The organism is Enterobacter sp. 302C9 (genome assembly GCF_034106085.1).
In the GTDB taxonomy this organism is placed as follows: domain Bacteria; phylum Pseudomonadota; class Gammaproteobacteria; order Enterobacterales; family Enterobacteriaceae; genus Enterobacter; species Enterobacter asburiae_B.
Window position 1 is genome coordinate 114,054 of sequence record NZ_JAWNBW010000007.1, and the last position, 54,322, is coordinate 168,375.

Sequence of the window (54,322 nt, forward strand, 5' to 3'; positions counted from 1 at the left end):
TGAGGACGCCGCAGCAGATGCCGACATCGCCGTCTGCGTGATTTACGGCAGCGAGCGCTGCTTTGCCGCCGGGGCCGATCTCAACGAAATGGCGGAGAAAGACCTGCCCGCCACGCTGAACGATATCCGCCCGCAGCTGTGGGCGCGCATCAACGCTTTTCCTAAACCGCTGATTGCCGCCGTGAACGGCTTCGCGCTGGGCGCAGGCTGCGAGCTGGCGCTGCTGTGCGACGTAGTCATTGCTGGCGATAACGCCCGCTTTGGCCTGCCGGAAATTACGCTGGGCATTATGCCCGGCGCAGGTGGCACCCAGCGTCTTATCCGCAGCGTCGGTAAATCCCTTGCCAGCAAAATGGTGCTGACCGGCGAGAGTATTTCCGCGCAGCAGGCGCTGAGCGCCGGGCTGGTGAGCGACGTTTTCCCGCCAGCGCTGACGCTGGAGTATGCCCTGAAGCAGGCGGCGCTGATGGCGCGCCACTCTCCGCTGGCGCTGCAGGCGGCGAAACAGGCGCTGCGCCAGTCTCAGGAGGTGCCGCTCCAGGCCGGTCTGGCCCAGGAGCGTCAGCTGTTTACGCTGCTTTCTGCCACCGAGGATCGCCGGGAGGGCATCGATGCCTTCTTACAAAAACGCACCCCCGACTTTAAAGGACGCTAATTGTGGAATTTATTCTCAGTCATGTTGAGCAGGGCGTAATGACCATTACGCTGAACCGTCCGGAGCGTCTGAACAGCTTTAACGACGTGATGCACCAGCAGCTTGCCGAGTGCCTGAAACAGGCCGAGCGTGATGACACCGTTCGCTGCCTGCTGATCACCGGGGCGGGACGCGGCTTTTGCGCGGGTCAGGATCTGAACGACCGCAACGTCGACCCCAACGGCCCGGCGCCGGATTTGGGGATGTCCGTTGAAACCTTCTATAACCCGCTGGTGCGCCGCCTGGCAAAGCTGCCGAAACCGGTGATTTGCGCGGTTAACGGCGTAGCAGCGGGGGCGGGTGCGACGCTGGCGCTGGGGTGCGATATGGTGATCGCCGCGCGTTCCGCCAACTTCGTGATGGCCTTCAGCAAGCTCGGCCTGGTGCCGGACTGCGGCGGCACCTGGCTGCTGCCGCGCGTGGCCGGACGCGCCCGCGCTATGGGGCTGGCGCTGCTCGGCGACAAGCTCAGCGCCGAACAGGCGCAGGCGTGGGGAATGATCTGGCAGGTGGTGGATGACGAACAGCTCTCCACTACCGCGCAGCAGATGGCGCTGCACTTTGCGTCTCAACCGACCTTCGGGCTGGGGCTGATCAAGCAGGCGATCAACGCCGCGGAAACCAACACCCTGGACGCCCAGCTCGATCTGGAGCGCGACTACCAGCGCCTGGCCGGGCGCAGCGACGACTACCGCGAGGGCGTCAGCGCCTTCCTGGCGAAGCGCGCGCCGAACTTTACGGGGAAATAACATGCTGAACATACGGACTGTCGCCGTGATTGGCAGCGGCACGATGGGCGCAGGGATTGCCGAAGTCGCCGCCAGCCATGGCCATCAGGTGTTGATCTACGACATCTCCAGCGATGCGATATCGCGGGCCATAGACGGGATCCGCCAGCGTCTGGCCTCCCGGGTGACGCGCGGAAAACTCTCCGCCGATGCCGGGAGCCAGATCCTCGCCCGGCTGCTTCCGGTCACCGATATCGAGGCGCTCGCCGCGGCCGATCTGGTCATAGAAGCGGCCTCCGAGCGTCTGGAGGTGAAAAAGGCGCTGTTTGCTCAGTTGGCTGAGATCTGCCCGCCGCAAACGGTGCTGACCAGCAATACCTCTTCCATCTCCGTTACGGCGATTGCTGCGGACGTCCACCACCCGGAGCGCGTCGCAGGGCTGCACTTCTTCAACCCGGCGCCGGTGATGAAGCTGGTGGAGGTGGTCAGCGGGCTGGCGACCTCTCCGGAAGTGGCCGACGCGCTGTGCGAGCTGGCGCTGAACTGGGGCAAACAGCCCGTTCGCTGCCAGTCAACGCCGGGGTTCATCGTCAACCGCGTCGCGCGTCCGTTTTATTCCGAAGCCTGGCGCGCGCTGGAAGAGCAGGTCGCGCCGCCGGAGGTGATTGATGCCGCCCTGCGCGACGGCGGCGGTTTCCCGATGGGGCCGCTGGAGCTGACCGACATGATTGGTCAGGACGTGAATTTCGCGGTGACCTGCTCGGTATTTAACGCCTTCTGGCAGGAGCGTCGTTTTCTGCCTTCGCTGGTGCAGCAGGAGCTGGTGCTGGCAGGAAGGCTGGGCAAAAAGAGCGGGAAGGGCGTCTACGACTGGCAGGGTGACAAACCCGCCGTGCAGTGGGTGCCAGCCGTGAACGACAACTACAGCCCGATGCGCGTGGAAAGAAGACGTGACGGTGTCACCGAAATTGATGATGTGTACCTGATCGAAACGCAGGGCGAAACCGCTCAGGCGCTGGCGCTGCGGCTCAACGGCCCGGTGGTGGTGGTGGACCGCATTGAGCGCGACGTGGCGGTGATTGCGTCGGCCGCCAGCAACCCGCACACCGCGACGCAAAAGGCCATCCGCTACCTGCAGCAGCAGGGTAACCGGGTGGTGCAAATTGCCGATTATCCCGGCCTGCTGGTCTGGCGCACGCTGGCGATGATTGCCAACGAAGCGCTGGATGCCCTGCAAAAAGGGGTCGCCAGCGAGAAGGACATCGATACCGCTATGCGCCTGGGCGTGAACTACCCGAGCGGGCCGATCGCCTGGGGCGAGCGTCTGGGCTGGCAGCGCCTGCTGACGCTGCTGGAGAACCTGCAGCGTCATTACGGCGAAGAGCGCTATCGCCCCTGTTCACTGCTGCGCCAGCGCGCGCTTCTGGAGAGTAGCTATGAGTCATAACGCCTGGCATAACGCCCGCGCGATGTACGAACGGGACGCCTGCGCGCAGGCGATGGGGATGGACATTGTCGACATGGACGAGGGCTACGCGGTGGTGACCATGACCATCACCCCGCAGATGCTTAACGGCCACCAAACCTGCCACGGCGGACAGCTTTTTTCGCTGGCAGACACCGCCTTTGCCTACGCCTGCAACAGCCAGGGGCTGGCGGCGGTAGCCTCAGGCTGCTCGATTGATTTTCTGCGTCCGGGCTTTGCCGGGGACACGCTCACCGCCATCGCGCGGGTGATGCATCAGGGCAAGCTGACCGGCGTGTACGACATTGAAATCCAGAACCAACAACAGAAAACCGTCGCCCTTTTTCGCGGGAAATCTCACCGCATCGGCGGCAGCGTGACAGGAGAGGCCTGATGCGTGACGCATTTATTTGTGATGGCGTTCGAACCCCGGTGGGTCGCTACGGCGGCGCGCTTGCCGCAGTCCGGACCGACGATCTCGGTGCCGTGCCGCTGCGCGCGCTGCTGGCCCGCTATCCCCAGCTCGATCTCGAGCGGATTGACGACGTGATTTTCGGCTGCGCCAACCAGGCGGGGGAAGATAACCGCAACGTGGCGCGCATGTCGTCCCTGCTGGCCGGGCTGCCGCAGACGGTGTCCGGAACCACCATTAACCGCCTGTGCGGGTCGGGTCTGGACGCGATTGGGTTTGCTGCCCGCGCCATTAAGGCGGGCGATGGCGAGCTGCTGATTGCGGGCGGCGTGGAGTCGATGTCGCGCGCGCCGTTTGTGATGGGCAAAGCCACCGCCGCGTTTCAGCGTCAGGCGGAAATCTTTGATACCACCATCGGCTGGCGATTTGTGAATCCGCTCATGCATCAGCAATTCGGAACTGACAGTATGCCGGAAACGGCAGAGAATGTAGCTGAATTGTTAAATATCAGCCGTGCCGATCAGGACGCGTTCGCGCTGCGCAGCCAGCAGCGTACCGCGCAGGCTCAGCAGAACGGCATTCTGGCGCAGGAGATTGTGTCGGTACCGGTGCCGGGAAAAAAAGGGACGGTCACTGAGTTCAGCGTGGATGAACATCCGCGCGCGGACACCACGCTCGAACAGCTCGCCGGGCTAAAAACGCCGTTTCGTAAGAACGGGGTGGTCACGGCGGGGAATGCCTCCGGCGTCAACGACGGCGCAGCGGCGCTGATCGTCGCCAGCGAGAAGATGGCGCTGGCGCAGGGATTGGTCCCGCGCACGCGGATCGTGGCGATGGCGACGGCGGGCGTGGAGCCACGTCTGATGGGGCTCGGCCCGGTCCCGGCGACCCGCAAGGTGCTCGAGCGCGCCGGACTCAGCATTAACGATATGGACGTTGTCGAGCTTAACGAAGCTTTCGCCTCGCAGGCGCTGGGCGTGCTGCGTCAGCTGGGCCTGCCGGATGATGCCGCGCACGTTAACCCGAACGGTGGCGCGATTGCGCTGGGCCACCCGCTGGGCATGAGCGGTGCCAGACTGGCGCTGGCCGCGAGCAACGAACTGCACCGACGCGGCGGGCGCTACGCGCTGTGTACGATGTGCATCGGTGTGGGTCAGGGCATTGCCATGATCCTTGAGCGTGTTTGAGCATAAAAACAATGTGAGTACCCTACAATGACAAATACAACAAAGCTTGATCCGATTGAAACGGCCTCCCTTGACGAGCTACAGGCGCTGCAGACCGAGCGTCTGAAATGGACGCTGCATCACGCCTACAACAACGTGCCGATGTACAAACGCAAGTTTGACGCGGCGGGCGTTCACCCTGACGATTTCAACGAGCTGGCGGATATCCGCAAATTCCCGTGCACCACCAAGCAGGACCTGCGGGATAACTATCCGTTCGATACCTTTGCCGTGCCGATGGAGCAGGTGGTGCGTATTCACGCCTCATCCGGCACCACCGGCAAACCGACCGTTGTCGGCTATACGCAGGGCGACATCGACAACTGGGCCAATCTGGTGGCCCGCTCCCTGCGCGCCGCGGGCGGCAGCGCGAAGGACAAAATTCACGTGGCGTATGGCTACGGCCTGTTTACCGGGGGGCTGGGGGCGCACTACGGCGCCGAGCGTTTAGGCGCGACGGTGATCCCGATGTCCGGCGGCCAGACGGAGAAACAGGCGCAGCTGATCCGTGATTTCCAGCCGGACATGATCATGGTGACGCCGTCCTACTGCCTCAACCTGATTGAGGAACTGGAGCGCCAGATGGGCGGCGATGCCAGCGGCTGTTCCCTGCGCGTGGGCGTCTTCGGCGCCGAGCCGTGGACGCAGGCCATGCGTCGCGAAATCGAAAAACGCCTGGGCATTACGGCGCTGGACATTTATGGCCTCTCCGAGGTGATGGGGCCGGGCGTGGCGATGGAGTGTATCGAAACCGTCGACGGCCCGACCATCTGGGAAGATCACTTCTACCCGGAGATCGTCAACCCGAACGACGGCACGCCGCTGGATGACGGGCAGCAGGGCGAACTGCTGTTCACCACGCTGACCAAAGAGGCGCTGCCAGTGATCCGCTACCGCACCCGCGACCTGACGCGCCTGCTCCCGGCCACCGCGCGCAGCATGCGTCGTATGGACCGCATCAGCGGGCGCAGTGACGATATGCTGATCATCCGCGGCGTCAACGTCTTCCCGTCGCAGCTGGAAGAGGAGATCGTCAAGTTCGAACACCTTTCTCCGCACTATCAGCTGGAGGTGAACCGTCGCGGGCATCTTGATTCACTTTCCGTGAAGGTGGAGCTGAAAGAGAGCAGCTTAACCCTGACCCACGAGCAGCGCTGCCAGGTGTGCCACCAGCTGCGCCACCGCATTAAGTCGATGGTGGGGATTTCCACCGACGTAATGATTGTTAACTGCGGCAGCATCCCGCGCTCGGAGGGCAAAGCCTGCCGGGTGTTTGACTTGCGTAAAGCTGCGGCCAACGGTTGAGTTTCCCTCACCCCGGCCCTCTCCCAAAGGGAGAGGGTGTAAACAGTTCCCTCTCCCAAAAGGAGAGGGTGTAAAAGTTCCCTCTCCCTTTGGGAGAGGGTTAGGGTGAGGGGCTATCCCAGAATCCTATGCTATGATTCATCCAGGACAAAAATAACAACAGAATGAATCACATGAATAAACTCGACGCCTTTATCCAGCACGCGGTCAGCTCCGTTCCCGTCAGCGGAACCTCGCTTATCTCCTCGTTATACGGTGACGCGCTTTCCCATCGCGGCGGTGAGATTTGGCTCGGTAGCCTGGCCGCCCTGCTGGAAGGCATGGGGTTTGGCGAGCGCTTCGTGCGTACCGCGCTGTTTCGCCTCAACAAAGAGGGCTGGCTGGACGTTTCCCGCATCGGGCGTCGCAGCTTTTACCGCCTGAGCGATAAGGGGCTTCGTCTGACGCGTCGCGCGGAGAATAAGATTTACCGCGCGGAACTGCCCGCCTGGGACGGCAAATGGCTGTTGCTGCTCTCCGAAGGTCTGGATAAAACCACCCTTGCCGACGTCAAAAAACAGCTGATCTGGCAGGGGTTTGGCACGCTGGCGCCGAGCCTGATGGCCTCGCCGTCGCAGCATCTGGCGGACGTGCAGTCTCTGCTTCACGATGCCGGAGTGGCGGAAAACGTGATTTTCTTTGAAGCCCACTCGCCGCTGGCGCTCTCCCGCGCCGCGCTGCGTTCGCGGGTGGAGGAGTGCTGGCAGCTAACCGAGCAAAACGCGATGTACGAGACGTTTATCAACTCGTTCCGTCCGCTGCTGCCGCTGCTGAAAGAGGCCGCGCCGGAGGAGCTGACGCCGGAACGCTGTTTCCAGATCCAGCTGCTGCTGATTCACTTTTATCGTCGCGTGGTGCTGAAAGATCCGCTGCTGCCGGAAGAGTTGCTGCCCGCGCACTGGGCGGGGCAAAGCGCCCGACAGCTCTGCATTAACATCTATCAGCGTGTCGCGCCGGGGGCGCTGGCGTTTGTCAGCGAGAAGGGCGAAACCTCCGTGGGCGAGCTGCCCGTGCCCGGCACGCTCTACTATCAACGCTTTGGTGGTCTTACAAGCGCATAAGGAGTGAAGATGCCAGTTTATCAAATTGACGGTCTGACGCCGGTCGTGCCGGACGAGAGCTATGTTCACCCGACGGCGGTGCTGATTGGCGACGTGATTCTGGGCAAAGGCGTTTACGTCGGTCCTAACGCCAGCCTGCGCGGTGATTTTGGCCGTATCGTGGTGAAAGACGGTGCCAACATTCAGGACAACTGCGTGATGCACGGCTTCCCGGAGCAGGACACGGTGGTGGAAGAGGACGGGCATATCGGCCACAGCGCCATTCTCCACGGCTGCGTGATCCGCCGTAATGCGCTGGTGGGCATGAACGCGGTGGTGATGGACGGCGCGGTCATCGGTGAAAACAGCATCGTCGGCGCGGCGGCGTTCGTGAAGGCGAAAGCGGAGATGCCCGCCAACCATTTGATCATCGGCAGCCCGGCCAAAGCGATTCGCGAGCTGAGCGAACAGGAGCTGGCGTGGAAGCAGCAGGGCACGCGGGAGTATCAGGTGCTGGTGGAGCGCTGCAAGCTAACTATGCACCAGGTGGAGCCGCTGCGAGAAGTTGAGCCTGACCGGAAACGACTGGCGTTTGATGAGAACTTAAGGCCGAAGTCGGCGGTGTAGGGCTCAGACCGTCTTTTTTCGCCATATCCATCAACAGCGCGATGCCGATGTAATTACTCCAGTTAAAGGTATTTTGCAGCACCACCACCGCATTGCCTTTTTCTTTGTCATAGCCGATAAAGCTGGAGTAACCGCCGATATAGCCGACCTGATAGGTGATTTTTTCCAGACCGATAAAGTCGGTGGTCCAGGCAATACCCTGTACCCCGTCGGGACGTTGAATATCGGTATTTCTCACTTCGGCAAAGACATTGTCCAGCAGGGGACTGTGGGTTGTCGAGACGTGATAGCGGGCATAGGCCGCCAGATCTTCGGCGTTGCTGTACAAGCTCGCTGCCGCCACCATGTTGTTGGAAAAATGCCAGTCCGGGGTGAGCTGCCCGCGCGGGATGAATTTAGGCTGATCGCCCGCGTGGCCGAGCGCACGCTGCGGGTAGCCTTTGAGCTGCTGGGGAATAAAGCTGCTGTTAGCCATTTGCAGCGGACGGAAAATATAGCGCGAGGCTAAACTCTGGATATCTTCGCCGGTTTTGTGCTTCAGGATATAGCCGATCAGGGCGTAGCCGGTATTGGAATATTGCGGCACTTTATTCTTTGGCGCCCGCCAGTCGGCGAGGTAACGCAGCACGTTATCGCTGTCCAGCTCGCTATAGAAATTTTCGCCCGTGCTTAAATAGCCGATAAATTTTCCAAGCATCGGAACATCCATATTCTGACGCGGCAGGCCGGAGGTGTGGGTTACCAGTTCGAGCAGGGTGATTTTTTGTGCATCCGCGCTAAGCGGCGTCCCCGGCGGAAGCAATGTCGCCAGGTTATCGTACCAGTTCAGTTGCCCTTCATTGACCAGACAAGCCACCACTTCCGCCGTGATCCCTTTGCTGAGCGAGCCGAGCGCAAACAGGGTGTCGGGCCTGACCGGATAGCGATTGACCGCATCGGTTACGCCCCAGGTGTAAAACTGCGGCGAGCCGTGATTATGGATCACCGCGACCGTCATCCCGGGAACGGATTTTTGCGCCATATAGTGACGCACCACGCTGTCAACGTCGCCATCCAGCGAATCATGGGTGAGAAGTTCCTGAGTACCTTCCGGGGAGGACATCTGTGAGAGCGTGCCACAACCGCTGAGGAGTGGGAGAGTAAGCAGAAGCCAGCGAATTTTTTTTGTTATGTTCTGCATACCTGATAGCGAGTGTGGTGGTCATTGGCGCGCCAGGAATGTATCACAAATAGCCTGCCTGAATGTAAACTTTCTAAACGGCGGCGGCCCTGTTGATGGTCACCGTGAATTTTTCGGCCAGCCTTGAGGGATTTCAGTATGACTCGCTTTTATCAACTTACCGCCACCCGCCTGGATGGCCGCCTTATCTCAATGGACGACTATGCGGGAAAGGTGGTTTTGGTCGTCAATACCGCCAGCCAGTGCGGCTTTACGCCGCAATATGCTGGCCTTGAAGCACTATACAAGAAATACGCCGATCGAGGATTAGTGGTGCTGGGCTTCCCCTGCAACCAGTTCGGTAAACAGGAACCCGGCGGCGCCGACGAAATCTCGAAAACCTGTTACATCAACTACGGCGTGAGCTTCCCGATGTTTGAGAAGGTTGAAGTTAACGGTAGCGCAGCGCACCCGCTGTTTTGTTATCTGAAAAACGAATTGCCCGGCGTGCTGGGTGAGCGGATCAAGTGGAACTTTACTAAGTTTCTGATCGGCCGCGACGGTAAACCACTCAAGCGTTTTGCACCGATGACCACGCCAGAGAAAATGGAGAGGGCGATTGTGGAGGCTTTGGGGAGGTGAGAGTTTTGGTGAATGGAATTAACCATGAGTCGGGCACTTCCGGAATACCCGATGTCCGCTTTGTGCCAGGAGCGGACTTTTAGTTCGCTGTAGTACCGTTTATAACCGTATGAGATGGAAAATAATGAAGCCGCCAACTGGCGGCTTTTGTGCAGGAAGGTAAATTTAGCAGTATTCGATAATATCAAACCCTTCATCAGCCGTTGGCTCTTCGAAATAGCGCGTTATGATGTCAAATTGTTGATCTGAGGCAGAAAATTCATGCACGCCTTCTGCATTACGGGCGCGCAAGCGGGATTTACATACTTCATCAGAAACTTTCAGATAGTGCAGCTGATTACTGGCACCTGACTCTTTAATAATGCTCATCATCCATTCACGATTTGTTTGTGTGTTTGCCGGGAAATCAAGAACTACTGATAAACCAGCTTTGAGTAGTGACACCAGATGAGGCTTCATGGCATTTCTTAGTCTTAATGAATACTGCACATAATCAGATATGGATTGCATTTCATTGGTAAAGAGGGCAGCCAGCCAGCGATCCTCGCTGACAATTACAGTCCCAGGTGATGATCCTAATTTTGCTGACAATGTGGATTTTCCTGATGCAATTTTTCCACATAACAAGTGCAAGACAGGTTTTTCAGGCGTCGCTACTGCATTTGTGTCCATTCTTTACCTCACTGGATTGTTACCGGTAAGGCCCGCCTTACCGGCGGGAAAATGGCGAACGTTATCCCACCTGAGTCAGACAGGTGATAATAATCATTGAATAGGTTAGGACTGAGTGTGTTTTCATCGTCATTCAACTTAACAGGGCCTGAATGCAAAATCAGCAATTTTTTCACTTATATACTGAGTGTCCGCTCCGAGCTCAAAACTGCTTCAGGAACTATGAAACAACTGCGTTATTTAACAATTTGCGGTAGTAACCTTTATTGATATAGCTTTATTGCTTTTGTGTTAATTTAAATTGGTACTATTTGCTTAAGGAGATATGCGTGAACATCACCATCTGCAAACCAGACGAATATCCTGATTTGGTTGATATTTTTATCGAGATGGAAAACTATTATAACCAGGATGTTTGCTTGTCCAGGAGTGACATGACCGCATATCTGAGGGATAAGGTCCTTGCAGTCGACTCTCATACTGAAGTTCACAAAGTGGTTTGTGAAGGAGTAATAGCTGCGTTTTCATGTGTCTCAGTGATGTACCCTTCACCACGTTTCAGCGGGCAAATGTTTATCAAAGAGCTTTTTGTTTCAGCACCTTTCAGGAGGGCTGGAGTGGGTAGAAAGCTGATGAGTTTTATAGCCAGCCGGGCTCAAGAGCGGGGGTGTTTACAACTCGATTGGTTATCTGTGGCAGCAGACCCACTGGCGCAAAAGTTTTATGAGTCTTTCGGTGCTCAGGTTATCAAGAGTGTTAACTATCATCGGGTTTTTGGCACAAAAATAGATGAGCTTGCCCGCAGTGCCGGCTGAAGTACCCAGAAATAGACTCACAACGTTGGTGTAAATAGCATAAGGGTACGCCCACTGTTCGCTCAAAGCAGGCGTTTCCCACTACAATGCTGCTTTCCAATAACCCATTTACCCCCGCAGCTACGGCGTAATCGTCAGCCCGGTAAGCAAGCCTTCCGGGCTGAGCAGGCGAGTGACGGTTTGCCCCCACGGTTCCAAACGGTTAGCAACCAGCAGCCGATAGCCTTTTTCGCTCAGAACGCGGGTAGCCGAGTCCAGATCCTGTACCTCATACTCAACCCATCCCTGCGGTATCGGGTGCTCAACTGGCCACTGTTCTTGTCCAAAGCAGGACGCAGCCGCCTGTGCGAGCGGCCAGACGGCGAAATGCTTCACGCCTTCCAGCTGATCCTCCTCAGTGAGCAGATAATCGGTGTTTCCCTCCATCGGCTTCAGCGGAAGGCCGAGTGTCTGAACATAAAACGCGCTGCTGGACTCCGTATCCCGCGAAATGGGCCCGAACCCGGCGACGAACAAGACATCAATTTCTGGTAACGTCTGCGGCATATCCACTCCTGAATGAGGTGAAATTCACCCTGAATTTATCTTACGAACGGCGGAAATACGACTCTCAAAACTGGTATCGCGTTCACCGTGCCTGCACGTCCACGACGGGATTAAAATTTAGCGCGATAACGATCAGCAGCACGACTCCCGCACTCATGATCAGCCATGCGCTGGTCAGCGAGACCGAACTGTCGCGAACGATCCCCGCAATTAACGGCATAAGCGCGGCGATCGTGTATCCGCCTCCCTGAACTTTAGACAGCAACTTCCCGGCCTGTGCGGGCGTTCGCGCATGATCGAACGTGACGATGAGCGACAGCGGGAAGAGGGCGCCGATCCCGGTACCAAGCAGCAACGTGGATAATACCGGCGTCGTACCCGGCGCAAAGACCAGACACAGTAATCCTGCCAGCAGCAACAGCAATACGGCGATCAGCGGCACGCGACGATCGGGGAATTTACCGATCAGCGCGGAGACGGCAAACCCGGCGACAACCTCGGTTAACGTCAGCCAGGCCAGCATGTAGCCGCTGCTGCGTGCGGACCATCCCGCCTGAATATAGAGCGGGGGCAGCCAGGCCAATACCAGCGTGTAGGCGCCCGTTCCCACGCCGAAAAAGAGCAGCAGTAACGCTGTCCGGGAGGACGAGAGCGTAACGGTTTCGCGTGCTGTTTTTTCCTCCTGAGGATGCTTAACCAGCGGTAACCACAGTATCAGCGCCAGCAGCGCTAACAGCCCGGCCATTGCCAGCGCGGGCTTCAGCGTGAGCCATGAGAACAACGGCTCTGCGCTGGCGGCGGCGACTGCCGCTCCGGCCATAATGCCCGTGCTGAAGAGCGACATCACCGTGCTGGCCGTTTGCGTATATTCCTTTTTTATCAGGGCAGGCATTAACGCCTGGATCGTGCCTATGCTGGCCCCGCCCAGTAACGCGGTGCCCATAAGACTCTCCGGTGAGGCGCTAAAACCGCGCAGCAAACAGGCCGCAAGCAGGATAAAGAGCCCGAGCATAATGCCTCGTACGGCGCCGACTCGGGCTAAAAGCCAGGGGCCACACAGGGCGGCAAGCCCCATCATCGCGACCGGCAGGGTGGTCAGCAGGCTGAATTGCGTAGCGGTCAGCCCCGCTTCGCGCTGCAGCACGGAAAACAGCGGTCCGACAGAAGCCAGTATGGGGCGCAGGTTCAGCCCGACGATAAAAGCGATAACGGCGAAGAGTAAAGGCGACGTGCGTTTCAACATGGAGTCCTTTTCGGTTGTGAATGGCCCGGGCAAATCGCACGAGCATTTATCTTAACGTTAAGATAAAATATGTTTTTGCGTAAGATGTACCGCACAACAGGATAAATTCGCACGCCATCAGGGGTGAAAATGCAAGATCACGTAGACTTCGTTGTCGGCCAGTGGAGCCGCGCCATGCCGGAGCTGGACGCCTCGTCGATGAAAATTTTTGGCCGAATGCTCAGGCTGATGAAGCATCTGGGAAAAGAATGGGCGCAGGCGATGGCGCAGTTTGGCTTTCGCGAGGGCGAGTTTGACGTGCTCGCCACGCTGCGTCGCGCCGGTGAGCCGTACTGCCTTTCCCCCACGCAGCTCTATAAATCGCTGTTGGTAACCTCAGGGGCGATGACGAACCGGCTCAGCCATCTCGAACAGCTTGGGCTTATCAGGCGAATTGCCGATCCGGATGACAAGCGCAGCACCCTCGTAAGCCTGACACCGCACGGGCAGGAGCGCATCGAACAGGCGCTGATCGTCCATACACAAACGCAAAATGCGCTGCTGAGCCACTTGTCTGACGCGCAGCGCGCGCAGCTTGAGTCCCTGCTCAGGGAGCTGCTGATGACGTTCCCGTCTGAGGACCTGAGCGACAAGTCACCGAGTGCCGATAATACAAAAACTGCATAGCTAAACCTCACAGAAAGGGAATGTATGTCTTTACCACGACTGTATGCGCTGCGCGCTTTTGAAGTTGCCGCGCGGCTGAACTCCTTCAGCAAAGCTGCTGAAGCACTGAATATCACGCCGGGCGCGGTCAGCAGGCATGTCCGGACGCTCGAGCAGTGGTTCGACTGTGAGCTCTTTAAACGCCAGGGGCCGAGAGTGGAGGTCAGTGATGCCGGACGTATTCTGGCCGGACAGCTCAGCGAAAGTTTCTCGAATATTGAGTGGGCCTGTCGCGCATTCAGAAGCGAAAACCACCTTCTGCGCCTCAAAGCCCCCAGCACCCTGACGATGCGGTGGCTGCTGAATGTGCTTAAATCCTTTCGCGAGAACCACGCGAAGCCAAAAATTGAAATTGCCAGCGTCTGGATGGACTTCGACACCGTTGACTTCAGCCGTGAGCCCTACGATTGTGCGATCCTGCTCGGTAATGGCTATTTCGGCGAGTCTACGGAAAGCCGGCTGCTCTTCAGTGAATGGCTCATTCCGGTTTGTACCCCGTCGCTGCTTGAGTCTGCCCGGCATCAGCTCCCAGAGTGCGATCTTATCCATCCCTCTCCGGACAGACGGGACTGGAAGCGATGGCTGAAAAGAACCGGGTCATTCCCCGGGCTCGACGTGAGTCGTGGAATAGTGTTCGACACCCTGGAGCAGGGAAGCCTGGCCGCCATGCACGGTCACGGCGTGGCGATGGCCGACCTCCGCCTCACGCTCGACGCGCTGAAAAGCGGCCTGCTCGCGCTGCCCTTCAGGGAAGCTATCGCAACCGGCGATGGCTACTACCTCGTCTGGCCGAAAAATTCGCTCAGAAGACAGAGTATTGAACAGTTGCTGGCGTGGCTTAACCTTAATGCGCCGGTGCTGCCTTCGTTGGATATCGTCTGTCTTGATTACAACGAAAAGCGGGTTTAGTAAATAGCGGAATATTTAGTGAAGGATATTCCGCATATAGAACATATTTATGCGTAGGGAATATTTGCCATATCTTTATATCGCTCCGGCAGGGCGCTGTTCAGGTTGAGTAATTTATCCAGAATATAAAGCGCAGGCGTTCCCTTTGCTCGCTCGGCGTCGATCAGCGCAGTGCGTAACAGATTGGCAGCCGAGGTCATGTCACGGAAATACTCCTGCGATTCACGCGTCTGAGCTTCGCCTGACGCGGCGTAACGCACCTTTGGCCAGTCCGCAAAGTCCAGCAGCGGAAGGATCCCATCCTCTTTTGGTAAATGCGCTGAGAGCAACTCTTCGGCGTTACCCGGATTGCCTTGGGCGAAAGCCAAAAGATGCAGTCGATGGATGAAGGGCGATAGCGCTTCTGAGCTTTCCTTTTCTGCTGAAAGTAACATTATCAACTCATGCACATTTGTTTGGGCGCTAAATTTATGAGGCGAGATAATATTCAATACAGGGAATAAAACATCGAGTGTCATAGGTGCTCCATACAGGCTTAGTATTATTTATTTTTCTATCCCAGGGGTGAATGGATGGTATTTCAGGTGCGTCACTTTTTAAAAACGATAAATAGTGGGAATCAATGTGAGTTTTACTCAACGTTGCGCTTTGGGGGCGATCGCGCGCATCCTCACGCTGCAGCGATTTGTTTCACAAATGCCATCGCTCATCGACCGTTCCGGATGGTATAACGTCGTGCGGCTAAAGGGTTGCCGTCCGCTGACTCCATTCACAAAGGTGTATATGAAACAAATTACGTTCAGTGACCTGCAGCAACAAAGCGAGCAGGCTGCCAATTCTCCTCGCTTACGCGCGCACCGCAATTTACATCCCGAGCTGAGCGACCCGGTGCAGCGCCTGGCTATCGCGATGGAGCCTGGGACCTATGTTCGCCCTCATCGCCACCCGCACACGTTTGAACTGCTGACGGCTCTGAGCGGTCGCTTTCTGGTGTTGAATTTTGATGACGGCGGTAACGTGACCCAGCGCGTGGTGTTAGGTGAAGACTGCAAAGTGCTGGAGATGGATGCCGGTACCTGGCATGCCGTGCTGTCGCTGGATAAAGGCGGCGTCATTTTCGAGGTAAAACACGGCGGCTATCAGCCTGTTCCGGAGCACGATACCGCCCAATGGTCACCGGCTGAGAACGCGCCCGGTTGCGCGGAGCTGATGAAATGGTACGCCCAGGCGCAGGTGGGTGACGGGGGTTTTACCCTGTAAACCGGTGAATTTTGATAAAAATAATCACAAAAAGGATGTGCGTATGTTGAAAAGATTAGTCGCGGGGCAGATGAGCTTACCGATGACTTTCTGGGGATGGGGATTCTGCGGAGGTTTTCTGCTGGGTCTCATTGGGCTTGCTGGAGTGCATACCGGTCACCCGGCAATGGTTCCGCTTTCCTATATCCTTAAAGCCATTCTGTTCAGTGCTGTACTTTCCGGCATTACTTTCATTCTGCGTCGAAAAATCACAGTCTTGGGTGGAGTCGCTTTTTTTATTATTCTGATTCAGGTGATTATGAGCGTAGTGATGGCGATTGGCCTTTTCTCGTTATTTTTTGAATAATCGCTGGAAAGAGAGTTCCGGTTAGCCAGCAGGATTAAAAGATCGCCCCTGACGGTGGTAGGTGATAACGAGACACGCGCTTCCTTCTGGCGAAGGAGGCGCGCCTTTGCTGTGACTGGATAGCCGGGATTATTTAAGACTCTCTAGCCCCTGCAGGAAATCCTCTACCTGCTCAGGCGTCGCCGTGTCTGCCTGGTAAAGGATATCGAGCTTAACGTTCTTCAACCCGCTGAAGCCAAACACGCCTTCGATTATCTGCGTCTGAATCGCCGTCGAATAGCCGTGTTTGTCGAATCCGGTGAGATCGCTGCCGCCGGTAGCGATCAGGCGGACGGGAACGTCGCGTAAGCTGCCCACAATCCGGCCATCGTCGGCCACCTTATACGCCCAGTTCAGGGTTAATACGCGATCGAACCAGCCTTTCAACAGCGCGGGGACCGACCACCAGTACACGGGGAAGACAAACACCAGCATATCCGCTCGCTCGACGCGCTGCTGCTCGCGCAGAATATCGTCGGGAAGGGCGCTCGGATCGCCGTGATACAAATCGAGATCGGCGCGGGTCATCGCCGGATTAAACCCTTCAGCATGCAGATCGGCAATCTCAACCTGCGTACCTTGCTCGCGTAATTTTCCGGCAATACGGGCTGCCAGCGAATGGGATAACGAATTGTCGACAGGATGAGCCGTCACGATCAGTGCGTTATTAATGGCATTTGTAGCAGACATAGCGACCTCGAATGGGTGAGAACTGACGCCTATATTACTATTGGTAACTTAGGTGTCAATCCGCCCCCAGCGATCATTTTGTGCTATTCACGTAGGTCTCCAGCACGCCGGTCATGGCGCCGCTGAGCGTATTTTCCGCCACGTTCCGGGCGAGCACGCCGTTGCCCGCGGCGGTGCTGAGCGCGTCCGCCGCGCCAATGATGGCCGTCAGTACCGCTTCTCCCTGAACGCCTTTCAGCGCGACGAACGGGGAAAGCGCGGTACGCAGGCAGTCGGCGCATTCGGCCACGCATGCCTCACGAAACGTCTGCAGCGCGTGGGATCCGGACAGCGCCGCGGCGATTGGGCCGGTCTCCGGCCCGGCACTAATGGCGCAGTCGATATAGGCGGCGCTGAAAAAGCGGATCGTCTTCTCCAGCGTTTTGCTGTCGACCGCCAGCGTCTCGCGGAATTTCGCCAGCTGCCGATCGCTATAGTCCCGGTACAGCGCCATCAGCAGCCCTTCACGATCGCCAAAGTGGTCGTAGGGGATAGGCTTGGTCACGTTGGCCCGCTCGGCCAGGTAGCCAAGAGTTAGGGCCTCCGTGCCTTGTTGACGAACGATTCCGCGCGCAACCTCCAGCAGCTGCACGCGGCGGTCCTCTTTTCTTAAGCGCTTAACAACCATGCTTTCCTCTGAAGTGTTATCTACTCATGGTAGTTTACACGTTTTCTGTTCGGTGCTGCACGCGTTGTTCCGATGGTCGGATCCGGAACCAGATCGCATACATCGCGGGCAGGAAGACGAGCGTGACGATCGTCCCGCCCAGCGTTCCGCCTATCAGCGTGTAGGCCAGCGTACCCCAGAACACCGAATGCGTCAGGGGAATAAACGCCAGCACGGCGGCCATGGAGGTCAGCAAGACCGGGCGCGCGCGCTGGACCGTCGCTTCAACCACCGCCTGGAACGGCTCGAGGCCCTCCTTCTGGTTATGATCGATTTGACCGATCAGGATCAGCGTATTGCGCATCAGAATGCCGGAAAGGGCGATCAAGCCGACCAGCGCGTTGATGCCAAACGGCTGATTGAAAATCAACAGCACGGGCACTACGCCAATCAGCCCCAGCGGCGCGGTTAAGAACACCATCACCATCGCCGAGATTGAGCGCACCTGCAAAATGATGATCAGCAGCGTCAGGGCAATCATGATCGGAAACAGCGGGATCATGGCCTGCGTGGCTTTGCCCGATTCCTCAATCGAACCCGCCATGTCGATACGGTATCCGGCCGGCAGCGCGTCAACAATCGGCTGGAGCTGCTTCATGACGGCGACCGACACATCTGGTGGCTGAAGATGGTTAGCGATATCGCCCCGCACGGTAATCGTCGGGGTGCGATCGCGACGACGCAGGATCGGATCTTCCATACCGATCTCAATCTTGCCGATTTGAGACAGCGGAACGCGCTGTCCCGCATTGCCGACAAGGGTGAAACCCTCGATTTTTGCCGGGTCAAGACGGATATCTCCCGCCGCGCGGCCAATCACCTCCACCGAGCGAATATCCTCCCGCACGGAGGTGACGGGCACGCCTGAGAGCAGAAACTGAAGCTGATCGGCAACGGCACTGGAGGTTAAGCCGGTCGCCTGCAGGCGGTTTTGATCGAGAATGAAATGCAGGACGGGAACGCGCGACCCCCAGTCGGTGTTGACGGTTCTCATCATCGGGCTCGCCTGGAGCACGGCTTTCACCCTGTCAGCGATGTCATGCACCTGTTCGACATCCGGCCCCGACACGCGCCAGGCAACCGGGAAGGGCGAGTACGGGCCAAACACCAGCTGTGTCACCCTCACGCGCGCTTCGGGGGCAAGGCCGTTGGCGACCGCTTCTCTCAGCCGGAGCTTGAGCGCCTCGCGTGACGTCTCGCTGTCCGTCAGGATCACGATTTTCGCAAAAGACGGGTCGGGCAGTTCTGGCGCCATCGCCAGATAAAAACGGGGTGAACCCTGACCAATATAGGCCGTGACAATTTTGGCTTCGGGCTGCTGGCCCAGCCACGCTTCGATTTTTGCGGTTGCGGCGCTGGTTTGCTCAATCGAGGTACCGTAGGGCATCTGCACCTCAACCAGCACTTCCGGGCGATCGGAGGTCGGGAAGAATTGTTTTTTAACCAGCCCCATGCCGAGCACGGCCAGGATGAAAATGGCGACCACCAACCCGGCCACCCGCCATTTTCTGGCGATAACGCGGGCCAGCAGCCGGCGAAAACGGTTATAGCGAGGCGTGTTATAGATGGCGGCATGACCCCCTTCGACTTTCGGGATCGCCGGCAGGATCTTCACCCCAAGATAGGGCGTGAACACCACCGCGACAAACCACGAGGCAATCAGAGCGAGGCCGACGATCCAGAACATATTGCTGGTGTATTCCCCTGCGGTCGACTGGGCAAAACCATTCGGCATAAAGCCAATGGCCGTCACCAGGGTACCGGCCAGCATGGGCGCGGCGGTATGGCTCCAGGCGAAGGCCGAGGCTTTGATTCTGTCGTAACCTTCCTCCATTTTCACCACCATCATTTCGATGGCGATGATGGCATCATCAACCAGCAGGCCGAGGGCGAGGATCAGGGAGCCCAGCGTAACGCGGTCAAAGTTTATCCCCGCGGCTTCCATCACCACGAAAACGACAGCCAGCGTCAGCGGTACCGCCGCCGCAACGACAACACCCACGCGCCAGCCCATGCTGACAAAACACACCACCATGACCACAAGCAGGGCGACGAAGAATTTGATCATGAACTCATCGACCGACGAGCGAATATTCACGGACTGGTCTGTAACTTTGGTCAGGGACATGCCAAGCGGCAGGCTATCATTTATTTTTGCCGTTTCCGCATCCAGCGCTTTCCCCAGCGCCAGACCGTTCCAGCCTTCACGCATCACGATGCCCAGCAGAAGGGCGGGCTCATGCTGATTGCGTATCAGCATCGTCGGGGGATCTTCGTAGCCTCGCTCAACCGTTGCCACATCGGACAGCTTGAGCGTTTTGCCCTGAGCATTAAAAGGCGTATCGCGGATTTTCTGCAGTTCATCGAACGCGCCGTCCAGGCGGATAAAAATCTGCGCGCCTCGGGTCTCAATGGAGCCCGCCGCGGCTAACGCGTTCTGGCTGTTGAGGGCGTTGAAAATGTCCTGGGGTGAGAGCCCTATCGTCGCCAGACGGTCGTGGGAGAAGGAGATGTAAATCCGCTCGGCCTGTTCGCCGATAATGTTCACTTTCTTCACGCCGGGAACGTGCAGAAGCTGCTGGCGCAGGCCTTCGGCATCGCGTACCAGCTGCCGCTGCGGTTCGCCTTTCGCTTTCAGCGCAAAGAGGGCAAAGTTGACATCCGAGAATTCGTCATTGATCATCGGGCCGATGACGCCCGCCGGAAGACGCTGCGATTCATCTCCGAGCTTCTTCCGCGCCTGATAGAACTCCTCCTGCACTTCGGCTGGCGGGGTCTTGTCCTGCAATGACAACGTGATAAACGCCATGCCGGGACGGGTATAGGTTTCGGTACGGTCATACCATTTGAGTTCCTGCAGGCGCTTTTCCAGTGGCTCGGCGACCTGATCCTGAATTTCCTGCGCGGTCGCGCCCGGCCAGACGGTTATCACCGTCATTTGCTTTACCGTGAAGGGCGGATCTTCCGCGCGCCCGAGCCCAAAGAAGGCGTAAATTCCGGCAATCGTGACCAGAACGATCAGAAACAGCGTGACGGAACGTTCGCGGACGGCCAGCGCCGACAGGTTAAAGCGGCTTCCGCTCATGGTGTGTTCTCCGCCAGGGCGGCATTGCGCTGCTTAGCAAGCCTGACGACCTCACCCTCGTGCAGAAGATGGGCGCCTAACGCAACAATCTTCTCACCGGGCTTCACGCCGCCCGTGATCTGCGCCGCATCTTCACCCACGCTCAGCACCCTGACGGGCGTCCATGCGACCTTTGCCGGCTGGGCGGAAATGCGCCAGACGCCGGGACCTTTTCCTGCATCATAGAGTGAAGCCAGCGGGACCTGCATGACCTGACCTTCCGCTTTATTGTCCTGAACGTTCAGCGTGACGGTCGCCCCCAGCGGCGCGTTCGCCAGCAGGCCATCCAGCACGTAGCGGGCTTCATACGTGCGGGTCGCGGCATCGGCCGAATCAGACAGCAGGCGCAGCGTTGCGGTGACAGGATGTTTTTCATTGCCATACAGCGTGGCCTGCGCTTCGCTGCCGACGGCAGGGCGCAGCGTTTCCGGAAGCTGGACGAGCGCTTCACGCTGCCCGGCTCTGGCGAGCCTGATCGCCACCTGTCCGGCGCTGACGACCTGACCCGGCTCGGCGAGCGTCTCCATGACCACGCCGTCTGAATCCGCCAGCAGTACGGCATAGCCCGTGGCGTTTTGCGCCACGCTGGCCTGCGCCCGGGCGGCGCTGAGATCGGCCCTGGCCGTATCGGCCGCCGCTTTGATCTGGTCATACTCCGAGGCAGACACCGCGCCGGACGCCACAAGACCGCGATAGCGCGCCTCATCGCTGGAGGCTTTGCGCGCGCGCGCCTGAGCCGCATCCACCGCGCGCTGCTGCGCCTGAGCCTGTAACTTCAGGTCAACCGGATCCAGGCGCAGCAGGGGCTGGCCCTGTTTGACGGTCTGGCCCGTATCGACCAGCCGCTCAAGGATTTTTCCCTGAACCCTGAAACCTAAATCGCTTTGCGTTCTTGCGACCACCACGCCCGTGAAGGCGCGGGCGCTATTGTTCGCAAGCTCGACGGAGGAGGCTCTGACGAGCGGTGGCTTGGTGCGCGGATCGTCACTCGCGGAAATATCGCCGCACGCCACCAGGGCAAACGGCAGGAGACAAACGGCAACGCGGGCTGAAGTGAGCCTGAGCATGGGAAACCTTTTTGACGTAACAGGACGGTATCCGCATTCTCTGACTAGTGACCGAAATTGTCAATGGTCACAAATTAGGGGGCCAGGCTTCTTAAAATCAGTGAAGAGAGTAGCACTGCCGCCGTGGGGGCCATTTCGAGGTTGTACTGAAGCTGAACGGGGTTAATGTAAGGGCACATCACCATGTAGACGGCACAGGTGACTTCATCCAGCGGCGTTTTTCTTTCAAACTCGCCGGCCTGCCTGCCTTCGATAATGATGCTTTCAATCAGCTTCATCAGGCTTTCACTGTACTTTTGCGTGGAAGGCCACTGCTCCTGCGCGGCGACGGCGGCGATGTCGTATAGCTTACGGTCGTGGAAAAACAGCTCGCTTCCCGCCTCGGTGAGCGCTTTGAAAAGGCGGCGTAATTTTTCGCTTGCCGACGGCGCATCCTCGATGGCGGAAAGCACTGCCGCCATGATCAGCTCCAGGCGGTTAGCGCAGATCACCTCGCCGATAGCCTGTTTGGAATCGAAAAATTTATAAATGTAGGACTTTGAAAAACCAATGGATTTAGCCAGTTCGGCGACGGTGGTTTTTTCATAGCCGTAGTGGCCGAAGTGCTCAAAAGCCGCTTCGACGATTTGCTCTCTGACAGCGTGATCAAGGGGACCACGTGATGATGGGGGATTCATATTTTTAGTCATTATTTAAGCTTAGCGTGACGGGCTACGATTAACAACGAGTGACCATTTTGAGATTTGGTTACCGTCATTCATCATGCGCCGTTCAGACGGGACGATCAACCAGGTGCGGTAAGTGTATCACTGTTTTTCGTGCACTATGGCATCTATCTGCCTGCGATAAGCGTGGATTTCAGCGCAACTCCCTTGCGCTGAACAGGACTGTTTTTGCTTAGGCCGAGCGTGGACGCAATATTTTTTCAACGATGAGCACCAGACGCCTGCGCGTCACGAACCGGTGTAGCTGCCCCAGAAGCCAGTTACCGCATCCGGTAATCAGGTAGTTACGGTTGCTCTCAACGGCCTTCAACGCCAGGGTGACCACCTTGTCAGCGGGCATTCGTTTACCGACCGAGGCTTCCTCAGCATTCACCACATCAAAAAAGGCCGTATCCGTTGCGCCGGGGCAAAGCGCCAGGACGCGAATGCCCCTGGAGCGATACTCTCCCCACAACGCGTTCGAAAACGAGAGCAGGAAGGCTTTGGTTGCGCCATAAATCGCCATATAGGGATCCGGCTGCATCGCGGCCGTTGAGGCAACGTTAATAATTACCCCGGAGCCCTGCTGCAGCATTCCCGGCAGCAAGGCGTGAGTCAGCTCCACGGGGGCCATGCAGTTTACGTTTATCTCATCACGCTGCCTGTCGATGGACAGCTTTTCGAATGGCCCGTAGGTGGCGAAGCCGGCGCAATTGATCAGAATGTCGGGGACGCGTCTTAAGGTTTCAAGCCGTTCCACAATGTGGGGAATGGCTTCCGGCTTCACTAAATCCTGCACGATAATCGTGATGGAGACGCCGTGCTTTCTGACTAACTCTACGGCAAGCGCCTGCAGCTTTGGCTCGCTGCGGGCGACCAGGATCAAGGCCACGCCGCGGGCGGCGAGCTGCCGGGCAAAATCACGGCCTATGCCCGACGACGCTCCGGTAATCAGCGCTGTTTTACCTGTATAATCAAAAGAATTCATATGTTTAATCCCGTTTCCCTAATGTATGCTGCACAGCATAAACCGTGCACTTAGGTACACGGTCAAGCGTGATTTTTACAAGGTGAGGGCGACGCGATGCGAATTGGTGAACTGTGTGCGAAAACGGGATTGTCGAAAGAGACGGTGCGTTACTATGAGCGACAGGGGCTATTAGAGAATATCCCGCAGCCCAATCGCAGCAATAACTATAAAGTCTATTCCGCCGTCGATTTACAGCGTTTAAACATGATCAAGCATGCCAAAATGCTGGGTTTTACCTTAGCTGAAATTTCAGAGGTTTTGGCTGTCTGGGTTGACGACAAATTTACCGCTGAGCAAAAACAGGCGTCTCTGCGCCACAAGCTGCAGCAGCTTGAAGAGAAAGAAGCGGCGTTAATTGAACTCAGAGCCAGGTTGAAAAACGCCCTTAATAAGGTCGGCCAGCCTTGTGTCGACACGTTTTGAACGCCGGGTGAGAGGAGGCCGCAAAACCGATGCGGCCTTATCTGTCATGCAGCCAGTTCAGGCATCTGCTCCTTCACGAAATTCAATACTTTCCTCGCGTCGAGAGAGGCATAGGGCAGGCTCTCAATAATGGCGATTGAACGCGTATTGCCCACCGTTTCTTTTATCTCATCGAGTTTGTACTGAATGTGCGGGGCGATGAGGAAACCATCGAAAGCGGGAGCGACGCTGGCGAAGTTATCCAGCCCAACAGCGCTAATCATCAGCGGATAGCCTTCGCGTTCTGCCAGAGACTGCATTTTTTTGGCGAGAGAGTTTGCGGTATTACCAAACAAACAACAGATCAGAAGCTTTTTCATATTTTGTACCTCCTGAAAACCGCACACAGAGTAGTCCTGAGGTTGTCACCGAAATGCGCGCCATCTCTTATTTTGGCGAGAAATTAACCGCAGATGCCTGACGCGATTTAATTTTACTGTTTTTTTAGCCAGTCGAGAAAAAACTGGCTAAACGCCGTGACCTGAAGCGGCTGCAGTTTGCGCTGGGGGTAAACAAGCTGCAGGCCGACATCTTTGCGATCGTATCGGCTAAAGCCGGTGAAGCTGTCGGCAAACAGTACCGTGAGCCTTCCGGTTTCAACATCGTCTTTGACGTCCCACCACGATTTCCCCGCGATGCCAGCTCCGCTGAGTGCCCACTGACGAAGCAAAGCCCCGTCGTCGCACACCATGGCTGGCTCTACGCGAACGACGCTTTCCTCGCCATCTTTTTCAAAGCGCCATTCGTTCATCACCACGCCCTGAGACTCAAGCGCCAGGCACCGGTGCTGAGCTAAATCGGCAAACGTGGAGGGAATTCCGCGTTCGTTAAGATACTCCCCGGAGGCGACCAGCACCCGATGGTTCGGGCGGATGTTTCTGACGACAAGGCTGCTGTCCGGCAGGTTGCCGAAACGCACGCTCATATCCAGCCGGTTAGCGACCAGATCCTCAACGTGTTCTCTTAACGAGATGAAAAATTTAACGTCGGGATGGCGTCGGGAGAATTCCACGACGGCGGGGCTAAGATACTGCCTGCCAAAGTCCGAGGGCGCAGAAAGGCGAATGTTGCCGCTGAGCACGCCTTCCTTTTGCGTCAGTAACGACTCGGCGTGATGCACTTCTTCCAGCACGCGCAGCGCGGCATGGTAAAACTCTTCCCCGGCGCGGGTCAGCGTGATGGATCGCGTTGAGCGGTGAAACAGGCGCGTCTGGTAACGCTCCTCAATCGCCTTCAGCCTGGCCGTCATGGTGGCGGGGGAAAGCGACAGGCGTCGCCCGGCGGCAGAAAGACCGCCAGCCTCGGCAACTTCCACCAGTAACGCCATGTCTTCGAGTTTACCCATTATTCATATATTCCGAAAAGTGCATCTTATTTTAGCGTAATTATCAAAATCAGATGCCGACTGTAAAGTGATTTCATCCAAACCATAAGGGATGAAAACATGCAACGTACCTCACTTTTTGAACGCTACAGGCTGGGTCAGCAGGACCTGAAAAACCGTATCGTCATGGCGCCGATGACCCGCGCGCGCTCCCTTCAGCCGGGAAATATTCCCTCGGCGCTGATGGCGGAGTATTACCGACAGCGGGCCAGCGCCGGATTAATCATCACGGAAGCCACGCAGATTTCGCCTCAGGGCCAGGGATACTCATGGACGCCCGGCATCCATTCGCCTGAGCAGGTTTCAGGATGGCAGCTCACCACGGGCGCCGTGCATCAGGCGGGCGGGGTGATTTTTTCGCAGCTCTGGCACGTCGGGCGGATGTCGCACGCCAGCTTTCATCAGGATGGTCAGCCGGTCGCCCCGTCAGCGCTGGCGCCGGACGCGCAGGTGTGGGTGGTGAATGAAAAAGGCGAAGGCCAAATGGTTGACTGCCCACAGCCGAGAACCCTCTCGCGCAAGGACATTCACAGCATCATCGCGGACTATCGTCAGGCGGCACTGAATGCCGTTGTGGCCGGGTTTGACGGCGTGGAGGTTCACGGCGGAAACGGCTATCTGATCGACCAGTTTCTGCGGCAAACCTCCAACAAACGCACGGATGAGTACGGCGGCACGCTGGCGAACCGGATCCGCTTTGCTCAGGAGGTGTTAAGCGCCATTGCCGAGGCCATTGGCCGCGAGCGTACGGGCATTCGCCTTTCCCCGTTTATTACCCAGCGCGGGATGAACGATCCGCAGGTGACGGAAGCCATACTCGCTCTCGCGGCCTGGTGTGAACAAGAAGGGATTGCGTTCATCCACCTGGCGGAGGCCGACTGGGACGATGCGCCGCAGGTGCCTGAGCCGTTCCGACAATCGCTTCGCGAGACGTTTAGCGGAACCCTTATCGTCGCGGGGAACTATGACCTTCAAAAAGCGGAAAAGATCCTCGCTGCCGGCTATGCCGATTTGATTGCCTTCGGACGGCCATTTATTGCTAACCCGGATTTACCCCACCGTCTGGCGCACCAGCTGCCTCTGGCCCAGGTGCGCGATCCCGCCACGCTGTTTGGCGGCACCGCGACGGGATATACCGATTACCCCATTTACACCCTGCAGGAGAAGACGTTATGACCCGTAAAACCTTAATTATCGGCGGCGCTTCCGGCATCGGTTTCGCCGTGGGCAGCCTGCTTGCCGGGCGCGGCGAGGAGATTATTCTTGCGGGCCGCGACGGCGCGAAGCTGGACGCTGCGCGGCAACGGCTGAGCGCCCACGCCGCGTCTGTTCATACCCTCGTGCTGGATATCAGCCGTGAGGCAGAGCTTGTCGCACTCGGTGAAACGCTTGGTGAGGTCAATAATATCGTCGTTACGGCGGGTTCACAGGCACCGGGAGGGCTTCTTTCCGGGCTGGATCTCCGCGCGGCAAGGCTGGCTTTTGATACAAAATTCTGGGGAAGCATCAATGTCGCCCGCTATCTCAGCGGGAACATCGCCCCCGGCGGTACGCTGACGTTTACCAGCGGGTTCGTGGCGCGTCGCACCGTGGCGGGCGCCATTGTTAAAACGACGATGAATGCCGCCATCGAGGCCGCGACAAAAGTGCTGGCGAAAGAGCTTTCACCGCTGCGCGTCAACGTCGTGAGTCCGGGGCTGACCGACACGGAAGCGTATGCGGGCATGGACGCCGCCGCGCGGGAAAAAATGCTCGCTGGCGCGGCGGAAACCCTGCCAGCCAAAGCCTGGGGAAGGGCGGAGGACGTGGCGCAAGGATATCTTTTCGCCATTGATAATCCCTTTGTCACGGGGTCGGTCATTGATATTGAAGGCGGGGCGTTAATTAACTGACCCTCTCTGATTTGAACCGCAGGAAATCGTCTGCGGGAATGTAATACTCTATTGAGAGATATCATGAAATATACGACGTATTTTCATTCGGCTGTAGCGATGGTTATTTTTGCAGGTCTGTCGGGCAATGCGATTTCCGCGCAGGGGGAATGGCTTCAGCCGAAACAGCTTATAGTGGACAACAGCCTGCCGCAGGCGCAATTAAAGGTGAATGAAGCCGTTGCCAGAGAATATGCTTCATTCTGGAACACGGGTAATGAAACCCTGGCGCGTGATGCCCTGGCGGCAGGTTTTATTGATAAAACGCCTCCGAAAGGGCGTACGCAGGGGCCGGAAGGCGCTATTTTAGCGTCCCGCGCGTTTCGCGCAGCCGTGCCTGATTTGCGCTGTGACGTTGAGCAAATGATTATTTCAGGCGATCGCGTGGTTTCGCATTTACATTTTCACGGCACGTTCACCGGAACATTTGGCAAGCTGAAAGGACAGGGGCAGAAAATTGATTTTATCGCCACGGATATTTATGAGATTGGTGACGGTAAAATTGTGGCTAACTGGCATATTGAGGACAACCTGACGCTGATGAAACAGCTGGGCGCGCTGTAAATTCATCACTCCGGGGCGGCCCGGAGTGATGCAAAAATCCTATAAGCCAAGATCGCTCAGCGAAGGGTGATCGTCCGGACGTCTGCCCAGCGGCCAGTGGAACAGACGCTCAGAGGCTTTGATTGGCATATCGTTTACGCAGGCAAAGCGGCGCTTCATCAGTCCGTCCGGCTCAAACTCCCAGTTTTCATTGCCGTAAGAGCGGAACCAGTTGCCGGAATCATCATGCCATTCATAGGCATAGCGCACCGCGATCCGGTTCTCCGTAAATGCCCAGAGCTCTTTAATCAGACGATAGTCCAGCTCTTTTTTCCATTTCCGCTCCAGAAACGCCTGGGCTTCTTCACGGTTGGTGGCGAACTCTGCGCGGTTACGCCATTGGGTATCCAGCGTATAGGCAAGCGCGACTTTCGCCGGGTCGCGGCTGTTCCAGCCATCTTCTGCCAGTCTGACTTTTTCGATGGCGCTTTCACGAGTGAAGGGCGGTAAAGGAGGACGTGTGTTCATGGCGATTACCTCAGTGTTATATTATGTAGACAGGTCTGTCTACTTGCGGTAATCTATGCCTGTAAAATAACGCTGTCAACATTATTTTAGAGGCTACCCAAAAGTGAAAACAGAACCCGCAGGCAACGATACAAAAATCAGCGTCAGAGATAAGATATTACTCACGGCGCACGATCTGTTTTATTCCACGGGCTTCAGGGCGACGGGGGTGGATACGCTGATTAAAGCGTCTAAAGTGACCAAGGTGACGTTCTATCGCCATTTTCCCAGCAAGAGCTTGCTTATTCTTGCCTATTTGAACTACCGGCATGAAATATGGATTAACTGGTTTGAGACCACGCTGCGTCGACATCTCGATCAAGGCGAAATACCTGCCGATGCGATATCCGCAACGCTTTACGAATGGTTTATTTCGCCCGAGTTCCACGGCTGCGCGTTTATTAACGCCAGCGCAGAGGCGAAATCGGAAGATATTGAAAACGAAATAAAAGAGATATGCCGCAGTCATAAATCAGAAACAAAGAAAATTATTGCCTTGCTGACGAAGAGTGCTGATGAGCGCGTCGTCAATGAAATCATGCTGCTCATTGACGGCGCAATTATTCATGCACAGATGGGCATGGATTCAGAAATGGTAAGACATGCGTTAAAAAAGGGCCTGGAGAAACTGTCCGAACAGTGATATTCCCCGGTGCTTAATCAACTCTCGCACCGAGCCGATTAAGCACCCGCGTTACACTGTGGGAATGGTGCCGCCATCAATCACAAATTCAGTACCGGTGATACTCGCAGCATGCGATGAAGCGAGGAAGACGATGAGGTTGGCCACCTCTATCGGTCTGGCAGGGCGTCCGAGCGGTATTCCACCTAGCGCCTTCATAATGATCTGCTTGCCGCCTTCGTAGTCTGTACCTGCCTGCTTTGCCAGCCTCTCCGCCAGTGCAACCGCCGCTTCAGTTTCGATCCAGCCGGGCGCAACGCGCACCACCCGAACGCCCTTCGGTGAGACTTCCTTTGAAAGGCTTTTACTGTAGGTTGAGAGGGCTGCTTTAGCCGCCGCATAACCCGTTGTTGATTCCGGTAACGGCAGCTCGCGCTGAATAGACGTCACGTGAATAATCACCCCATTTCCCTGCGCGAGCATTCCGGGAAGCAGGGCGCGATCTAAGCGTACTGCAGGCAACAAATTAAGATTGAGCTCCTGCTGCCACTCTTCTTCGCCAAGCGCAGCAAAACCGCCACCGGGTGAGGTTGAACCGCCCGCAACATGGATAATCACGTCGACGCCTCCCATCTGCTCCTGAACCGCAGATGCGACAGCGGCACATCCAGCGACCGTCGTAAGGTCAGCGGCGACGAAAGTATCTGCGACATCTACGTCCGGCTCGTGGCGCGCAGTGGTGAATACCGTTGCACCGAGCTGTTTTAAAAGCCCGACGACCGCTTTTCCGAGCCCTTTCGTGCCAGCGGTAACAAGCACGCGTTTGCCTTTAAAATCAATATCTAATGACATGACCTTGCACTCCCGTTATTTACAGTACAGGTATATTCAACATAGACTGAGAAATTGACAAGTACGCACGAAAAAGTGAGCTACTGAATTATGAGTAAGTTATATAGTCCGGAATCTGCCGCGAGCGGCGTGGAGCAAGTGTTACGGCTGCTGGAAGGCCGCTGGAAATTAATTATTCTTTTTCATCTTTTCGACGGAAAAGTGCAGCGCTACTCAGATTTCGAAAAACTGATCCCCGGTATTTCCCAGAAGATGCTGGCGCAGCAGCTCAGGCAACTTGAATCCGATGGTATCGTTTCTCGGATGGTCTACCCGCAAGTGCCACCGAAAGTGGAGTATCGCCTCACCGATTGGGGGCAGGCATTATGTCCGGCGCTTGATGCCATGCTGAAATGGGCAGAAAAGCGCGAGGCTTACGCAAGCCAGTAAATCCGGCGGCCAGCACGCTGCAATGGAATAGCGTTGCCCGTAACCCATTTATGCAAAGGAAACGAAAAATGAGAACACAGAAGCGATGCCTCGGCTGCGTGGCTATTGTGGTTGATGACTACGATCGCGCCATTGAATACTACACAGATAAGCTGGGTTTTACCCTCGTAGAGGATACGCCTCAACCGGGTAAACGCTGGGTGGTCGTCTCACCCAACCCGGAAAGTAACTGCAACATTTTGCTGGCTCGCGCTTCTAACGAGAGGCAGGAAAGCTTTATCGGCAATCAATGCGGCGGCAGAGTTTTCCTCTTCCTCCAGACGGACGATTTTTGGCGCGATTACCGTGCCATGAAAGACAAAGGCGTTCATTTCTGTGAAGAGCCTCGTGAGGAAGAGTACGGTACGGTGGTGGTGTTTGAAGATATTTACGGCAACCGCTGGGATCTCTTTCAAAATGCCCAACGCGGGTGATTACCAGGGAGACTTTCCATGACGCTTCAAATTCGACAGGCCACCCGTGCCGATGCCGCGCTCTTAAGCGAGCTGGGATACCGAATCTATCCCGCCCATTTTCAGCATCTGTGGGTGTCAGACGCAGAGATGAAGGATTTTCTGGACGGCGAGTACGCGCTTTCCGTACTTGAACAGAGCCTGAAAGATAACGCTGTTTCCTGGTATGTTGCTGAGACCGATCGGCCAGTGGGATTTATGAAAGTGACCTGGGAAGCCCTGCTCCCGGAAACGGACAAGAAGGGCGTTCTCCTCAACAAGCTCTACCTCGATCCCACCGAGACCGGCAAGAACTATGGCCAGGTGATGTTCAACAGCATCACCGACATGGCCCGGAGCAGGGGAAAAGACTATCTCTGGCTGGAAGTGCTTGAGCAGAACGCGGGAGCGTACCGGTTCTACCAGAAGCAGGGCATGCTCTGCGTTAAGAACGTCCTTTTCGAAACCGCATCACAGCAGAGCATAATCAGGATTATGGGGATGTCTCTTTAGAGCGAGAGCTCTCGTCACGCTGTGCCAGCGACAGTGCGCTGGCGCTGGCGGGATCGAACAGCGAGAGGCTCTCAATCTGATTGAGTAAAATCACCTTCCGGAATGACATGGCGCTGCGGGGCTCGGAGTCGAGCGTGATGTCATGCTCCGCATACCACTTGCTGTAGTTATTCTCGATGCGAAAGTTCATCGTCTTCGCATCTCTGTACCCGCTTAACATCGGAATCAGCACGATATTGGCCGTTTTTTCATATTCCAGCGTCGCGGTGTGGATCATGCCGACGTAAATCCGCCTCGACCGCAGCGTGACCTGCGCCAGTTCCCCTTGCTCCATACACTGATACAGCAGCTGTTCAATACCGCTCGACTGCGCCAGACGTTTGTAGAGCTTTTTCCGGCTTTCGCCGTCCAGCCTGGCGCTGCCTGCCCAGTTAGAGCGGTAGAGGCAAAACAGGATGGCAAACGCCAGCATCACGACCACCGGCGCCTGAATGCCTAAAAAGCTCCAGTTCATAAAGTCGATTTGCCAGTCGGTATATTTCGGCGAGGCAAAGTGAAAAGCGTTGTTGGCTGCAGAAAGGGCGAGCAGGAGCAGCCAGAGCAGACCGGTGGCAATCACGCCCTGCAGAACGAAAATACAGCCGTACAGCGCCACAAGAAAATAGACGTCCCAGCCAAATGAACGCTTGATTTTAAAGCGGGTCGACAGGTCGCGGCTGGTGTACCAGTACCCGCATACCATCAGCACCATAAATATCGCCGTTCCCATATCAGGCCCTCTTCAGCATATTGACGTGACGCAGAAAATCCTGCCGCACCTCGTTGCTTTTGTAGTTCACCGAGGCGTTCCCGTCCTGGTCGATAATGATGCGATCGCCATCTTCGACGGCTTCAATAATTTCCTGCTGGCTCATCACCTGCAGTAAGGATTCCGGGCTTGAGAATAGGGAGAGAAAGAAACGTTTCATGCAGGCATCCTTATGAATAAAAAGGATAAGCCTGGAAGAAGACCGGCGAGTTTGCCTTAAGGAAATCCTGAAAGTTAAAGTCGGGTGGCGGCCACTCCTTACCCGGTCTACAAAACTCACTTTTTTACTGTTATTAAGTTATTGATATATAGTTAAAATAAAAAATAAATCTCCACAAACTTGGACAAATAACGTTAATTGTGTAAGTTTTAAGTATGCGATTACGCCACGTTGTTTACAGCCAGGATGTGACCCATGAGCACTTTGCCCTCTGTCGTGAGTCGGTTTGTTGAGTACTACGCCGCACTGGATAGCCAGCCGCCGTCCGCGCTGGTGGGGCTTTACCATTCGAATGCCACGCTTATCGATCCGTTTGGCGAGCATGACGGGATTTTCGCGCTTCAGCGCTATTTCACCCATCTGCTGGCCAACGTCGAGCATTGCCGTTTTACCATCGATACGCCGCTGTGCAGCGGGAACCGGTTTGCTGTGACCTGGGTAATGCACTGGTCGCATCCGCGCATTGCCGGGGGAGAGCCGCTCGAACTGCCGGGATGTTCGGTGGTGGACACGGAAAACGATCTCATCACGCACCAGCGCGACTACTACGATGCGGGAGAGATGATCTACGAACACCTTCCTCTGCTGGGCTGGGCGGTACGCGGCGTGAAGCGGAGGGTCAAATCATGAAAACGGTGCTGATCACCGGAGCAAGCTCGGGCATTGGCGCCGGGCTGGCGAAATCCTTTGCCGCAGACGGCTACCACGTGATTGCCTGCGGACGCGATCCGGCGCGCCTCGAAGCGCTGCATCAGACCTGCCCCAATCTCACCGTTCGCCTGTTCGATATGACAGACAGGGATGCCTGTCGCCAGGCGCTGACCGGCAGCTACGCCGATCTGATTATTCTCTGCGCCGGTACCTGCGAATATCTCGATGGAGGCGTGGTGGATGCGGCGCTGGTGGAGCGGGTTATGGCGACAAATTTCCTCGGCCCGGTGAACTGTCTTGACGCGCTGCAGCCCCAGCTGACGGCTGGCAACCGCGTAGTGCTGGTGAGTTCCATGGCCCACTGGCTACCTTTCCCACGGGCAGAGGCCTACGGCGCGTCCAAAGCGGCCCTGAGCTGGTTTGCCGAGAGTTTGCGCCTGGACTGGGAGCCAAAAGGAATTGCCGTCACGGTGGTCTCCCCGGGCTTTGTTGATACGCCGCTGACGCGCAAAAACGACTTTGCCATGCCGGGCAGGGTGAGCGTCGACGAGGCGGTCAAGGCGATCCGTACCGGGCTGGCGGCAGGGAAAATGCATATCGCGTTTCCTGACGGGTTCGGCTTTATTTTGCGGTTGCTCTCCGGGCTGCCTGCGTTTCTTCAGCGCGCGCTGCTGCGCAGGATGGTGCGTTCATGAACATTGCGATTATCGGCAGCGGCATCGCCGGGCTGACCTGCGCCTGGCGCCTGGCCGGGCACCATCAGGTGACCCTGTTTGAAGCGGGCGCCACGCCCGGCGGCCATACCGCAACGGTTGACGTCTCGACGCCACAGGGTACCTACGCGATCGATACCGGGTTTATCGTTTACAACGATCGCACCTATCCGCGCTTTATGGGCCTCCTCAGCGAGCTGGGCATCAGCGGACAAAAAACGCAGATGAGCTTTTCGGTGCACAACCCGGCGACGGGGCTGGAGTACAACGGACACACCCTGACGTCGCTGTTTGCCCAGCGCCGAAACCTGGTGAATCCGGCATTCTGGCGGCTGCTCGGGGAGATCGTCCGCTTCAATCGTCTGGCGAAACAGGCGCTGGACGGGGAGGTGGACCCGAACGCCACGCTGCAAACGTTTCTGGAACAGCACGGCTTCACGCCGTTTTTTGCGCGCCACTACATTCTGCCGATGGGGGCCGCCATCTGGTCCTCGTCGCTGCAGGAGATGAAGCGTTTCCCGCTGCCGCTTTTCTTACGTTTCTTCCAGAACCACGGGCTGCTGGATATCACCCAGCGCCCGCAGTGGTACGTGGTGCCGGGCGGCTCGCGGGAGTATATCCGCGCCATGCTCGACAAGCTGGGCGACCGTCTGAATCTGCATCTCAATTCTCCGGTGCAGCGGGTGAGCCGCCACGAGCACGGGGTTACGCTTCAGCTTGAAAACGGTAGCCATACCTTCGAACGGGTGATTTTTGCCTGCCACTCCGCCAGCGCTCTGGCGATGCTTGATGACCCGACGCCCGCAGAGCGCGAGGTGCTGGGCGATATCGGCTGGCAGCGCAACGAGGTCGTTTTACACAGCGATCCGCGCTGGCTGCCGGAGCGGCGGCGCGCGTGGGCCAGCTGGAACTACCGCCTGAGCGCTCACGAGCAGGCCAGCGCCTGCGTCACCTACAACATGAACATCCTGCAGGGGCTCCCTGCGGGCAGTCCGCTGTTCTGCGTCACCCTCAACCCGGACGCGCCGGTGGATGAACGCTTCGTTCTGCAACGCTTTGTCTATGAACATCCGCTGTTTAACCCGCAAAGCTGGCGGGCGCAGGCGCGGCGCGGCGAGATCAACGGTCATAACCGGAGCTGGTACTGCGGTGCCTGGTGGTACAACGGCTTTCATGAAGATGGCGTGCGCAGCGCGCTGGACGTGGTCAACGCGATAGCGGCCGGAGAGGGGAACTGAGATGAACAGCTGCCTCTACCACGGCGTATTACGCCACCGCCGCCTTCAGCCGAAAACCCACGAATTCAGCTACAGCGTCTTTATGGCCTGGCTGGATCTCGATGAACTGCCGCTGCTGCCGTCAGTCGGCGTGCGGCGCAATCGCTTTGCCGGCGCCTCGTTCCACGACGCGGACTATCCGCTCGGCACGCCGCTTAAAGAGAACGTGCTCAGCAGGCTGGAGAGCCTGACCGGGGAACGTCCGGACGGGCGGGTGATGCTCCTGACGCAGCTGCGCTATTTCGGCTTTCATTTCAATCCGGTCAACTTTTACTACTGCTACGACGGGAAGGGAACGCTGCGCTGGGTTCTGGCGGAGGTCCGCAACACGCCGTGGAATGAACGTCATTACTATGCCGTCAACGGACAGGATGCGCAGCCGACGGAAAAAGCGTTTCACGTTTCCCCCTTCAACCCGATGGACATGATCTACCACTGGCGCTTTAACGACCCGGATAACACGCTGCATATGCACATTGAAAATCATCAGGAAGTGAAGGTCTTTGACGCCACGCTGGCGCTGCGCCGGGAGCCTTTGACGCGCCCCGCGCTGCGCTCGCTGTTGCTGCGCATTCCGCTCATGACCCTGAAAACCGTTTTTGCCATTTACTGGCAGGCGCTGCGCCTGTGGCTCAAGCGCGTGCCGCTGTATAACCATCCCGTCAGCAGGAGTGAACGCTCATGACCGATCCCGTCTTTGCGTTAGAACCCGATATTCCGCGCAACGTCCGCATCGCACGATGGCTGCTGTTTCGTCTGTTAAGCGGTATCCGCGGCGGCTCGCTCACGCTGCGTGAAGGGGCGCAGACCTTCCATTTTGGCGAGTCATCCTCCGCGCTGCATGCCGACGTGCAGATCCTCACGCCCGGCGTCTACTGGCGCGTCTTAACGGGCGGGAGCCTTGCTGCGGCAGAAGCCTGGATGGACGGCGAATGGGAAACTGCACACCTCACGCCGCTTCTGGAGCTGCTCGCGATAAACGGCGAGGTGCTTGGGCGTCTGGAAAACGGGTTCCGTCTGCTCGGCAGGCCGCTGGAGCGGATACGCCACTGGACGCGGCGTAACTCCCGCATGCAGGCGCGCGAAAATATTGCCGCCCATTACGATCTGGGCAATACCTTTTATGCCCATTTTCTGGATAAAGAGCTGCTCTATTCCAGCGCGCTGTTTACTGGTGACGAGCAGGATCTCACGGCGGCCCAGCGGGCCAAAATGGCGCGCCTGTGTGACCAGCTGGCGCTAAGTCCGGGTGACCACCTGCTGGAAATTGGCACCGGCTGGGGCGCGATGGCGGAATACGCGGCGCGTCATTACGGCTGTCGGGTAACGACCACCACGCTGTCGCAGGAGCAATATAGCTGGGCGACCGAGCGGATCGCCCGCGCCGGGTTGCAGGATCGCGTTGAGGTACTGCTCTGCGACTATCGCGACCTCACCGGACAGTACGACAAGCTGGTCTCGATAGAGATGATTGAGGCCGTCGGGCAACGCTATCTGCCCACGTTCTTCCGCACCTGCCAGGCGCGGCTGCGCCCGGGAGGACGGATGGCGATTCAGGCCATTACCATTCAGGACCAGCGCTATCGTGACTACAGCAAAAGCGTCGATTTTATCCAGCGCTACATTTTCCCGGGCGGATTCTTGCCGAGCATCACCGCGATGAACGAGCTGATGACGCGCCACACCGATTTCGTGGTGCGCAATCTTTTCGACATGGGTCCCGACTACGCCCGCACGCTGGCCCACTGGCGGCAGCGCTTTGTCCACGCCTGGCAGGAGATTGAAAAGCTCGGCTTCGATGAACGGTTCCGCCGCATGTGGCTGTACTACTTTGGCTACTGTGAGGCCGGGTTTAACGCTCGCACCATCAGCGTGGTGCAGCTGACCGCCGAGCGCGTATGAGACGTTACCTTCAGGTCTTCCTGCTCGCCGTCGCGTTCGATCTCTACTGGGCGCTGGTGGTGCTCTTTCGCGAACAGGGCCTGATTATCTGGCTTGCGCTGGCGATCCTGGCGTGCCTGCTCTTGCCGCCTGCTTACCGTTTTTACGCCATTGGGCTGGCCGCGGCGGGCAGTCTGCTGGACGCACTCTGGGCCCTGACCGGGCTGATTGCCTTTACGGGCGAGTCCCTGATGCCGTTATGGATGGTGGCACTGTGGCTGATGTTCGCCACTGTCTGGACGCAGCTGACGCGCACCACCACGCTACCCGGCTGGCTGCTGACCCTGCTGGCCGCCGTGGGCGGGCCGGTGGCCTACCTGTTCGGCGAGCGGCTGGGAGGCATCACTTTTCTGGAGCCGACCTTTATCGTCGTGAGCTGGATGGCGCCGGGCTGGCTGGTACTGATGCTGTTTTTCCACCTGCTGATGGGGAGACAAAAATGAGATCTGTGGTTTTGCTGCTTTGGCTGACGCTGATTGTTCCTGTCGCCCAGGCCGCCGACTGGCTTGCCTGGCGGAAGGTGGGTGACGCCACGCTCACCTGGGGACCTTTCACCGTCTACACCTCCCAGCTGCGCACCCCGGATGGCCGTTATAGCCGGGATAATCAGGATCAGGCGCTGATTATTACCTATGCGCGCGACATCGATCGCGATGAACTGGTTGAGGCGACCCGCGACCAGTGGCAGGCGCAGGGGATCCTGGCCCAGGAACCGCAAAGCGAAGCCTGGCTGCGGATGCTCCAGTCGCTGTGGCCGGATGTCCGCCCGGGCTCACAGCTGGCGTTTGTTCTCAACGATAAGCAGGGGCAGTTCTGGTATCGCGCGTCAGCGGCGCAAACATCCTTTATTCCACTCGGACCGCGCCAGTCGGAAGCGTTCAGCACCCGTTTTCTGGCCATCTGGCTCGATCCCCGCACGCAATATCCTGAGCTGCGTCAGCAGTTAATCGGAGGCCAAAAATGAAACGTATCCTTATGATGGCGCTGGCATTCACGATGCTGCTGGCGGGCTGTAGCACTGAGGTGGCCGAGTATCGCCAGCAGCAGCCGCGGCTTGATATCTTCCACTACTTCCAGGGCAAAACCGAAGCGTGGGGGATGGTGCAGGATCGCAGCGGCAAGCAGATCCGCCGTTTCCACGTTGAGATTGCCGGAGACGTTATCGGCGATACGCTGACGCTCAACGAGCACTTCGTCTACGACGATGGCGAGAAGCAGCAGCGGGTCTGGCACATCCGGCGCGTGGGGAACGACCGCTACGAGGGAACGGCAGGGGACATTGAAGGGGTTGCCATGGGGCAGGCCGCAGGCAACGCCTTTAACTGGCATTACAGCATGAACGTGAAGGCTAACGGCAGCACCTGGCTACTGAACTTCGACGACTGGATGTATTTGCAGGATGAGACGCATCTGTTTAATAAAACCGAGATGAAGAAATTTGGCGTCACCGTCGCCACGGTGACGCTGTTCTTTACCCGTAAAGAGTGATGATGCGAGCAGTGAACTATCCCCTCGCCCCTATGGGGAGAGGGTTAGGGTGAGGGGAACATAGGGCGGCTGTGGTCATTCGGTACACTCTATGTTCCTCAATATTTTTTAGCTTTCGGCGCGGGATTTGCTTCCCGAGTATATAAAGGCCAGGGCAATCCCCAGGCACACCACCGCGCTCAGACGGCTCGGTGAAAACGGAATGGCCGCATTCCCCAGCCAGCCAAAGTTATCAATCAACATACTCATGGCGAGCTGGCCGAATATCACCGCCACCGTTGCGACGGCGGTGCCGATGCGCTGCACCGCCACGACCATGATCACAATGTAGGGCACGCCGAACATCGCCCCGATGAGCTGCCATTTCGGCACGTCCAGCAGCGTGACCGCCTGCTTCGGTTCAAAGAAGAAAATGAGCATGGCGGTTACCAGCGCGCCGACGGAAAACGTCAGAAACGCGCTTTTAAATACCCCGACATTGCTGCCGAGCTGCCCGTTAATCGCGGCCTGAATGCTCAGCGTTGCACCGCCGCAGACGGCCAGAAGAATCATTATCAGCGTCATATCATCACCCCTGCGCGACCAGAACCAGTGCCGCAATAATAAAAACCAGCGCCACGATACGTTTTGCGTTTATCTTCCTGTGCGGCGTACCCAGCAGGCCAAAGTGATCAATGATCAGGCTTTTAAAAACCTGACCAGCCAGAATGCCAATCATCGTCAGAGCGATGCCGATGGTCGGCGTGGCGATCGTCAGAATGACCACGTAAACAGGGCCAAGCACGCCGCCGAGCAGCTGCCAGCCGGGCTGGGCGAAAAACGACGGGCTGCTGCGCGGGCTGAAAAACAGCATCAGCAGAAACGTCAGCGCGGCGCCGACGCCAAAAATGCTGAACGTCGCCCATAAATCGCCCACTTCTCCCCCTAATGGCCCCAGTAGCCCCGCTTCGACGGAGAGGCCCATCCCGCCGGCAATCACCAGTAAAATCAAAACAAACTGCATTACGCTTCCTCCGTTTTCAGGCGAAGAAGATTACGTCGGTAGACCCGTGAGAAAAATGCCATAATGCAGGAAACACCTTTGCAGGAAATGCATTAATGTCAGATGCCGGAAGCATGAACCTTCGCTCACTGCTGCTGTTTATTGCCGTCTATGAAACGCAGAACTTTTCCGTCGTCGCGCGACGAGAGGGAATCTCTGCCTCGCAGGTGTCGCGCATTGTTCATCAGCTTGAGGACGCGCTCGGCCAGCAGCTGTTCTATCGCAATACCCGGGCAGTGATCCCCACGGAAAGCGGGCATCTGTTTATCCGCTATGCCCGGGCGATGGTCGATAACTTCGAAGAGGCGCGTCGTGAGCTGGATGAACGTTCGACCGAACCCTCCGGCACGGTCCGCATAAACGGGCCGGTATTTTTTGGACAGAGACACGTTGCGCCCGGACTGGCAGGTCTGGCCGAGCGTTATCCACAGTTAACCATTGAGCTGACGCTGACCGATGACTTTATCGACCCGCACCGGGATGCCGCCGATCTCATCTTCCGCATCGGCACTCTGACGGATTCGACGTTCCACGCCCGTGTTTTTGGGCAGCAGCGCTACCACCTCGCCGCGTCGCCCGCGTATCTGCGTCAACACGGCGTCCCGGCCGACCCGACCGAACTGAGCCAGCACTAATGTCTGGTTTACCGCGGTTCGTCCGGGCCTAACCGCTGGCTCGTGCGTCGCAAAGGGGAGAATTGGGTGCATTATCCCGTCGCGCCGCTGATGACGTCCAATAATGCGGAGTCGCTGCTTATTGCCGCGCTGGGCGGGATGGGGATCGTCCTGTTTCCGGACTGGCTGATTGGCGACAGGCTGAAGCGGGGGGAGCTGGTCGCCCTTTTGCCGGAAATGGCGTGCGCCATCAACACGGAGCAACTCAGTATTGCGGCGATCTATCCTAACGCACGTCATCCGCCCCTGAACGTCAGGGCGGTGATTGATTATTACGTGGCGTTTTTCGGTACGCCGCTCTACTGGCAAACGTAAGGGATTACGCGCCGAGCTCCTTGCGGATAATCTCTGCGCCGGCGCTGAGCGCTTTCAGCTTGCCGTTAGCCACCTGCCGTGAAAGCGGGGCCATGCCGCAGTTGGTTGACGGGTAAAGCTTGTCGGCATCGACGAACTGCAGCGCTTTACGCAGCGTATCGGCGACTTCCTCCGGCGTTTCAACGGCGTTGGTTGCCACATCAATCGCGCCGACCATCACCTTTTTACCGCGGATCAGCTCCAGCAGATCCATCGGCACGCGGGAGTTGTGGCACTCCAGGGAGATAATGTCGATATTAGAGGTCTGCAGCTTAGGGAAGGCCTCTTCGTACTGGCGCCACTCTGAGCCGAGCGTCTTTTTCCAGTCGGTATTGGCTTTGATGCCGTAGCCGTAGCAGATGTGTACCGCGGTTTCGCACTTCAGCCCTTCAATGGCGCGCTCCAGCGCGGCGATACCCCAGTCGTTCACCTCGTCAAAAAAGACGTTAAATGCCGGTTCATCAAACTGGATAATATCCACGCCCGCGGCCTCTAACTCACGCGCTTCCTGATTGAGGATTTTGGCGAATTCCCAGGCCAGCTTTTCGCGGCTTTTATAGTGCGCGTCGTAAAGGGTGTCGATCATGGTCATCGGCCCGGGCAGGGCCCATTTGATCGGCTTGTCCGTGAGCTGACGCAGGTACTTCGCATCGTCCACGAATACCGGCTTCTGACGCGCAACGGCTGAAACCACGGTCGGCACGCTGGCGTCGTAGCGGTTACGAATGCGCACCGTCTGGCGATTTTCAAAATCCACGCCGCTCAGGTGTTCAATAAAGGTGGTGACGAAGTGCTGGCGGGTCTGTTCTCCGTCGCTGACGATATCGATTCCCGCGCGGATCTGCTCATCCAGGGACAGGCGCAGCGCGTCCTGTTTACCCGCCAGGAGTTCCTGATCCTGTAATTTCCAGGGTGACCACAGCGTTTCAGGTTGTGCAAGCCAGGTCGGCTTAGGCAGGCTGCCAGCCGTAGAAGTCGGGAGCAATGTTTTCATAATAAAAGACCTTTTTTGATGAATTAAAGCGTGTAGTTATCAGACCACTGCTCAAGAATGTGTTGGTAAGGCTTAATAAAGTACGCTTCGGTAAAGCGACCCTGTTCAATCGCCAGTCGGCTACGCTCTTCCCGGTCATAAACAATTTTGGTTAAGGAGTGATCCTGCTGGTTCAGATCCGGTCGGTAGCACAGTCCCGCCGCCGAGTTTGCGTTATAAATTTCCGGGCGATAGATTTTCTGGAACGTCTCCATCGTGCTGATGGTGGCAATCAGCTCCAGATCGGTGTAGTCACTCAGCAAATCCCCTGTAAAAAAGAACGCGAAAGGCGCCACGCTGTTTTCCGGCATGAAATAGCGAACCTTCAGGCCCATCTTCGCGAAGTACTGTTCCGTTAGCGACTCGCCATCCGGCTGATACTCAACGCCCAGCACAGGATGCTGGTTACCGTTGCGGCGATAGGTGTCTTTGCTGGAGACGCTCAGGCAGATCACCGGACCCTTGCTGAAGTTCTCTTTGTATTCCGGCGAGCTCACAAAGTGGCGGAAAATATTGCCGTGCAGTTCGCCAAACTTTTCCGGAATGCTGAAGTGCTGCTGGTTCTTGTTGTGTTCCAGCAGGCGCACGCTGAAATCATAATCCCGCACGTAAGAAGAGAAGTTATTTCCGACGATGCTAGGGATACGCAGGTTATTTTTTTTGTCGACAATCGTGGTTTGCAATATCTCAATGGCCGGGAACGGTTTTTCCGCGCCAATGTTCAAGTCGACAGAGATGATTTCCAGCTCAACCGCGTAGCGATCGGCGTTTGGGTTATCCCAGCGCGCCAGGGCGTTAAAGCGGTTGTTGATCATCACCAGCGTATTGCGCAGGTTTTCCTGACGCTTTTCCCCGCGCGCCAGGTTGGCAAAGTTGGTGGTCGTACGCGTATTTTCTGACGGGTTGTAATTCTCATCGAAGCAACTGCGCTTAAGGGTATATGTGAAAGCTTTGCTCATTGTGGTTATGCATCCTAAGTTCATGTTGCTAAGAAGTTACCGATGCATAATTTATGCCTGAGCCCGCGGCGCAGGGGAAGTGACTTAATTTCAATGCAACATGAGCGAAGTTCATGAACAGTGTTGCGCACAGGCTGGAGAGGGCAGTGAGAGAAGAGGTATCGGAATGCTTTCGTTATACCTCCTTATTAATGCGATCCAATAGGCTGGTTGAAAATACAACCAGCAATTGATGTTGCGGATTTCAGCTCAACGTATCAATCAGCGTGGACAATAATTCGCTGAGGTTAGCATGTGTTTCAATGGCATAATCCATTGATGCTTTATCACGGATCTCGAAACAGTCATCTGTGAAGTTGTAGGCAAACACGGTCATACCATCTTCACCAATGAGTACCTTGTCAGTAAGGTTCGGATCAACATAGCTTTCGTTGTCACGTATTTCAAAGTTACGAATGTAGATATTCGACCATACGGGTTCACCGTTCTCCGCCCCCACCAGGCTGTACAGCGTCAAACCGTTATACTCAAGGCCATCCATGATTTCGAACATACCAGAGTAGTCCAGCCGGTTAACCATCAGGCGTTGGATATCCTCGTAAACTCTTCTCTTCTGAGCATCCCATTCAGCAGGGGCGGCTTTGTACATCAAGTCTGTCATTACGTCAGGATCTACTGGGTTGGCTACCGGGAAATGATTGTCAACCAGCAGTGTTTTAAGGATACCTGGAGTGAAATAACTCTTTAGTTGAGCAGGAAGCAAAGCAGGCAGTGCGATTGTTCTTCCTTCCTCATCGCAAAACTCGACAAGATAGCCCCGCGTAGGGGTGTCGAAAACCATAACAATGGTACCAATAGTCCCTTTTACCAGTCCTTCATCCGGTAAATCCTCGCCTAAAACCACTACGTCTAATTCGGCTCTTTTCATTTGTATTTTCTCATTTAACGAATATGGTTGTCAGGCGAGGAACTAACGCGTCTGTTTCATACATCCAACCTGTACGCACGATCGCTGTTTCATCATTGACGCCTAAAATGGACATATCGACAGCCATTGTTTGGCCGTAATTATTTGCCTGCAACACTTTGGCTGGGGCCGATAATACGCCTTCCTGGATTCTTGCGGCTAAAACATCTGCATTAGTTGGGTTGTATCCCAGCGCTGATTCAAACACCCTGGCTTTGTGCCCCCCTGTAGGATGTGTTGAATCTAAAGCATAAGCCGCGAGTTTTTTTGGGTCGATAACGGCGTGTTCAGCATTCACTAATGTACCATTCTCAGAGGTGAAACCTTTTACATATGGGTTTTCAAGTGCTGGTATCTTACTGAGACCCGATATTTCGTCTATTTCGCTTAAAGGGTTCAACCTGCCAATTGTCAATCCTGCTGCAATGGAGGCACCCGCAATTATTAACCCTTTGTTGTTCATGATTTGATCGTAGCCCGCGGGGGCATCCCCACCAAGCTGCTGTGCGGTTTCATGAAAACCTTTAGTATTGCCGTTATACACCCCACCAGCGGCGAGCAGTCGACCAACAGCTTTACTATTCAGCGTTTTCCCCGACGGTGAAGTTGTTGGCCCGTAATAATCATAATGCATCCGTTGAGTGGGAGCAGGCTTCCTGCCTTGCCGATCGGCAATAACGTTCCGGTAAGCGCTCATGATTTCGTCCTTATACCATGCATGCCACGATGAGGAAGTAGGGGCAAAAATTAGCTCGCCGTTATTGTCGATATAAAACGGGTTCCGGTCGCTGCTCCAGCGCCTGGAGGTATCTACTCCAACAAGCCAGCCAATTTGAAGTTCGCGTTCTACTTGATCATAAATGGGATCTGCGTAGCTGCATTGCCTTCGTTCATAGGGTCTTTGATGTGGAGATATGCTGTATTTTCTTTTGGGAAGACCAAAAGAGAGGCTATGACCGTTTGCTTCATAAGACAGATCATAATGTTTACACGCCTCTTTCAGTGAACCTGCTGGAGTAAGAATGTATTGAAAATCTTCAGGGTTTAATTGCCGTGTTAAATCATGTGACCGGTAGAGTCGAAACATGCGGAATCCTTATCGTTAAGCATCATTGTTCCTTTTAAGGGCATATTTTTTATCATTCTCTTAATAAGAAAAAACAGCCTACGCCTGAAGCGATCGCAATTATTCAATCCGCATCATATTCACGAACTGCTCATTTTTTTTAAGAAAATGACCTGACAATTTTTAATCACTCTTGCGGCTGTAACGTTAGTAAACGCTGAATAAATAATAAACAAAGCTCAGGCGACAAAGCGCCATGCCTACTTCTCTGGCACACTCTCCGCAATTCCCGCTATAATCCCCAAAATTTCCAACCGGTTTAGAAACAATCATGACAAAACTCACCTTACAAGAGCAGATGCTGAAAGCGGGCCTGGTCAGCAGCAAAAAAGCGGCAAAAGTGCAGCGCACGGCAAAGAAATCACGCGTTCAGGCGCGTGAGGCCCGGGAAGCGGTAGAAGAGAACAAAAAGGCACAGATCGAGCGCGACAAGCTGCTGAGCGAACAGCAGAAGCAGGCCGTGCTGGCGAAAGAGTTTAAGGCACAGGTGAAGCAGCTGATTGAGATGAACCGCATCACCGTGGCGAAAGGTAACATCACCTTTAACTTCACCGACGGCAATCTGATCAAAAAAATCGACGTCGACAAGCAAACCCAGGCTCAGCTGATCAACGGCCGTCTGGCGATTGCCCGTCTGGTCATTAACGCCAGCGGCGACTGTGAATACGCGATTATTCCGGCGGTGGTGGCCGATAAAATTGCCCAGCGCGATGCCGACAGCATCGTGTTAAACAGCGCGCTAAGTCAGGAAGAGCAGGACGAAGACGATCCGTACGCGGACTTCAAAATCCCTGACGATTTGATGTGGTAAACCGCATTCAGAACGGGGCGGCGTGACGGGCGTTAACCGGCTCTCCGCTCACGGGATGAATAAAATTCAGTTCGCTCGCATGCAGCATCAGCCGGGGCGTTTCCTCCGCCCCCGGCGCTTCAAGACCGCCATACAGATCGCAGCCCAGAATCGGGTGCCCCAGCTGCTGACAGTGAATACGCAGCTGATGGGTTCGCCCGGTCTCCGGCGTAAGCATCACCCGCGTTAACGGCAGTCCCGTACCCTGATAAAACCGTTCCACCACCCGATAGCGGGAGCGGGCGGGTTTTCCGTTGAGGGCGCAGATCGACATCAGCGGGAACAGCGCCGGGTCTTTGGCAATCGGCGCGTCTATTATTCCCTCGTCGTTTTCCACATGGCCGCAAAGCAGGGCGCTGTAGACCTTCTCCACGCTGCGCTGGCTGAACTGCTGGCACAGCGCCGCGTTGATGGCCTTATTGCGCGCAACCACCATCAGCCCGGACGTGCCGAAATCCAGACGGTGTACCAGCGTGCAGCCGGGGAACGTCTGGACCAGACGATAATGGACGGAATCAAGGTTTTGCGGATTTTTGCCCGAGAGGCTGAGCAGACCGGAAGGCTTATCGATCAGCAGCAGATGTTCATCCTGCCAGAGGATCTGAATGTCGTCGTGACACGGTGGGGCAATAAAAGAATCAATAATCGCAGACATCAGGCCGCCCGGCTGAAGAGTGGGAGCGGATGATAACGAAATGCGGGGAAAAGAAAAACCCTCCCACCAGGCGGTGAGAGGGCAAAATCTTAGGCTGCTACCAGACTGTCGATGGCGGCTTTCGCATCGGTCTGCGCTTTGGTCGCCACTTCCGGACCGTAAGCGATACCTTCAGCGAACACGAAGTTCACGTCGGTGATGCCGATGAAGCCCAGGAACAGGCTCAGGTACGGTGCAACCAGGTCGGTTGGGGTGTCTTTATGGATACCGCCACGGCTGGTCAGTACGATCGCACGTTTACCTTTCACCAGACCTTCAGGGCCGTTCTCGGTGTAACGGAAGGTTACGCCAGCGCGCGCCACCAGGTCGAAGTAGTTCTTCAGCTGGGTAGGGATGTTGAAGTTGTACATTGGGGCGTTGATGACGATAACGTCGTGCGCCTGCAGCTCGGCAATCAGCTCGTCGGACAGGGCCAGGGCTTCCTGCTGACGTGGAGACAGCGGTGCATCGCTTGGGCGCAGCGCGCCAACCAGCTCGCCGTCCAGCACAGGAATTGGGTTTGCAGCCAGGTCACGCACGGTGATTTCGTCAGCGGAATGCTGTTCACGCCACTGTTCAACGAAGTAATCAGACAGCTGACCAGACTGAGAGTACCCTGCCAGAATACTGGATTTCAAAACTAATACTTTGCTCATGGGTGATTCCTGTTGTTGCATTTGATTGAAGGGGGTTGCCCCGTTGCTTGTTGACACTCTATTCACAATCCTGCCACAGAGATAGCGCAATATATCGAAGCCTATGTTCGAATTTTTTGAATAAGGCGCGAAAGGCGTCGATGTGGTACTCTATAGCAATCATTTAAAAGAGAGTTTATCAGGGCGTGTACTGCCCTTTAACGCTATGACAGAACAACAAAAATTAACCTTCCCGATGCTCCTGCAACAGCTTGATTCTCTGATGCTGCGCGATAAACAGCGCTTTGCCCGCCGTCTGCACGGCGTGAAGAAGGTTAAAAATCCTGATGCACAACAGGCCATTTACCAGGAGATGGCGAAAGAGATTGAACAGGCGGCAGGGAAAGTTGTGCTGCGCGAAGCCGCACGTCCGGCAATTACCTACCCGGAAAACCTGCCCGTCAGCCAGAAAAAACAGGACATCCTTGAGGCCGTCCGCGACCACCAGGTGGTGATTGTTGCGGGGGAAACCGGCTCGGGGAAAACCACCCAGCTGCCGAAAATCTGTATGGAGCTGGGACGCGGGCTAAAAGGGCTGATAGGCCACACCCAGCCGCGTCGACTGGCGGCACGCACCGTGGCGAACCGTATTGCCGAAGAGCTGCAGACGGAGCCGGGCGGCTGCATCGGTTACAAGGTGCGATTCAGCGACCACGTTAGCGATAACACCATGGTCAAGCTGATGACCGACGGTATTCTGCTGGCGGAAATCCAGCAGGATCGCCTGCTGATGCAGTACGACACCATTATCATTGACGAAGCGCACGAGCGCAGCCTGAACATCGACTTCCTGCTCGGCTACCTGAAAGAGCTGCTGCCGCGTCGCCCGGATCTGAAAATCATCATCACCTCCGCGACCATCGACCCTGAGCGCTTCTCAAAGCATTTCAACAATGCGCCGATTATCGAGGTGTCAGGACGCACGTATCCGGTTGAAGTGCGCTATCGCCCGATTGTTGAAGAGGCGGACGATACCGAGCGCGACCAGCTGCAGGCCATCTTCGACGCCGTTGACGAGCTGGGCAACGAAAGCGCGGGCGACATCCTGATCTTCATGAGCGGCGAGCGCGAAATCCGCGATACCGCCGATGCGCTCAGCAAGCGCGACCTGCGCCACACGGAGATCCTGCCGCTTTACGCGCGCCTGTCAAACAGCGAGCAGAACCGCGTATTCCAGCCGCACGGCGGGCGACGCATCGTGCTGGCGACCAACGTGGCGGAAACCTCGCTGACCGTGCCGGGGATTAAATACGTTATCGACCCGGGCACGGCGCGCATCAGCCGCTACAGCTACCGCACGAAGGTTCAGCGGCTGCCGATTGAGCCGGTCTCCCAGGCGTCCGCTAACCAGCGTAAAGGCCGCTGCGGCCGCGTCTCGGAAGGGATCTGTATTCGTCTCTATTCCGAAGATGATTTCCTGTCGCGCCCGGAGTTTACCGACCCGGAAATTCTGCGCACCAACCTGGCGTCCGTTATCCTGCAGATGACCGCGCTGGGGCTGGGCGATATCGCGGCGTTCCCGTTCGTCGAAGCGCCGGATAAACGCAACATTCAGGACGGCGTACGTCTGCTGGAAGAGCTCGGCGCCATTACCACCGACGAGCAGGCGACGGTCTACAAGCTGACGCCGCTGGGCCGCCAGCTCAGCCAGCTGCCGGTGGATCCGCGTCTGGCCCGTATGGTGCTGGAAGCGCAGAAGCACGGCTGCGTGCGCGAGGCGATGATCATTACCTCGGCGCTCTCCATTCAGGATCCGCGCGAGCGTCCGATGGACAAGCAGCAGGCGTCTGACGAAAAGCACCGTCGCTTCCACGACAAAGAGTCCGACTTCCTCGCCTTCGTAAACCTGTGGAACTATCTCGGCGAGCAGCAGAAAGCGCTCTCCTCGAACCAGTTCCGCCGCCAGTGCCGCGTGGATTTCCTCAACTACCTGCGCGTGCGCGAGTGGCAGGATATCTACACCCAGCTGCGCCAGGTGGTGAAAGAGCTGGGCATTCCGGTTAACAGCGAACCGGCGGAGTACCGCGAGATTCACATCGCGCTGCTGACCGGCCTGTTGTCCCACATTGGGATGAAGGATGCTGAAAAGCAGGAGTATACCGGCGCGCGTAACGCCCGTTTCTCCATCTTCCCCGGTTCCGGCCTGTTCAAGAAGCCGCCGAAATGGACCATGGTCGCCGAGCTGGTGGAAACCAGCCGCCTGTGGGGGCGTATTGCCGCGCGTATCGATCCGGAATGGGTCGAGCCGGTGGCGCAGCACCTGCTGAAACGCTCGTACAGCGAGCCGCACTGGGAGCGCGCGCAGGGCGCGGTGATGGCGACCGAGAAGGTGACCGTTTACGGCCTGCCGGTGGTCGCCGCGCGTAAGGTCAACTACAGCCAGATTGACCCGGCGCTCAGCCGCGAGCTGTTTATCCGCCACGCGCTGGTGGAGGGGGACTGGCAGACGCGTCATGCGTTCTTCCGCGAAAACCTGAAGCTGCGCGCCGAAGTGGAGGAGCTTGAGCACAAGTCCCGCCGCCGCGATATTCTGGTGGACGACGAGGCGCTGTTTGAGTTTTACGACCAGCGCATAAGCCACGATGTTATCTCCGCCCGCCACTTCGACAGCTGGTGGAAGAAGGCCAGCAAAGAGACGCCGGACCTGCTCAACTTTGAAAAGAGCATGCTGATTAAAGAGGGGGCGGAGTCGGTCAGCAAGCTCGACTACCCGAACTTCTGGCATCAGGGCAACCTCAAGCTGCGTCTGACGTATCAGTTTGAACCGGGTGCCGACGCGGACGGCGTGACCGTTCATATTCCGCTGCCGCTGCTAAACCAGGTCGATGAGGGCGGTTTTGAATGGCAAATCCCCGGCCTGCGCCGCGAGCTGGTGATTGCGCTGATCAAATCCCTGCCGAAACCGGTGCGCCGTAACTTTGTGCCTGCGCCAAACTATGCGGAAGCGTTTTTAGGCCGCGTCACGCCGCTGGAGCTGCCGCTGCTGGACGCGCTGGAGCGTGAGTTCCGACGCATGACCGGCACCACCATCGACCGCGAAGACTGGAACTGGGATCAGGTGCCCGATCACCTGAAAATCAGCTTCCGCGTGGTGGATGATAAAAACAAAAAGCTGCTGGAAGGGCGTTCGCTGAGCGAGCTGAAAGAGGCGCTGAAAGGCAAAGTTCAGGAAACGCTGTCTGCGGTGGCGGACGACGGTATCGAGCAGAGCGGGCTGCACATCTGGAGCTTTGGTCAGCTTCCGGAAAGCTACGAGCAGAAGCGCGGTAACTATAAGGTCAAAGCCTGGCCGGCGCTGGTGGACGAGCGCGACAGCGTGGCGATCAAGCTGTTTGATAATCCGCAGGAACAGCAGCAGATGATGTGGCGCGGGCTGCGTCGCCTGCTGCTGCTCAACATCCCGTCGCCGATCAAGTATCTGCACGAGAAGCTGCCGAACAAAGCCAAGCTCGGGCTGTACTTTAACCCGTACGGCAAGGTGCTGGATCTGATTGACGACTGCATCTCCTGCGGCGTGGACAAGCTGATCCACGAGGCGGGCGGTCCGGTCTGGACGGAAGAGGGCTTTGCTCAGCTTCATGAAAAGGTGCGCGCAGAGCTGAACGACACCGTGGTGGAGATAGCCAAACAGGTCGAGCAGATCCTCACCGCCGTGTTCAATATCAACAAGCGCCTGAAGGGGCGCGTGGATATGACCATGGCGCTGGGGCTGTCGGACGTGAAGGCGCAGATGGCGGGGCTGGTCTATCGCGGCTTCGTCACCGGCAACGGCTTTAAGCGTCTGGGCGATACGCTGCGCTATCTGCAGGCGATTGAAAAACGTCTGGAAAAAATGGCTATCGACCCGCACCGCGATCGCGCGCAGATGCTGAAAGTGGAGAGCGTGCAGCAGGCGTGGCAGCAGTGGCTAAACAAGCTGCCGCCGGCGCGCCGCGACGATGAAGACGTGCAGGCGATCCGCTGGATGATCGAGGAGCTGCGCGTCAGCTTCTTTGCCCAGCAGCTCGGTACGCCGTATCCGATTTCGGATAAACGTATTCTGCAGGCGATGGAGCAGATTTCCGCTTAAAATCCTTGCCCGGTTTTCTCCCTCTCCCTGTGGGAGAGGGTCGGGGTGAGGGCATCAGGCCGCACAATTTTCACCCGTTCACGATTGCCAGCGTAAACCCATCCCATCCCTTAACCCCCACCGTTTGCAGCGCGGTGGCGGTCAGGCGCGGGTTATCCCCAATCATTTCGATAAAACGCCGCACCCCCAGCACGCGCGCGTCGTCGCTTTGCCCGTTAATCACTTCGCCGTCGCGCACCACGTTATCGCCAATGATTATCGTGCCGGGACGTGAATAGTGCAGCGCCCACTCCAGATAGCCGGGATTGTTTGGCTTATCGGCATCAATAAAGATCAGGTCGAACGGCGGAACGTCACCGAAATTCTCCAGTGAGCTCAGCGCCGGGCCTTCAATCAGTTCAATGCGATCGTTCAGCCCCGCGAGGTGAATATTCTGGCGGGCCACATCGGCATGCGTCGGGTCAGCCTCGAGCGTAATCAGCTTTCCGTCCGGCGGCAGGGCGCGCGCCATCCAGATTGAGCTATAGGCGCCCAGCGTACCAATCTCAAGGATGCGTCTTGCCTGGGTCATGCGCACGAACAGCGCCAGCAGTTGCCCCTGATTGGCCGCAACATCGTGTTCGGGTAGCCCGGCGCGTTTATTGTTTCCCAGTACCTGATGAAGCACGTCATCGTCAGGGATTAGCGAAGAAATCATGTAATTATCTACTGCAGACCATTGTTGATGCATAGATTGACTCCTTGGGTTTTTCTCCCTCTCCCTGTGGGAGAGGGTCGGGGTGAGGGCATCAGCGCGCAAGGGGGTTCACGCGCTCTTCCAGCCGCCGCCCAGCGCCCTGTACAAATCGATCTGCGCCAGCAGCAGGTTATTTTTCACCTGCACTACGCTGGTCTGAACCGAGTACAGCGTGCGCTGCGCGTCCAGCACGTCCAGATAGGAAGAGTAGCCGTTGCGATTGCGGTTCTGCGCAATGCGCAGCGTCTCCTGCGCCACCTCCTGCTGGGCAAGCAGCTCGGTCAGCTGTTCCTGATAGCGCGTAATAGCATCAAGGCTGTTTTTCACTTCGGCAAACGCGTTACGCACGGTTTTTTCATAGGCATACAGCGCCTGGTTACGCTGGGACTGGGAAATATCCACCTGCGCATTCAGCGCCTGGCGGTTCAGCAGCGGGGCGAGAATACTGCCCCCGACGCTCCAGAGCTGAAGCGGGTTGTCCAGCAGGCCGGACAGGGTGCGATCCTGTATCGATCCGGTCGCGGTCAGGTTGATCGACGGCAGCAGGCTCGCGCGCGACGCGGCAAGCGAGGCGTCTGCCGCAACCAGCTGGCGTTCGGCCTGAACGATATCCGGTCGACGGTTCAGGAGGGTGGAAGGCAGCTGTGACGGCAGCGTCAGCGGCGTTAGCGCCTCAAAGCTTTCGCTGCGCGCTACCGCGCCGGGATTACTTCCCAGCAGCAGGCTCAGGGCGTTCTCCTGCTGTGCAATCTGATGCTGCAGCACGGGAACCTGCGCTCGCGTCGAGCGGAGTTCGGAATCCGACTGCATCAGCTCCAGACGCGAGCTGTAGCCCGTCTCAAACTGACGTTTCGCGAGGTTAAATGCCTCTTCGCGCGATTTCAGCGTGGATTCGGTCACCCGCAGCTGTTCGTCAAGCGAGAGCAGGGTGACGTACCCGGATGCAACGGAAGACGCGACGGTCAAATCCGCGGCGGCAGCGGCGGCTTTTTGCGCCGCCAGCGAGGCTTCGGCGGCACTGGCCGTGCTGCGGTTGACGCCCCAGATATCCACGTCGTAGCTCGCCGTCAGGCTACCTCTGTACAGCGTGCCGTAGACCGGCAGCCCGGTCGCGGCGGATTGCGAACGGGCGCGGGTCCCCGTTACGCCCGCGTCAAGTGACGGAAACAGGCTGCCGTCGGCCGCAAAGACCCGCGCCTGATACTCGTTAATCCGTTCGCGGGCGATCAGCACGTCGCTGTTGTTCTTTAGCGCCCGATCCACGTAGCGGTTGAGGTTGTTGTCATGAAAATTGCGCCACCAGAGCTGCTCCGCCGGGCTGGCAGGACCGGCGTCAGCACGCCACTGGGCGGGGATTTGCAGCGTCGGCTGCGCAGGTTTTACGTCGACGGACTGGCATCCGGCCAGCGTCACCGCCAGCACCAGACCGGCTATCGGGCGAAGGGTCATTGTTTGCCCTCCCGCGTATCAATGGTCACCTGCACCGACATGCCCGGACGCAGCAGGGCGGTCTCCTCAGGCTTGCCGAGCACCTCGATGCGCACCGGAATACGCTGGGCGATTTTGACAAAGTTGCCGGTGGCGTTGTCAGGCGTGATGGCGCTGAATTCAACCCCGGTTGCCGGCGAGATGCTCTCCACGCGGCCCTGATAGGCTTTGTCGTTCAGCGCATCGACGGTGAATTTTACCGGCTGGCCGACGCGCAGCTCCGCGAGCTGCGTCTCTTTGATATTGGCGATCACCCAGTGCTGCGGCGGAACCAGCGTGGTGAGGTGGGTCCCGGCGGTCACGTACGCCCCGAGACGCACGGCAATCTGGCCGAGCTGGCCGTCGCGCGGGGCGATGATGCGGGTGTTTTGCAGGTCTATCTGCGCCAGCTCCAGCGCCGCTTTGGCGTTTTCGACATCCGCCTCCAGCGCGCCGCGGTTCACAATTACCGTCTGCAGATCCTGACGCGACATCTCAAGCAAGGCTTTAGCCTGCTCGATGTCGGCGCTGCCCTGGGCCGCGCTGGCCAGCGCCGCGTCGCGCTCGCGAATGGAAAGCGAGCCGTCCGCCGTCAAATCCTTCACGCGCTTTAAATCCGCCTGGGTTTTCAGGCTCTGGGCGCGGGCATTTTTCAGCGCCGCGTCGTTTTTGGCGATCGTCGCTTCGGCGCTTTTACGCTGCTGCAGGTTGTTATTAAGCGCGGCAATTTTCATCGCCAGCTGTGCCTCGGCCTGATGCACGCGCTGACGATAGATACGGTCATCAATCTGCAGCAGCAGGTCGCCTTTTTTAACCTGCACAAAGTCCTGAACCTTCACCTCGGTGATATAGCCATTCACCTGGGGGCTGATGAACGTCGTCTGACCGCGCACGTAGGCGTTGTCGGTAAACTGCGCGTGGCGGGTGAACGGCGGAAGCTGCCATGCGTAAAGGATCACCAGCACGCCGACAATACCGATGGCAGCGGCGGTGAAAACGGAAACAATGCGCACATTTTTGCGGGTGTTGGCCTGCTCTTTGGCGGCATCCTGCTGACTCATAAACTCTCCAGAAATATTTCAATTATTTGTTGCCGGTGGCGTTCTTAAGCGCCATACGGGCAGTGATGCGCAGGCGCAGCAAGCGCCATAAAATCCAGACCAGCGTGGCGGCAGCGATGCCCGCCGTCAGCAGATAAGTATCGTTGTAAGCCAGAATATTCGCCTCAAGCGTCGTCACCGTTTGCAGCTGCGTGATCGCCTGCGTTCCCAGCAGCGAACTGTCGCCAATCAGGCTCCGGTACATCTGGGTGTAAAGCTGGATACGCTCGTTGACCAGCGGATTGAGCGTGGTGAGCTGGTCCGCCAGCAGGCTGGAGTGGTACTTCTCGCGCCAGGTCTGGAAGGTTCCGAGGATCGCGGAACCCAGCAGGCCGCCGAGGTTCTGACTCATGCCGAACATCACCGAGAAGCTGACCAGGTTGCGCGGGTCGGCGATCACCCCACCAATGGCGGCCAGCATGGCGGGCGCCAGGAAGAAGGCGCTGCCGAAGCCCAGCAGAAACTGGCTTA

Annotated in this window: 61 protein-coding genes and 1 pseudogene (2 of these 62 only partly in view); 33 read left to right on the forward strand and 29 right to left on the reverse strand. The window is 57.1% G+C overall.

From position 1 onward, the window contains the following. From paaF to paaY, 8 genes are all read left to right on the forward strand, one after another. Positions 1-655: the 3' portion of a 2,3-dehydroadipyl-CoA hydratase PaaF gene (gene paaF / locus UR289_RS14860; protein WP_232938141.1), read on the forward strand. The gene continues 113 nt to the left of window position 1, outside the view; only the last 655 of its 768 coding nucleotides appear in the window; the start codon falls outside the window, past its left edge; it ends in the stop codon at positions 653-655. After that, positions 655-1,443 carry a 2-(1,2-epoxy-1,2-dihydrophenyl)acetyl-CoA isomerase PaaG gene (gene paaG / locus UR289_RS14865; protein WP_029741870.1) on the forward strand — a complete coding sequence of 263 codons (789 nt, stop codon included), beginning with the start codon at positions 655-657 and terminating at the stop codon, positions 1,441-1,443. The genes paaF and paaG overlap by 1 nt, the downstream gene beginning before the upstream one ends. Before the next feature lies 1 nt (position 1,444). Further along, positions 1,445-2,869, forward strand: a complete 1,425-nt coding sequence (gene paaH, locus UR289_RS14870; protein ID WP_320710701.1) for a 3-hydroxyacyl-CoA dehydrogenase PaaH — start codon at positions 1,445-1,447, stop codon at positions 2,867-2,869. Further along, on the forward strand, positions 2,859-3,281 hold the full coding sequence (paaI, locus tag UR289_RS14875; RefSeq protein WP_320710704.1) for a hydroxyphenylacetyl-CoA thioesterase PaaI: 423 nt from the start codon (positions 2,859-2,861) through the stop codon (positions 3,279-3,281). Before paaH ends, paaI begins: the two co-directional genes overlap by 11 nt. Next, positions 3,281-4,486, forward strand: a complete 1,206-nt coding sequence (gene pcaF / locus UR289_RS14880) for a 3-oxoadipyl-CoA thiolase (protein WP_320710705.1) — start codon at positions 3,281-3,283, stop codon at positions 4,484-4,486. Before paaI ends, pcaF begins: the two co-directional genes overlap by 1 nt. A gap of 27 nt (positions 4,487-4,513) precedes the next feature. Continuing rightward, entirely contained in the window at positions 4,514-5,830 is a 1,317-nt protein-coding gene (gene paaK, locus UR289_RS14885; RefSeq protein ID WP_045888536.1) for a phenylacetate--CoA ligase PaaK, read from the forward strand. A 164-nt stretch (positions 5,831-5,994) separates the two neighbouring features. Next, positions 5,995-6,930: a phenylacetic acid degradation operon negative regulatory protein PaaX gene (paaX, locus tag UR289_RS14890; RefSeq protein WP_181593208.1), complete on the forward strand. Its 936-nt coding sequence runs from the start codon at positions 5,995-5,997 to the stop codon at positions 6,928-6,930. Positions 6,931-6,939: 9 nt separating this feature from the next. After that, positions 6,940-7,536, forward strand: a complete 597-nt coding sequence (gene paaY / locus UR289_RS14895; protein ID WP_033145432.1) for a phenylacetic acid degradation protein PaaY — start codon at positions 6,940-6,942, stop codon at positions 7,534-7,536. On the opposite strand, the gene UR289_RS14900 is transcribed toward paaY, so the two are convergent. Beyond that, positions 7,445-8,716: a serine hydrolase domain-containing protein gene (locus UR289_RS14900; RefSeq protein WP_033145433.1), complete on the reverse strand. Its 1,272-nt coding sequence runs from the start codon at positions 8,714-8,716 to the stop codon at positions 7,445-7,447. The genes paaY and UR289_RS14900 overlap by 92 nt on opposite strands. Positions 8,717-8,854: 138 nt before the next feature. Here UR289_RS14900 and UR289_RS14905 point away from each other — a divergent pair, with 138 nt between their 5' ends. Continuing rightward, positions 8,855-9,337, forward strand: a complete 483-nt coding sequence (locus UR289_RS14905; RefSeq protein ID WP_320710707.1) for a glutathione peroxidase — start codon at positions 8,855-8,857, stop codon at positions 9,335-9,337. A 165-nt stretch (positions 9,338-9,502) separates the two neighbouring features. Here the strand turns inward: UR289_RS14905 and UR289_RS14910 are convergent, their stop codons facing one another. After that, positions 9,503-10,009, reverse strand: coding sequence for an AAA family ATPase (locus UR289_RS14910; RefSeq protein ID WP_069302768.1), 507 nt, complete (start codon positions 10,007-10,009; stop codon positions 9,503-9,505). Positions 10,010-10,338: 329 nt separating this feature from the next. On the opposite strand from UR289_RS14910, the gene UR289_RS14915 reads away from it, so the two are divergent. Continuing rightward, positions 10,339-10,824, forward strand: coding sequence for a GNAT family N-acetyltransferase (locus tag UR289_RS14915; RefSeq protein ID WP_193139202.1), 486 nt, complete (start codon positions 10,339-10,341; stop codon positions 10,822-10,824). Positions 10,825-10,944: 120 nt separating this feature from the next. On the opposite strand, the gene UR289_RS14920 is transcribed toward UR289_RS14915, so the two are convergent. Both UR289_RS14920 and UR289_RS14925 read right to left on the reverse strand, forming a co-directional pair. Beyond that, positions 10,945-11,370, reverse strand: coding sequence for a VOC family protein (locus UR289_RS14920; protein WP_320710710.1), 426 nt, complete (start codon positions 11,368-11,370; stop codon positions 10,945-10,947). A gap of 82 nt (positions 11,371-11,452) precedes the next feature. Next, positions 11,453-12,613 carry an MFS transporter gene (locus UR289_RS14925; RefSeq protein ID WP_320710711.1) on the reverse strand — a complete coding sequence of 387 codons (1,161 nt, stop codon included), beginning with the start codon at positions 12,611-12,613 and terminating at the stop codon, positions 11,453-11,455. Positions 12,614-12,742: 129 nt separating this feature from the next. On the opposite strand from UR289_RS14925, the gene UR289_RS14930 reads away from it, so the two are divergent. Both UR289_RS14930 and UR289_RS14935 read left to right on the forward strand, forming a co-directional pair. Next, positions 12,743-13,279, forward strand: a complete 537-nt coding sequence (locus UR289_RS14930) for a MarR family transcriptional regulator (RefSeq protein WP_320710713.1) — start codon at positions 12,743-12,745, stop codon at positions 13,277-13,279. Positions 13,280-13,303: 24 nt separating this feature from the next. Beyond that, complete coding sequence (locus tag UR289_RS14935) at positions 13,304-14,227, forward strand: LysR substrate-binding domain-containing protein (protein WP_320710715.1); 924 nt, start codon at positions 13,304-13,306, stop codon at positions 14,225-14,227. A gap of 47 nt (positions 14,228-14,274) precedes the next feature. Here UR289_RS14935 and UR289_RS14940 read toward each other — a convergent pair whose 3' ends face one another. After that, positions 14,275-14,745 carry a hypothetical protein gene (locus UR289_RS14940; RefSeq protein ID WP_320710717.1) on the reverse strand — a complete coding sequence of 157 codons (471 nt, stop codon included), beginning with the start codon at positions 14,743-14,745 and terminating at the stop codon, positions 14,275-14,277. 265 nt (positions 14,746-15,010) lie between these two features. On the opposite strand from UR289_RS14940, the gene UR289_RS14945 reads away from it, so the two are divergent. Next, positions 15,011-15,487, forward strand: coding sequence for a WbuC family cupin fold metalloprotein (locus tag UR289_RS14945; RefSeq protein WP_033145441.1), 477 nt, complete (start codon positions 15,011-15,013; stop codon positions 15,485-15,487). A 43-nt stretch (positions 15,488-15,530) separates the two neighbouring features. Then, positions 15,531-15,833 (forward strand): hypothetical protein, encoded by a 303-nt coding sequence (locus UR289_RS14950; protein ID WP_033145442.1) that lies wholly within the window; start codon positions 15,531-15,533, stop codon positions 15,831-15,833. A gap of 129 nt (positions 15,834-15,962) precedes the next feature. Here the strand turns inward: UR289_RS14950 and UR289_RS14955 are convergent, their stop codons facing one another. The 6 genes from UR289_RS14955 to UR289_RS14980 all read right to left on the reverse strand — a co-directional run bounded on the left by UR289_RS14955 (position 15,963) and on the right by UR289_RS14980 (position 23,151). Beyond that, positions 15,963-16,562, reverse strand: coding sequence for an NAD(P)H-dependent oxidoreductase (locus UR289_RS14955; RefSeq protein WP_320710720.1), 600 nt, complete (start codon positions 16,560-16,562; stop codon positions 15,963-15,965). Positions 16,563-16,635: 73 nt separating this feature from the next. After that, positions 16,636-17,229, reverse strand: coding sequence for a TetR/AcrR family transcriptional regulator (locus UR289_RS14960; protein ID WP_096150149.1), 594 nt, complete (start codon positions 17,227-17,229; stop codon positions 16,636-16,638). A gap of 34 nt (positions 17,230-17,263) precedes the next feature. Beyond that, on the reverse strand, positions 17,264-20,353 hold the full coding sequence (locus tag UR289_RS14965) for an efflux RND transporter permease subunit (protein ID WP_320710723.1): 3,090 nt from the start codon (positions 20,351-20,353) through the stop codon (positions 17,264-17,266). Continuing rightward, a complete protein-coding gene (locus UR289_RS14970) occupies positions 20,350-21,459 on the reverse strand; it encodes an efflux RND transporter periplasmic adaptor subunit (protein ID WP_320710725.1) in 1,110 nt (369 codons plus the stop codon). Before UR289_RS14970 ends, UR289_RS14965 begins: the two co-directional genes overlap by 4 nt. A 74-nt stretch (positions 21,460-21,533) precedes the next feature. Then, complete coding sequence (locus UR289_RS14975; protein WP_087822516.1) at positions 21,534-22,148, reverse strand: TetR/AcrR family transcriptional regulator; 615 nt, start codon at positions 22,146-22,148, stop codon at positions 21,534-21,536. 208 nt (positions 22,149-22,356) lie between these two features. After that, a complete protein-coding gene (locus UR289_RS14980) occupies positions 22,357-23,151 on the reverse strand; it encodes an SDR family NAD(P)-dependent oxidoreductase (RefSeq protein ID WP_033145447.1) in 795 nt (264 codons plus the stop codon). A 96-nt stretch (positions 23,152-23,247) separates the two neighbouring features. On the opposite strand from UR289_RS14980, the gene UR289_RS14985 reads away from it, so the two are divergent. Beyond that, complete coding sequence (locus UR289_RS14985; protein ID WP_087822518.1) at positions 23,248-23,616, forward strand: MerR family transcriptional regulator; 369 nt, start codon at positions 23,248-23,250, stop codon at positions 23,614-23,616. Between the two features lie 44 nt (positions 23,617-23,660). On the opposite strand, the gene UR289_RS14990 is transcribed toward UR289_RS14985, so the two are convergent. Together UR289_RS14990 and UR289_RS14995 are read right to left on the reverse strand one after the other, a co-directional pair. Continuing rightward, on the reverse strand, positions 23,661-23,975 hold the full coding sequence (locus tag UR289_RS14990) for a PTS sugar transporter subunit IIB (protein WP_033145449.1): 315 nt from the start codon (positions 23,973-23,975) through the stop codon (positions 23,661-23,663). Positions 23,976-24,088: 113 nt separating this feature from the next. Next, a complete protein-coding gene (locus UR289_RS14995; RefSeq protein ID WP_033145450.1) occupies positions 24,089-25,000 on the reverse strand; it encodes a LysR family transcriptional regulator in 912 nt (303 codons plus the stop codon). A 99-nt stretch (positions 25,001-25,099) separates the two neighbouring features. Between UR289_RS14995 and UR289_RS15000 the strand changes: the two genes are divergently transcribed. The 3 genes from UR289_RS15000 (at position 25,100) to UR289_RS15010 (ending at position 27,534) form a co-directional block, all read left to right on the forward strand. Beyond that, positions 25,100-26,215, forward strand: coding sequence for an alkene reductase (locus UR289_RS15000; protein WP_182932045.1), 1,116 nt, complete (start codon positions 25,100-25,102; stop codon positions 26,213-26,215). Next, positions 26,212-26,931 carry an SDR family oxidoreductase gene (locus UR289_RS15005; protein ID WP_210867223.1) on the forward strand — a complete coding sequence of 240 codons (720 nt, stop codon included), beginning with the start codon at positions 26,212-26,214 and terminating at the stop codon, positions 26,929-26,931. Before UR289_RS15000 ends, UR289_RS15005 begins: the two co-directional genes overlap by 4 nt. A gap of 63 nt (positions 26,932-26,994) precedes the next feature. After that, positions 26,995-27,534: an ester cyclase gene (locus UR289_RS15010; protein ID WP_221702398.1), complete on the forward strand. Its 540-nt coding sequence runs from the start codon at positions 26,995-26,997 to the stop codon at positions 27,532-27,534. A 39-nt stretch (positions 27,535-27,573) separates the two neighbouring features. On the opposite strand, the gene UR289_RS15015 is transcribed toward UR289_RS15010, so the two are convergent. Continuing rightward, positions 27,574-28,041 (reverse strand): DUF1348 family protein, encoded by a 468-nt coding sequence (locus UR289_RS15015; protein WP_023311608.1) that lies wholly within the window; start codon positions 28,039-28,041, stop codon positions 27,574-27,576. A gap of 103 nt (positions 28,042-28,144) precedes the next feature. Here UR289_RS15015 and UR289_RS15020 point away from each other — a divergent pair, with 103 nt between their 5' ends. Beyond that, positions 28,145-28,723 (forward strand): TetR/AcrR family transcriptional regulator, encoded by a 579-nt coding sequence (locus UR289_RS15020; protein ID WP_320710731.1) that lies wholly within the window; start codon positions 28,145-28,147, stop codon positions 28,721-28,723. A gap of 51 nt (positions 28,724-28,774) precedes the next feature. Here UR289_RS15020 and UR289_RS15025 read toward each other — a convergent pair whose 3' ends face one another. Further along, the gene (locus UR289_RS15025; protein ID WP_033145455.1) at positions 28,775-29,554 is read right to left on the reverse strand and encodes an SDR family oxidoreductase; all 780 of its coding nucleotides are present in this window, start codon (positions 29,552-29,554) and stop codon (positions 28,775-28,777) included. A gap of 90 nt (positions 29,555-29,644) precedes the next feature. Here UR289_RS15025 and UR289_RS15030 point away from each other — a divergent pair, with 90 nt between their 5' ends. From UR289_RS15030 to UR289_RS15040, 3 genes are all read left to right on the forward strand, one after another. After that, positions 29,645-29,983, forward strand: coding sequence for a winged helix-turn-helix transcriptional regulator (locus UR289_RS15030; RefSeq protein WP_023311611.1), 339 nt, complete (start codon positions 29,645-29,647; stop codon positions 29,981-29,983). 68 nt (positions 29,984-30,051) lie between these two features. Continuing rightward, positions 30,052-30,456: a VOC family protein gene (locus UR289_RS15035; protein WP_320710733.1), complete on the forward strand. Its 405-nt coding sequence runs from the start codon at positions 30,052-30,054 to the stop codon at positions 30,454-30,456. Between the two features lie 18 nt (positions 30,457-30,474). Further along, positions 30,475-30,987: a GNAT family N-acetyltransferase gene (locus UR289_RS15040; protein WP_320710735.1), complete on the forward strand. Its 513-nt coding sequence runs from the start codon at positions 30,475-30,477 to the stop codon at positions 30,985-30,987. Here UR289_RS15040 and UR289_RS15045 read toward each other — a convergent pair. Then, complete coding sequence (locus UR289_RS15045) at positions 30,968-31,756, reverse strand: hypothetical protein (protein WP_032657321.1); 789 nt, start codon at positions 31,754-31,756, stop codon at positions 30,968-30,970. The genes UR289_RS15040 and UR289_RS15045 overlap by 20 nt on opposite strands. A gap of 1 nt (position 31,757) precedes the next feature. Next, complete coding sequence (locus UR289_RS15050) at positions 31,758-31,955, reverse strand: hypothetical protein (protein WP_023311615.1); 198 nt, start codon at positions 31,953-31,955, stop codon at positions 31,758-31,760. A gap of 255 nt (positions 31,956-32,210) precedes the next feature. On the opposite strand from UR289_RS15050, the gene UR289_RS15055 reads away from it, so the two are divergent. The 8 genes from UR289_RS15055 to UR289_RS15090 are packed head-to-tail and all read left to right on the forward strand — an operon-like array spanning position 32,211 to position 38,085. After that, complete coding sequence (locus UR289_RS15055; RefSeq protein ID WP_048977880.1) at positions 32,211-32,645, forward strand: nuclear transport factor 2 family protein; 435 nt, start codon at positions 32,211-32,213, stop codon at positions 32,643-32,645. After that, positions 32,642-33,361, forward strand: coding sequence for an SDR family NAD(P)-dependent oxidoreductase (locus UR289_RS15060; protein ID WP_032657315.1), 720 nt, complete (start codon positions 32,642-32,644; stop codon positions 33,359-33,361). The genes UR289_RS15055 and UR289_RS15060 overlap by 4 nt, the downstream gene beginning before the upstream one ends. Continuing rightward, the gene (locus tag UR289_RS15065; protein WP_320710739.1) at positions 33,358-34,617 is read left to right on the forward strand and encodes an NAD(P)/FAD-dependent oxidoreductase; all 1,260 of its coding nucleotides are present in this window, start codon (positions 33,358-33,360) and stop codon (positions 34,615-34,617) included. Before UR289_RS15060 ends, UR289_RS15065 begins: the two co-directional genes overlap by 4 nt. A 1-nt stretch (position 34,618) precedes the next feature. Then, on the forward strand, positions 34,619-35,341 hold the full coding sequence (locus tag UR289_RS15070; protein WP_320710740.1) for a DUF1365 domain-containing protein: 723 nt from the start codon (positions 34,619-34,621) through the stop codon (positions 35,339-35,341). Next, positions 35,338-36,558 carry an SAM-dependent methyltransferase gene (locus UR289_RS15075; protein WP_221702387.1) on the forward strand — a complete coding sequence of 407 codons (1,221 nt, stop codon included), beginning with the start codon at positions 35,338-35,340 and terminating at the stop codon, positions 36,556-36,558. Before UR289_RS15070 ends, UR289_RS15075 begins: the two co-directional genes overlap by 4 nt. Next, positions 36,555-37,040: a DUF2878 domain-containing protein gene (locus UR289_RS15080; RefSeq protein ID WP_032657304.1), complete on the forward strand. Its 486-nt coding sequence runs from the start codon at positions 36,555-36,557 to the stop codon at positions 37,038-37,040. The genes UR289_RS15075 and UR289_RS15080 overlap by 4 nt, the downstream gene beginning before the upstream one ends. Then, the gene (locus UR289_RS15085; RefSeq protein ID WP_320710743.1) at positions 37,037-37,561 is read left to right on the forward strand and encodes a hypothetical protein; all 525 of its coding nucleotides are present in this window, start codon (positions 37,037-37,039) and stop codon (positions 37,559-37,561) included. The genes UR289_RS15080 and UR289_RS15085 overlap by 4 nt, the downstream gene beginning before the upstream one ends. Next, the gene (locus tag UR289_RS15090; protein ID WP_320710745.1) at positions 37,558-38,085 is read left to right on the forward strand and encodes a DUF3833 domain-containing protein; all 528 of its coding nucleotides are present in this window, start codon (positions 37,558-37,560) and stop codon (positions 38,083-38,085) included. The genes UR289_RS15085 and UR289_RS15090 overlap by 4 nt, the downstream gene beginning before the upstream one ends. Before the next feature lie 108 nt (positions 38,086-38,193). Here UR289_RS15090 and UR289_RS15095 read toward each other — a convergent pair whose 3' ends face one another. Together UR289_RS15095 and UR289_RS15100 are read right to left on the reverse strand one after the other, a co-directional pair. After that, positions 38,194-38,649, reverse strand: coding sequence for a DMT family transporter (locus tag UR289_RS15095; RefSeq protein ID WP_320710746.1), 456 nt, complete (start codon positions 38,647-38,649; stop codon positions 38,194-38,196). A gap of 4 nt (positions 38,650-38,653) precedes the next feature. Beyond that, the gene (locus UR289_RS15100) at positions 38,654-39,088 is read right to left on the reverse strand and encodes a DMT family transporter (RefSeq protein ID WP_047647834.1); all 435 of its coding nucleotides are present in this window, start codon (positions 39,086-39,088) and stop codon (positions 38,654-38,656) included. A 95-nt stretch (positions 39,089-39,183) separates the two neighbouring features. Here UR289_RS15100 and UR289_RS15105 point away from each other — a divergent pair. Continuing rightward, a pseudogene (locus UR289_RS15105) lies at positions 39,184-40,116 on the forward strand (LysR substrate-binding domain-containing protein). Between the two features lie 4 nt (positions 40,117-40,120). Here the strand turns inward: UR289_RS15105 and UR289_RS15110 are convergent. The 4 genes from UR289_RS15110 to UR289_RS15125 all read right to left on the reverse strand — a co-directional run bounded on the left by UR289_RS15110 (position 40,121) and on the right by UR289_RS15125 (position 44,201). After that, complete coding sequence (locus UR289_RS15110) at positions 40,121-41,149, reverse strand: methionine synthase (RefSeq protein ID WP_023311627.1); 1,029 nt, start codon at positions 41,147-41,149, stop codon at positions 40,121-40,123. Between the two features lie 23 nt (positions 41,150-41,172). Next, positions 41,173-42,147 carry a DUF1852 domain-containing protein gene (locus UR289_RS15115; RefSeq protein WP_320710749.1) on the reverse strand — a complete coding sequence of 325 codons (975 nt, stop codon included), beginning with the start codon at positions 42,145-42,147 and terminating at the stop codon, positions 41,173-41,175. A 244-nt stretch (positions 42,148-42,391) separates the two neighbouring features. After that, complete coding sequence (locus tag UR289_RS15120; RefSeq protein WP_320710751.1) at positions 42,392-43,075, reverse strand: YrhA family protein; 684 nt, start codon at positions 43,073-43,075, stop codon at positions 42,392-42,394. 10 nt (positions 43,076-43,085) lie between these two features. Beyond that, positions 43,086-44,201 (reverse strand): DUF6883 domain-containing protein, encoded by a 1,116-nt coding sequence (locus tag UR289_RS15125; protein ID WP_320710752.1) that lies wholly within the window; start codon positions 44,199-44,201, stop codon positions 43,086-43,088. Between the two features lie 310 nt (positions 44,202-44,511). Between UR289_RS15125 and UR289_RS15130 the strand changes: the two genes are divergently transcribed. Beyond that, the gene (locus UR289_RS15130; protein WP_023311631.1) at positions 44,512-45,051 is read left to right on the forward strand and encodes a DUF2058 domain-containing protein; all 540 of its coding nucleotides are present in this window, start codon (positions 44,512-44,514) and stop codon (positions 45,049-45,051) included. Between the two features lie 7 nt (positions 45,052-45,058). Here UR289_RS15130 and UR289_RS15135 read toward each other — a convergent pair whose 3' ends face one another. Together UR289_RS15135 and azoR are read right to left on the reverse strand one after the other, a co-directional pair. Continuing rightward, positions 45,059-45,745, reverse strand: coding sequence for an RluA family pseudouridine synthase (locus UR289_RS15135; protein WP_193139213.1), 687 nt, complete (start codon positions 45,743-45,745; stop codon positions 45,059-45,061). Positions 45,746-45,834: 89 nt separating this feature from the next. Continuing rightward, a complete protein-coding gene (gene azoR / locus UR289_RS15140) occupies positions 45,835-46,440 on the reverse strand; it encodes an FMN-dependent NADH-azoreductase (RefSeq protein WP_008502313.1) in 606 nt (201 codons plus the stop codon). Between the two features lie 205 nt (positions 46,441-46,645). Here azoR and hrpA point away from each other — a divergent pair, with 205 nt between their 5' ends. Next, entirely contained in the window at positions 46,646-50,548 is a 3,903-nt protein-coding gene (hrpA, locus tag UR289_RS15145) for an ATP-dependent RNA helicase HrpA (protein WP_143347043.1), read from the forward strand. A 70-nt stretch (positions 50,549-50,618) separates the two neighbouring features. Here the strand turns inward: hrpA and UR289_RS15150 are convergent, their stop codons facing one another. From UR289_RS15150 to UR289_RS15165, 4 genes are all read right to left on the reverse strand, one after another. Further along, positions 50,619-51,278: an O-methyltransferase gene (locus UR289_RS15150; protein WP_087822531.1), complete on the reverse strand. Its 660-nt coding sequence runs from the start codon at positions 51,276-51,278 to the stop codon at positions 50,619-50,621. A 75-nt stretch (positions 51,279-51,353) separates the two neighbouring features. Beyond that, entirely contained in the window at positions 51,354-52,733 is a 1,380-nt protein-coding gene (locus UR289_RS15155) for an efflux transporter outer membrane subunit (protein ID WP_320710757.1), read from the reverse strand. After that, positions 52,730-53,812, reverse strand: coding sequence for an HlyD family secretion protein (locus UR289_RS15160; RefSeq protein WP_033145473.1), 1,083 nt, complete (start codon positions 53,810-53,812; stop codon positions 52,730-52,732). The genes UR289_RS15155 and UR289_RS15160 overlap by 4 nt, the downstream gene beginning before the upstream one ends. A gap of 22 nt (positions 53,813-53,834) precedes the next feature. Then, positions 53,835-54,322 carry the 3' end of an MFS transporter gene (locus UR289_RS15165; protein WP_039262556.1) on the reverse strand. 1,165 nt of this gene lie beyond the right edge of the window, so only the last 488 of its 1,653 coding nucleotides appear in the window; its start codon lies off the right edge, out of view; the stop codon is at positions 53,835-53,837.

Coding starts and splice junctions, on each gene's coding strand:
- UR289_RS14930 (WP_320710713.1), top strand. CDS start 12,743: ATGCAAGATCACGTAGACTTCGTTGTCGGCCAGTGGAGCCGCGCCATG.
- UR289_RS15085 (WP_320710743.1), top strand. CDS start 37,037: ATGAGATCTGTGGTTTTGCTGCTTTGGCTGACGCTGATTGTTCCTGTC.
- UR289_RS14910 (WP_069302768.1), bottom strand. CDS start 10,009: ATGGACACAAATGCAGTAGCGACGCCTGAAAAACCTGTCTTGCACTTG.
- azoR (WP_008502313.1), bottom strand. CDS start 46,440: ATGAGCAAAGTATTAGTTTTGAAATCCAGTATTCTGGCAGGGTACTCT.
- UR289_RS14970 (WP_320710725.1), bottom strand. CDS start 21,459: ATGCTCAGGCTCACTTCAGCCCGCGTTGCCGTTTGTCTCCTGCCGTTT.
- UR289_RS15065 (WP_320710739.1), top strand. CDS start 33,358: ATGAACATTGCGATTATCGGCAGCGGCATCGCCGGGCTGACCTGCGCC.
- UR289_RS15035 (WP_320710733.1), top strand. CDS start 30,052: ATGAGAACACAGAAGCGATGCCTCGGCTGCGTGGCTATTGTGGTTGAT.
- UR289_RS15135 (WP_193139213.1), bottom strand. CDS start 45,745: ATGTCTGCGATTATTGATTCTTTTATTGCCCCACCGTGTCACGACGAC.
- UR289_RS14965 (WP_320710723.1), bottom strand. CDS start 20,353: ATGAGCGGAAGCCGCTTTAACCTGTCGGCGCTGGCCGTCCGCGAACGT.
- UR289_RS15115 (WP_320710749.1), bottom strand. CDS start 42,147: ATGAGCAAAGCTTTCACATATACCCTTAAGCGCAGTTGCTTCGATGAG.
- UR289_RS15010 (WP_221702398.1), top strand. CDS start 26,995: ATGAAATATACGACGTATTTTCATTCGGCTGTAGCGATGGTTATTTTT.
- UR289_RS15045 (WP_032657321.1), bottom strand. CDS start 31,756: ATGGGAACGGCGATATTTATGGTGCTGATGGTATGCGGGTACTGGTAC.
- UR289_RS14950 (WP_033145442.1), top strand. CDS start 15,531: ATGTTGAAAAGATTAGTCGCGGGGCAGATGAGCTTACCGATGACTTTC.
- UR289_RS15025 (WP_033145455.1), bottom strand. CDS start 29,554: ATGTCATTAGATATTGATTTTAAAGGCAAACGCGTGCTTGTTACCGCT.
- UR289_RS15030 (WP_023311611.1), top strand. CDS start 29,645: ATGAGTAAGTTATATAGTCCGGAATCTGCCGCGAGCGGCGTGGAGCAA.
- paaI (WP_320710704.1), top strand. CDS start 2,859: ATGAGTCATAACGCCTGGCATAACGCCCGCGCGATGTACGAACGGGAC.
- UR289_RS15125 (WP_320710752.1), bottom strand. CDS start 44,201: ATGTTTCGACTCTACCGGTCACATGATTTAACACGGCAATTAAACCCT.
- UR289_RS15040 (WP_320710735.1), top strand. CDS start 30,475: ATGACGCTTCAAATTCGACAGGCCACCCGTGCCGATGCCGCGCTCTTA.
- UR289_RS15050 (WP_023311615.1), bottom strand. CDS start 31,955: ATGAAACGTTTCTTTCTCTCCCTATTCTCAAGCCCGGAATCCTTACTG.
- UR289_RS14975 (WP_087822516.1), bottom strand. CDS start 22,148: ATGACTAAAAATATGAATCCCCCATCATCACGTGGTCCCCTTGATCAC.
- UR289_RS14940 (WP_320710717.1), bottom strand. CDS start 14,745: ATGACACTCGATGTTTTATTCCCTGTATTGAATATTATCTCGCCTCAT.
- UR289_RS15005 (WP_210867223.1), top strand. CDS start 26,212: ATGACCCGTAAAACCTTAATTATCGGCGGCGCTTCCGGCATCGGTTTC.
- UR289_RS15160 (WP_033145473.1), bottom strand. CDS start 53,812: ATGAGTCAGCAGGATGCCGCCAAAGAGCAGGCCAACACCCGCAAAAAT.
- UR289_RS15130 (WP_023311631.1), top strand. CDS start 44,512: ATGACAAAACTCACCTTACAAGAGCAGATGCTGAAAGCGGGCCTGGTC.
- paaX (WP_181593208.1), top strand. CDS start 5,995: ATGAATCACATGAATAAACTCGACGCCTTTATCCAGCACGCGGTCAGC.
- UR289_RS15120 (WP_320710751.1), bottom strand. CDS start 43,075: ATGAAAAGAGCCGAATTAGACGTAGTGGTTTTAGGCGAGGATTTACCG.
- UR289_RS14995 (WP_033145450.1), bottom strand. CDS start 25,000: ATGGGTAAACTCGAAGACATGGCGTTACTGGTGGAAGTTGCCGAGGCT.
- UR289_RS14900 (WP_033145433.1), bottom strand. CDS start 8,716: ATGCAGAACATAACAAAAAAAATTCGCTGGCTTCTGCTTACTCTCCCA.
- UR289_RS15155 (WP_320710757.1), bottom strand. CDS start 52,733: ATGACCCTTCGCCCGATAGCCGGTCTGGTGCTGGCGGTGACGCTGGCC.
- UR289_RS15075 (WP_221702387.1), top strand. CDS start 35,338: ATGACCGATCCCGTCTTTGCGTTAGAACCCGATATTCCGCGCAACGTC.
- paaY (WP_033145432.1), top strand. CDS start 6,940: ATGCCAGTTTATCAAATTGACGGTCTGACGCCGGTCGTGCCGGACGAG.
- UR289_RS15080 (WP_032657304.1), top strand. CDS start 36,555: ATGAGACGTTACCTTCAGGTCTTCCTGCTCGCCGTCGCGTTCGATCTC.
- UR289_RS14925 (WP_320710711.1), bottom strand. CDS start 12,613: ATGTTGAAACGCACGTCGCCTTTACTCTTCGCCGTTATCGCTTTTATC.
- UR289_RS14960 (WP_096150149.1), bottom strand. CDS start 17,229: ATGGTTGTTAAGCGCTTAAGAAAAGAGGACCGCCGCGTGCAGCTGCTG.
- UR289_RS15070 (WP_320710740.1), top strand. CDS start 34,619: ATGAACAGCTGCCTCTACCACGGCGTATTACGCCACCGCCGCCTTCAG.
- UR289_RS15000 (WP_182932045.1), top strand. CDS start 25,100: ATGCAACGTACCTCACTTTTTGAACGCTACAGGCTGGGTCAGCAGGAC.
- hrpA (WP_143347043.1), top strand. CDS start 46,646: ATGACAGAACAACAAAAATTAACCTTCCCGATGCTCCTGCAACAGCTT.
- UR289_RS15100 (WP_047647834.1), bottom strand. CDS start 39,088: ATGCAGTTTGTTTTGATTTTACTGGTGATTGCCGGCGGGATGGGCCTC.
- UR289_RS14985 (WP_087822518.1), top strand. CDS start 23,248: ATGCGAATTGGTGAACTGTGTGCGAAAACGGGATTGTCGAAAGAGACG.
- UR289_RS14920 (WP_320710710.1), bottom strand. CDS start 11,370: ATGCCGCAGACGTTACCAGAAATTGATGTCTTGTTCGTCGCCGGGTTC.
- UR289_RS14980 (WP_033145447.1), bottom strand. CDS start 23,151: ATGAATTCTTTTGATTATACAGGTAAAACAGCGCTGATTACCGGAGCG.
- UR289_RS15150 (WP_087822531.1), bottom strand. CDS start 51,278: ATGCATCAACAATGGTCTGCAGTAGATAATTACATGATTTCTTCGCTA.
- pcaF (WP_320710705.1), top strand. CDS start 3,281: ATGCGTGACGCATTTATTTGTGATGGCGTTCGAACCCCGGTGGGTCGC.
- UR289_RS14955 (WP_320710720.1), bottom strand. CDS start 16,562: ATGTCTGCTACAAATGCCATTAATAACGCACTGATCGTGACGGCTCAT.
- paaH (WP_320710701.1), top strand. CDS start 1,445: ATGCTGAACATACGGACTGTCGCCGTGATTGGCAGCGGCACGATGGGC.
- UR289_RS14990 (WP_033145449.1), bottom strand. CDS start 23,975: ATGAAAAAGCTTCTGATCTGTTGTTTGTTTGGTAATACCGCAAACTCT.
- UR289_RS15015 (WP_023311608.1), bottom strand. CDS start 28,041: ATGAACACACGTCCTCCTTTACCGCCCTTCACTCGTGAAAGCGCCATC.
- paaK (WP_045888536.1), top strand. CDS start 4,514: ATGACAAATACAACAAAGCTTGATCCGATTGAAACGGCCTCCCTTGAC.
- UR289_RS15055 (WP_048977880.1), top strand. CDS start 32,211: ATGAGCACTTTGCCCTCTGTCGTGAGTCGGTTTGTTGAGTACTACGCC.
- UR289_RS15060 (WP_032657315.1), top strand. CDS start 32,642: ATGAAAACGGTGCTGATCACCGGAGCAAGCTCGGGCATTGGCGCCGGG.
- UR289_RS15110 (WP_023311627.1), bottom strand. CDS start 41,149: ATGAAAACATTGCTCCCGACTTCTACGGCTGGCAGCCTGCCTAAGCCG.
- UR289_RS14905 (WP_320710707.1), top strand. CDS start 8,855: ATGACTCGCTTTTATCAACTTACCGCCACCCGCCTGGATGGCCGCCTT.
- UR289_RS15095 (WP_320710746.1), bottom strand. CDS start 38,649: ATGACGCTGATAATGATTCTTCTGGCCGTCTGCGGCGGTGCAACGCTG.
- UR289_RS15090 (WP_320710745.1), top strand. CDS start 37,558: ATGAAACGTATCCTTATGATGGCGCTGGCATTCACGATGCTGCTGGCG.
- UR289_RS14935 (WP_320710715.1), top strand. CDS start 13,304: ATGTCTTTACCACGACTGTATGCGCTGCGCGCTTTTGAAGTTGCCGCG.
- UR289_RS14945 (WP_033145441.1), top strand. CDS start 15,011: ATGAAACAAATTACGTTCAGTGACCTGCAGCAACAAAGCGAGCAGGCT.